The organism is Mesobacillus sp. MER 48 (assembly GCF_023714225.1).
GTDB classification, from domain to species: Bacteria; Bacillota; Bacilli; order Bacillales; family Cytobacillaceae; genus Mesobacillus; species Mesobacillus oceanisediminis_A.
The window spans coordinates 1-56,979 of the sequence record NZ_JAMAUR010000008.1 but is presented as its reverse complement, the minus strand read 5'-3'; the positions used below and the strand labels follow the sequence as shown (position 1 = coordinate 56,979).

Genomic DNA, 56,979 nt, shown 5'->3' with positions numbered 1-56,979 from the left:
AGAGGCATACTCCGCGTTTGCTAATAATGGAGAGCGGCATGAGACGCATGCGATTACGAAGATCGTCGATAAAGAAGGCAATACTATTGCCGAGTACAAGGGTAAGAAAAGCAAGGCAATCTCAAAAGAGACCGCTGAAAAAATGACAACGATGTTAATGGGTGTTGTCGAGGACGGAACAGGAAAAGGAGCAAAAATTCCAGGCAGGGAATTAGCCGGGAAAACAGGCTCTACCCAGGTTCCAATTGAAGGGGTCAAAGGTACGAAAGACCAGTGGTTCGTCGGATATACTCCACAGCTTGTCGGCGCTGTATGGGTTGGTTATGACAAGACAGATAAAGAACATTATTTAACGACCACAAGCAGTGAAGGAGCCGCGCTGATTTTCAAGGACTTCATGTCAGAGGCCTTAAAAAATACAAAAGCAGAATCCTTCAATGTTCCTCCACTTTCAAAATATATAGAGGAACACAAAAGGCAACAACGTGCCAAGTCTGTAAAGGAACTAGAATCAAGGGTCAAAAAGGAATCAGAAAAGCTCAAGAAGCAATGGGAAGCAGCAAAAAAGAAACTGAACAAGAAAAAAGAAGTACCGAAAGATAAGCCGGAAAAGAAAAAGGAAAAAGAAGAAGAAAAAACAACTGAGGCTGCTGCCCCAACCAATACTGGCAACAACGATACCAATGATTCTGGCGATACTAACGATACCGGCGGTGCAGGCGACACCGGAGGCGAAGGAGACACTGGCGGTGCAGGTGACACTGGGGGCGAAGGTGACACAGGAGGAGAAGGAGATACTGGTGGCACAGGTGACACTGCGGGCGAAGGTGACACAGGAGGCGAAGGAGATACTGGTGGCACAGGTGACACAGGAGGAGAAGGAGATACCGGTGGCACAGGTGACACCGGAGGAACCGGCGGATGAGATGATAATAACTAAATTTAAACAGCGCAGGATTACTGCGCTGTTTTTTTTTTGTGCCGTTTTCGCAGGCTTTGTTGCTATTAAACCACAACCGTGCAAATCCATTGTAGAAGCATCTTCGAAAAGAATGAGGAGCCCAGACAGAAAGTATTCGGGTCATAGCATGAGATTGTAACGTACTGTGATAAATGAAAAATTATCCTATCAGCATGTGCCGATTCATCTCCTGCCAGGCCGCCAACCAGATGCCGCCATAAAAAAGAGGCTGCCTGCGGTCTAGTTTTTGACCATTGGCAGCCCCTTTGAAACGTCATTATAGTAATCTTAATAGGAAACCGATCACGACGATTGCGCCGACGATCATCAGTATTGTTCTTACCACGAAAATTCACCTCAACTATTCTATGTTCAGTTACTATGATTATATTTGAAAAGATTCTGTAGTTTCGATTAGTTGCTTGCGCTTCACCCGAAGTACAGAAGCTTCGTTTGTTAACAGTTTTGTCAGCTGGTTCAATTTAGGTTCTACATCGTTACCTTCCATAATAATTTTTAAAGTTGTATTTGGTTCGACAGTCAGCAGGAAGGATACTAGTTTGGACAATGAGGTTGCCTCTACTGCCTTCTGACGGCTGTATAAGTAAGTGGCACCATCCAATCTATTAGCAGCCTGATAGATTTCAAGCATTTTCTTCATTGTAAATCTCTTTTGAACCATTACATTCGATGACATAATCTCTTTCATTTATAATTAACTCCTTTAAAAAACTTTTTTTAGTAGGTTAGTTGATTATTACCCCGTAATCGCGATTTGAAAACCTTCACGGTGTGAAATGGGCGATGTTGGCAGAAATGGTGACTGCGAATTCCTGGGATCGGAAAAGAAGGACGCCAATGAGCCGGATTGAAGCTTTAGAAATCCAGAAACTGGAGAAATGGGTCACCAATAAGCCGGATTGGAGCACTGTAAATCCAGAAAATGGAGAATCAGGTCACCAATAAGCCGGATTGGAGTCATGAAAATCCGGAAAATGGAGAATCAGGTCACCAATAAGCCTGATTGGAGCACTGGGAGACCAGAAACTGGAAAAAGAGGTCACCAATAAGCCTGATAGGAGCACTTGATACCCAGAAACTGGAGAAAAAGGTCACCAATGAGCTGTATTGGTGACCGAAAAATCCAGAAACAGGAAAGAGAGGACACCAATAAGCCGTATTGGTGACCAAAAACGCCAGAAACAAGTAAAAAAGGTCACCAATGAATCAGCTTGGCGCTCAAATACTCCTAAAACAGGCAAACTCCAATAAGTTGGCTTTAGCATAAAAGCCTGCAGAAAAAGCTTTCCATGGAAAAGGAGCCGAAACAGCAACAGCATACGACCTCCGCACGGTTCTTATCCGCCTCAAGCAGGAGAAGGAAACGGCCAGGAGAAAGTTTTTTTGCACTGGGAAAATGCGATACCATGAAGATACTAAATGAGTTGTGAGGAGAAATACGTATGAAAAACTTTGCTGATATTTTCAGGAATGGCAGCTTCACCAAATTGTTTTTGGCAAACTTTACTTCCCAAATGGGCAGTACAATCGGCTTGACGGCCTTTATGTTTTACCTGCTTGACCGGTTCGGCTCCCAGCCTGCTTATGCGACAATTACTGAATTGATGTATTCTTTGCCCATGCTGGCTGTGTTTTTCTTGATTGGGGTTTTCGCTGACAGGATGGACCGGCAAAAGATTGCCGTGTATTGTGATTGGATTAGCGCTGGTTTATCGCTTGCGTTGATTGCGGCCATTTTTGTTGGCTGGATGCCGTTGGTCTTTACGGTACTGTTTTTAAGGAGCGCCATTCAAAAGTTCTTTTTCCCCGCTGAGCATGGAATGGTGCAGGGAATTCTGAAGAAAGAGGATTTTACGACTGCTGCGGGATTGAACCAGCTCGTCATGAGTTTGTTCATGCTATTCGGCAATGGTCTTGGAGTTTTGGCTTACTGGTCGATTGGAATTTATGGCGCTATTTTGATAGATACATTATCGTTCATCATCAGTGCTCTTTTGATTCAGAAAACGGCGGTTTCACTTGAGGCTAGACTACCAAATGGTCCACACAAACTGAAGGAACTGAATATCAAGATGGTCTTCAGTGATTTTAAAGAGGGATTTTCCTACGTATTGAGCAACAGGTTGCTATTTACTTTGATCATCGGCTTCTTTATTTTCGGTATCGTCAATGGAGGTTTCTCGGTCATGCCGATCTTTATCCTGAAGTATAAGCTTGCGCCAGAATCCTATGAGCAATACTCGATTGTTATCGGTTTGGTGTTCGGATTCGGTGTATTGATTGGCAGCTTCATCGCTTCACTGCTTTCACAAAAAGTTAAGCTATATCACCTGATTTCAGCGGGACTATTGATTGCTGGCAGTTTCACGGCTCTTGCTTCACTTCCTAATAATATCTACATATTCCTCGGCATTCTCTTTATCTCTGCCTTGGCACTGCCGCTTATCAATGTTGGGATTGGCGGATGGCTGCCAAGCATCATCGATCCTAAAATGATGGGGAGGGTCCAGGGGCTGATCAGTCCGCTGACCATGCTCTCCCAGTCGCTGACGCTTGCTTTCATTGCCTATAGCTTCCCGGTTTTGCTGACAATTGAAATGCTCTATTGGATTGTTGGCGGCTGTCTTGCATTAGTAGGTTTATTTTATCTGATTGCCTTGCCAAAACTTGCCGAAGAACAGACTGCTGGAGTCGAAAAAGCCGCAGCAGAGTCAGGAGTATAGAAGAAAGTCCTTTGTGGGCTTTCTTTTTTTGAGCCAATAAAAACTTTTTTGAACGATTCTTTACTTCCGTCGTCTTATGAATAAATAATAAAAGATAGAGATGAATTTATAGGGTGGCGGGGAAAGCGAGGCATGCTTTTTATGGATGAAATAGAGTTAATTACTGAAGCGAAAAAAGGTGACCACCGTTCGTTCGCTGTGCTTTTCAGGAATCATTATCCCCTGCTGGTGAAATACCTGATGAAGATTACGATGAATCCTGATCTCTCAGAAGAACTGGCACAGGCAACAATGGCAAAATGTGTGGAGAAGATACACTTATTCAATGGGAAATCCAAGTTCTCCTCGTGGCTCATCAGCATCGCAACAAATATGTATATCGACCAGCACCGAAAGAAGAAGCGCGAAAGTGAGTGGAACGATGGAGAAGCAAGGTCTCGCAGGCTTCAATGGCATATGGAATCCAGGAATGAGGAATGGACAGATGCACTTGCCGCCTTATCCAGACTGTCAGATGAAATGAGGATCCCGCTCATTCTTAAGCACTATTATGGATATTCATATGATGAGATAGGTGAAATCCTGAATATCGCCGCTGGTACTGCAAAGTCTAGAGTCCACCACGGGCTTTTAGCCGTTAGAAGGGAGCTGAAAGTTGATGAAAAACCAAAAGGGAATCTTGTCAAACGATGATCAAATGGATAAGGAATTAATTGAAACCATCAGCGCGATTCATAATGGACTGGACAAATTGGATTCCATGGACACCTTTACTCCTGATGAAAAGTGGTTTGAACAAATGGTGCTGAATCAGCAGAAGGTTCAAAAAAAGAAATTCCTCAAGGAGCTGACATGGTTCATTTTGTGTGCCGGGCTGATCCTTACAATGGTCATCTTCACAATGCTGGAAGTGCCGATACTATTCTATATGCTCCAGGCCGTTACAGTGGCTATCGCCGCTTTTTCTGGATACAAAGGAATGCAGAAGCAGGTGGACAGCTGATGAACGAAGAACTGTCACCACTCATGCTGGCTGTCGTTATCGTAATCTTATTAATGCAGAGCATTTTTCTGTTTACCAATGCCCGGAAGCATGGCCATAATTATTGGCTATGGGGGATATTGGGATTGATCCAGGCTCCCATGCCGCTGCTTTTTTACCTGCTGTTTGTTAGAAAGATTTGGCGCAGGAAATCGGCAAATCATTAAAAATGATGAAAAATATCGAAAAGTTAGAATTGACACAATTGCCCTTAAGGTGATAACCTTACAAAGTAATGGAAAAAATAACTAAAAGGAGGGTTACTGATATGAACATTGTAAAAATCGCCAACTACGATCAACTGAATACTTGTAACCCATCCTTTTACGATAATTGACTTGTTAATCAATTTTATCTATTAAGCTGAAGGCATGGGTTGCGCATCCGCGTGACGTGTGCTTTTTCTGTCTTTATCAAGTGATTCAAGACATATCGCATGCTGCGGTATGTCTTTTTTCATGTCCAGCGAAGTTCCATTCCAAAAATATTTAAGGAGGAAACAAAATGGTCAACGCAAATGTAAAGAAATTAGTAAAAGAGGAACATCTGGAAAGCGGCTAGTCAGTTTTTACAACAGAGAGGAGAGTGACTGACCATGTTATCGGTATTATCAAAGTTAAGCTGGTTTTTCAAAGAAAACTGGAAAAGGTACAGTGTTGCAATTTCATTGCTGATTTTTGTCGGCATACTCGATGTACTTCCGCCAAAAATCGTTGGGATGGCCATTGATTCCATCCAACTGGGCTCCATAAATAAGCAATTGATCTTTAAGTATATTGGCGCGCTGGCGCTGATTACAGTTGTCTCATATTTCATCACTTATATTTGGATGTATCAGTTATTCGGCGGGGCTTTCCTGATTGAGAGGAAGCTGAGGACCCGCTTCATGAAACATATGCTTAAAATGACTCCGGCTTTTTTTGAAAAGAACCGGACAGGGGACTTGATGGCAAGAGCGACGAACGATCTAAAGGCCATTTCCATCACGGCCGGTTTCGGCGTCTTGACTCTGGTCGATTCAAGCATTTTTATGCTGACCATTGTGCTTACGATGGGCATTTTCATCAGCTGGGAACTGACACTTGTCTCCATTATCCCGCTGCCCATCATGGCCTATCTGATCAATCTATATGGTAAGAGGATTCATTCCAAATTCACGTCCGCCCAGGATGCATTCGGGGAGCTGAATGACCGGGTGCTTGAATCTGTATCAGGAGTAAGGGTCATCAGGGCCTATGTTCAGGAAAAAGCCGATGAGTCAAGATTCCATGAGTTGACGGAAGACGTCTATCGCAAAAATGTGGAAGTCGCAAAAATTGATTCTTTATTTGAACCGACGATTAAAATTCTTGTCGGGCTGAGTTACCTTATTGGCCTGGGCTATGGAGCCTTCCTCGTATTCCAGCAGAAGCTGACGCTGGGTGAACTGGTGAGTTTCAATGTTTATCTGGGAATGCTCATCTGGCCAATGTTCGCAATTGGAGAACTGATTAATGTCATGCAGCGCGGCAACGCTTCTCTTGACCGCCTGAACGAAACATTGTCCTACAAGGAAGATGTTGCTGATCCGATTAAGCCGGTAGAGGGCAATGAGCCTGAATCTATACAGATGTCTGAGTTGACATTCAAATATCCTTCTTCAAAAGTGAATAATCTTGATCAAATTAAGCTGCATTTGAATCGCGGCCAAACACTCGGTATTGTTGGCAAGACAGGAAGCGGCAAAACGACTTTGATCAAACAGCTGCTCAGGGAATATCCTGAAGGCAGCGGAAATCTGCTTGTGTCCGGTGTGCCAATCCAGGAACACAGCTTGAGGCAGACAAGGAGCTGGATGGGCTATGTCCCGCAGGAAAACATCCTTTTTTCCCGTTCGGTGAAAGAAAACATCCTGTTCGGAAACCCGCTGGCAACGGATAAGGAGTTGCAGGATATTATTGATTTGTCGGCTTTCCGCAAGGATTTGGAAATGCTTCCTGAAGGCTTGGAAACCCTTGTCGGTGAAAAGGGAGTTGCCCTTTCTGGGGGACAAAAACAGCGGATTTCGATTGCACGCGCTTTGATCAAGGATCCGGAAATTCTGATTCTTGATGACTCGCTTTCGGCAGTCGATGCCAAAACTGAGAAAAAGATCATAGATAATATCCGCAGAGAGCGGAATGCCAAAACAACCATCATCACGACACACCGATTATCTGCTGTGGAGCATGCAGACCATATCGTTGTCCTGGAAGATGGAAAAATCGTTGAGGAAGGTACTCATGAACAATTGATGGAGGCCAAAGGCTGGTACCACGCTCAATATCTCATGCAGCAGGCAGAAGCAGTCGAAGAGGAGGTGCACTCCCAATGAGTACAGGAAAAAGACTGTTCCAATATGCATTAAATTATAAAAGAATCATTTTAGTGGCGCTGGCCATGTTGACTGTCGCTGTCGTCGCTGATCTTGCTGGCCCGTTCATCGCCAAGCGGATGATCGACCACCATATCCTTGGGATTGAATCGGTCTGGCATACGACAGACGAACAAAGCGGGGCTGTAAAATATAAAGGCAACTTATATACAAAAGAAGATATGGAGCAGGAAACGGACTCTGCCCAAATTCTTCAGGTAGGCAGGAATTTTGTGTTTGTTGATGCAAAGATTGAATTTGACGGCAACCGCAGTTATGAGGATGGGGTCTTGACGATCAACAAAGGAACCAAGGCTGCCCAGTATGAAGCTGAACTGCTGTCAGGTGAGGAGTTGATGGGTTTTTACCGGCCTGAAATTCCGGGTATTATTAAGCTGCTGGCCTTCTATTTCGGTTTGCTGATCATTGCTGCAATCTTCCAGTATGGCCAGAGATTTTATCTGCAAAAGTCAGCCAACAGGATCATCCAGAAGCTGAGGGAGGATGTTTTCCGGCAGATTCAGCGGCTTCCAATCCGCTATTTTGACAATCTGCCAGCTGGAAAGGTCGTCGCCAGGATCACGAATGATACAGAAGCGATACGTGAACTTTATGTAACCGTTCTGTCCACGTTCTTTACAAGTTTCATCTATATTACCGGAATTTATATTGCCTTGTTCATTCTGAATGCCAGGCTTGCGGCAATCTGCTTGCTGTTATTGCCAGTTCTGTTCGTGTGGGCAAAGCTATACCGCAAATATGCATCGAAGTATAATCATGTCATTCGCTCACGGGTAAGCGACATCAACGGAGTGATCAATGAATCAATACAGGGTATGAGCATCATCCAGGCGTTCGGCCGGGAAAAAGAAACACAAAAGGATTTCGAGAAGCTCAACAACGAGCATTTCACCTATCAGAATAAACTGCTGAGCCTGAATTCATCGACTTCTCATAACCTTGTCGCAGTGTTGAGGAATATCGTTTTTGTTGCGTTCATCTGGTATTTCGGCGGCGAGGCCCTGCAGCCTTCATCTGCTATCTCACTGGGGATGCTTTATGCGTTCGTCGATTATATCAACCGGCTTTTCAATCCTGTCCAGGGGATCGTCAACCAGCTGGCTAATCTGGAGCAGGCATTGGTTGCCGGGGAGCGAGTTTTCAAACTGATGGATGAGGAAGGAATTGATGTCAGCGAGGAAGAGATTCCGCGCTATAAAGGAAATGTAACTTTCAATCATGTTTCCTTCGGTTATAAAGAAGGCGAATATGTCCTGAAAGATCTTAACTTTGAAGCTAAACAAGGAGAAACCGTAGCACTCGTCGGTCATACAGGATCCGGCAAAAGCTCGATCATGAATCTGCTGTTCAGATTTTACGATCCACAGGAAGGTAAGATCCTGATTGATGGCATGGATATTTCAGAAATGCCCCGGCAGACCTTGCGTAAGTATATGGGCATTGTCCTTCAGGATCCGTTCCTCTTCACTGGGACGATCGCTTCCAATGTCAGCCTTGATCACCCTTCGATCTCAAGGGATACTGTCGAGAAAGCACTGCAAAGCGTTGGAGCTGACCGCGTCCTGAAAAACCTTGAAAATGGTTATGATGAGCCGGTGATTGAGAAGGGAAGTACACTTTCCAGCGGGCAAAGGCAGTTGATCTCTTTTGCCAGGGCCCTGGCTTTTGACCCAGCCATCCTGATCCTTGATGAGGCAACCTCAAGCATTGATACTGAGACCGAGGCAATCATCCAGGATGCGATGGATGTCCTGAAGGAAGGAAGAACGACCTTCATCATTGCCCACAGGCTGTCGACCATCCGCAATGCCGACCAAATCCTTGTATTGGATCGCGGCCGTATTGTGGAAAAAGGCAACCATGATCAATTAATGGAATCTAAAGGGAAGTATTATCAAATGTACCAGCTGCAGCTTGGAAACAAATCGAAGGCAGGTTAAAAAGAGATCCACACTCATTCTTAATGAGTGTGGATCTTTTTATGTCCTTTGATGCCTTATCTCTGTGTGATAACTCACTATAATCCCTGTTTTTGTCACAGAAAGTTGCGAAACATCCCCGTTGACTCACGTTTTCCTGTGTTAGTTTAATAATAACTATATTAAATTTCAGGAGGTTGTTTAGATGGCGGAACTCACAGTAACTTTAAGCATCGCGAGCATCATGATCCTGGGCTATTATATCGGATATGCAATTTATAAAGCATAACCCTGGGCAAAAAAAGACATAATGAAAGCGGAAGCAGCACTCATGACTGCTTCCGCTTTTTGCATTTGAGGCAAATGCACTTTTCTGTTATTCCAGCTTTAAAAAAGGTATCCTGAAAGCGGAAATGTTTGAAATGTTTAGATAAGTAAATAATTAGATTGAGGAGGGATCGTTTTGTCAGATTATCGGATTGAAAGGGATACGATCGGTGAAATTAAGGTGCCATCAGATAAATACTGGGGTGCACAAACTCAGCGAAGCAAACAGAATTTCAAGATTGGAACGGAAAAAATGCCAATAGAAGTGATCTATGCTTTTGCTGAAGTAAAGAAAGCGGCAGCCAGAGTGAATGCTGCTTCTGGAAAGCTATCGGAAACAAAAGCAAAGGCGATTGAGACGGCATGTGATGAAGTTCTTGCCGGGCAATTCGATACGCATTTTCCATTGGTCGTGTGGCAGACAGGAAGCGGAACGCAGTCTAATATGAACGTCAACGAAGTAGTCGCCAGGAGAGCGAATGAACTGCTTGCAGAGCAGCAGGCGGAAGAAAAAGTCCATCCGAATGATGATGTGAATATGTCACAGAGTTCGAACGATACTTTCCCGACAGCGATGCATATTGCAGCTGTAAAAAAAGTGGCGGCTGAAGTATTGCCTGCGCTCGAGCTCCTAAAGGAGACGTTAAGGAAAAAAGAACAGGAATTCAATGAAATCATCAAAATCGGCAGAACCCATCTCCAGGATGCGACCCCGCTTACATTGGGGCAGGAAATAAGCGGATGGAAAGCGATGCTCGAAAAAGATAAACAAATGATCGAGGATGGCCTCAAATATGTGAGAGATCTGGCAATAGGCGGGACAGCTGTCGGAACAGGAATAAATGCAGCGAAAGACTTCGGTGACCAGGTAGCAAGCCAGCTTTCCAGCCAGACAGGAGAAACGTTCCGTTCGGCACCGAATAAATTCCAGGCACTGACATCGCATGATGAGATTGTCTTCCTTCACGGTGCATTAAAAGGACTGGCAGCTGACTTGATGAAAATTGCTAATGATGTTCGCTGGCTTGCCAGCGGCCCAAGAAGCGGGATTGGTGAGCTCTCCATACCTGCAAATGAACCAGGCAGCTCCATCATGCCCGGCAAAGTCAACCCGACGCAAAGTGAGGCACTGACAATGGTGGCAACCCAGGTTTTCGGAAATGATGCGACAATCGGATTCGCGGCAAGTCAGGGTAATTTTGAGTTGAATGTATTCAAGCCTGTCATCATCTATAACTTCCTGCAAAGCGCGAGACTGCTGGCAGATGGAATGAGATCCTTCAATGATAACTGTGCAGAAGGCATTGAAGCGAATCTGGATGTCATTGCTGGGCATGTTGACCGGTCACTTATGCTTGTCACGTCCTTGAATCCTCATATTGGTTATGAAAAAGCAGCTGAAATCGCCAAGCTTGCTTTCAAGGAAAACACTACTCTGAAGGAAGCAGCAATCAAGACAGGGTATTTGTCCCCAGAACAATATGATGAGTGGGTCAAGCCTGAAAAGATGATTTGATGGAGAGTATACTCATTGGTACTCTTCCAGGGGCCATGTGAAGATACGTAGTAAGTGAACTGGACAAAAGTAAAGGCCCCCTGATGAAGGGGGCCTAAGCCATTCTTATTTTATTGTTTAATGCAATTTAGCGTGCAGATCCGCCAAGTTGTTGCTCAGCCATTTGCACAAGGCGCTTAGTGATTTCTCCACCAACTGAACCGTTAGCACGAGAAGTCGTTTCGCCGCCAAGCTGTACGCCAAATTCTGTTGCGATTTCGTACTTCATTTGATCAAGAGCTTGTTGAACACCGGGAACTAATAATTGATTAGAGTTGTTGCTACTAGCCATTAATATTTCCTCCTTTGTGTTTTTCAGAGTTGTATTTGGGTTAGTATTGGAGTCGAACCAATCATGGCTTTTGCCATGCCGCCTGGGGTTAACCCATGATGAGGAATTGGCTGGGCTAGCCGGAATTGCACCGGCTCGCGTCATAGCTGCCTTCTAGGCTTAACCCAATGTCTTTATTCGTTTGCTGAGCTGCGTTTTTTCTTTGCTGCTGCTTTATTAATAACTAGTATGTTTTGTTTCGAAAAGTTTATTCGCTGATCAATAAAGGTAATTAATACCATTATTATCACATTACATAACCAATTTTAATCAACACAAACTATTGTTAGCGATACAGGAGAAAGGATGAAAAAGATGGGGATGTGCCCGATTTGCAATGGCTTCAGAAACGTTGCTCTGCCATGTCCTAACTGCAGCGGCAGCATGGAGGACAGCGGGAGGGAAGCAGACTTTTATGATGATTACAGCCCGTATATGCCAATTGATCAAATGAAACTGGAGGATGGTTATCCTGCTGACTTTACAGAGGAGGAATGCCCGCACTTGTTCAAATGTCCAAACTGCGGGACAAGCCAGGTATTTTTAATCAAAGAATGATAGATCTTCAAGAAAGCAAAAAAAGCAACCGCAATGGTTGCTTTTTCATGTATTAAGGACGGATCCTTACTTCTGTTTCTGCATCGAAGAAGTGGACCTTGTTCATATCGAATGCCAATTCAATCACCTGGCCTGGAGTTACATCTGTGCGGGAATCAACACGAGCAACGAAATCCTGGCCTTCTAATTGAGAATAGATCATAGTTTCTGCACCAGTCAATTCAGATACCTCAACAGTTGCTTTGATTGTAGCTCCCTGGGAAGCATCGATGAACACTGGCTCGTCATGCAGGTCTTCCGGTCTTACGCCGAGGATGAGGTCTTTGCCAACATAACCCTGTGCGCGAAGAACTTTCATCTTTCCTTCTGGAACGGCGATAGAAGAGTTGTTGATTGTGAACTTTCCTTCTTCAAGCTTTCCAGTGAAGAAGTTCATGGAAGGAGATCCGATGAACCCGCCTACGAAGACGTTTTCTGGATTTTCGTAAACTTCTTTTGGCGCTCCAACCTGCTGGATGACACCGTCCTTCATGACTACCAGGCGTGTTGCCATTGTCATCGCTTCAGTCTGGTCGTGTGTTACGTAAATAGTTGTTGTATTCAAGCGGCGGTGAAGCTTAGCGATTTCTGCACGCATTTGTACACGCAGCTTTGCATCAAGGTTCGATAAAGGTTCGTCCATCAAGAACACCTTAGCGTCACGGACGATAGCACGTCCTAAAGCAACACGCTGGCGCTGACCGCCTGAAAGTGCCTTTGGCTTGCGGTCTAAATATGGCTCAAGACCAAGAATCTTCGCAGCTTCTTTAACACGGCGGTCGATTTCGTCCTTAGCAAACTTACGAAGCTTCAATCCGAATGCCATGTTATCGTATACAGTCATATGCGGATATAGAGCGTAGTTCTGGAAAACCATCGCGATGTCACGGTCTTTAGGAGGTACATCGTTCACACGCTTTCCGTCGATGTAGAAATCACCCTTGGAAATTTCCTCTAGGCCAGCGATCATCCGAAGAGTTGTGGATTTACCGCAGCCAGATGGTCCGACGAATACGATGAATTCTTTGTCTTCGATGTGAAGGTTGAAATCTTCTACAGCTGTTACTTTGTTATCATAAATTTTATAAATGTGGTCTAATTTTAACTCGGCCATTTTTTAAGCCTCCCTGATTGTTTGTCTACATGAACAGTTTAGCGAAAAGGCCAGCCACTTATCATCAGCAGGATGCACAAAAAAATGAAAGCCCTTTTATGCAATTTGTTCAAATCGCGAAATCAGCCCATTTCTTTAAATAGGCCGGCAAGATAAACAACGATGGCTGCGTCAAAATCCTTCAGCTGCACGCCGGTTTTTTCGGTGAACTTGTCCAGTCTGTATTGCAGGGTATTACGGTGTACATACAATTTTTTAGCTGCAAGCGAGACATTCGAATTGGTTTCCAGGAACGTTTTAATAGTAGCCATTAACTCTTTGTCATCGCCAAATGCCTCAAGAATCGAATGGGAGAGAATATCCTGTAAGTGATCTGGCAGCTGAGTTGCCAGAAGCATCGGGAAGGCTTTTTCAAAGGTGAAGACATCACCGCGATTCGTAAGTTTCGATAATTCCAGGAATACCTGCTTTTCGTTTGTGAAGAAGTCTGGGAGCTTCGGGGAAATAGTCTGAAACTTGCCGATATAAAAAGATATTTTAATGAAAAAGTCACTTTCGAATGTTGCGGAAATGGATTGAAGCTCATCCGCATCTTCGATGATTTCCTTCTTTTCTTCAACGATCATTCCATAGGAATCCTTCATCCAGAGGATAGTATGGTCTGGAAAAAAGCCTTGCAACGCTTCATTGACTTCCTCTTGTTCAATGTGTTTTGCCTGCATCCGAAATTGAATGAAACGGACCTCATCATTTGCAGCCGGCGGTATTGCTCCTCCATGGAAAAGAAAATCATTCCAAGCAAGTGCTTTGCCAGAAAGGGAAGTGTGCTGATCAGTTTCAATATAGTGAAGCAAATTTTTCAGCAAGTCAAGCTGGTCTTCCGATATGACTTCCTTAGGAATGCTGATCCACAGCGGCTCTTGCCCTGTAGAATGGAACCAGTGGAAGTCGAGTGATGGATTGGCTGGAAAATGATTGTGCGTGACAGAATCAGGGAAATAAGCTAATATTTTATTAATCATATAAGTATCCTCAGATTTAGTTTGATAAAAGCTGACATATCTTTTATTATAACAGGTGTGGCTTTTAAATGTGAATTTACTCCAGGGGATAAACTGGTAGAAAAAAGGAAAAAATATTGGTATAATAGATACAATACGGGGTACCGTAGGAGAGAGGTGCAGGGAAATGGAATACACACCAGAAATGAAAAATCGCTTGAAGCGTTTGGAAGGTCAAGTCCGCGGCGTTATCCGGATGATGGAAGAAGAAAATCACTGCAAGGATGTTGTCACACAATTATCGGCAGTCCGTTCTGCAGTAGACCGTGCAATTGGTTTCATCGTGGCAAAGAACCTGGAATCATGCATCACGGAAGCAGCCAAGGAAGGCAAAGAAGCCGACGAAGCGATCAAAGATGCAGTCAATATGATTGTTAAAAGCAGATAAGACACCAGCATCCTTTTTAGGATGTGGTGTCTTTTTTTTGGCGATTTATTTCGATGGAGCCCATGCTTTTCCTATTCATTAGGCGGATCTTCAGGCGGGAGGTCAAGGTATTCCCCAATATTAGGAGTATCGTCCAATCGATGGACAGTCCCGCCTGCCATCCCCTCATTGATCATCCTGTCGACATCGACATATACTTTGTCCCGGCCTTCATATTGCAGGTCATCAGCGAACTTTTTCTGGTCCTTTTGTTTCATGGTTTCCTCCTTCAATGCTTTTATGCTTAGAATGTCGGAAAGGCACAAAAAACATACGGGTTATTTATCATATACATGGAAAAGCATCAACTCGTGAACCCGTTCCTTCAGCTGGTCGATATCCCCGTCAAGGGGCTGTTCGGAAGTCCATTGAATATCTCCGTTTTGGTGATAGATTCCCGTATACTTCTGCTTTTTGAAATAAAAGGAAAAATGCCAGCCGGGCATTTCTTTATTTTCGAATAATGATTTGAATTGGAAATGAGTGATCACTGCGATACCTCCTGTTAGATAATCTATACCACTATTATATAGCAATAGAGGAAGGGGAGGGACCTCAAACTTAAAAACCAGTTTTCCTGAGAAATAAATCCACAAGTGCAATGATTCTCTTTTCTTCGATTTGGGATTCATCAAAGCTCATTGGTTTTGAGTTTACTTCAAAAATGGCATATTCTCCTTCTTCAGTGAGCCCGGCATCGAGCGAGAATTCCCCGAAATAGCCCAATTCTTCTGTCAGCAGCTGTCCGATTTCCTTCACGGCCCAGGCGAAAAATGCATCATGCCTGGGATTCTTCACATTATTATAGGGAAGCACGATTCCGCCTTTCGGCACGTGGGTGGTCAAGTCTTGTTTCTCTGATTGGCGGATGCCGATGCCAGTTACTTCATATCCATATAGTCCATCATGCGCATGGACGCGGAAGTCATACCGCTTTCCGCCAATGGCTGCAGGCCTGATCTCCTTTTGGGCGATATAATCGTACTCTAACAGCTGCCTAGATTTTGCTAACCAAAATTCCTTTAAACCCGGAAATTCAAGACGATGGGAATGGCTTTCCAACTCAATTCGTCCGTTCCTATGCCGCAGCCGGAAAATCCCGATGCCTTTGGACGAAGAAGCTGGCTTCAGATAAATCCCCTGATGTTTTTCAAGAAATGCAGCTAGCTGGATCAACGTCTTTACGCAAATGCTTTCAGGCATTAGTTTGTTTAATTGATCATGTCTTGCAAAAATGGAGTATAGCTTGTTTTTGTTGATGAAGGCAGGATTGAAAAATGGGATACCGAGTGCGGAAAAGTAATCAATCGCATCCTTGAAAGCCTGCTGCTGTTCGGCTTTTCGGAATGGCACGCGATTGAAAATAAGATGCGGCAGCGGCGTCTTTACAGGTATCCATTTGTTGGCTTCAGGTGAAAAGGTGACCCCGGTAAGCCCATCCTTGACAACTGTTTCCGGAGGGAAAACAACTGCCATTCCATTGCGCTTCACCAGCTCATCCTGCAGTGATTTGAATAGTGATCCGTTGCCTGCAAGTGCCATTTCTTTGCTCATGGAGGTCATGATTCCAACCAGCGGGCCGAGATTTCCCTGTTTGTTTTTTAAGGTGAATAAGTGTGTTTGCTGTGGGACAGAGCTTGAAAGGGTGGGTTTGATTTGGATTTTATTAAAGCCAAAGCTGATGTTTTCATCGGCTTTGGCTTCATGGATCCATTCCTTCGATTCGGTGTGATAGCGAAGGTTCATTGGAAAAGTTCCTCAGGTGCTGTAATGGCTTTTTCCGCTAAAAATATGCCAAAGGAAAGGGAAAGCTTTCGGGTGAGCAGATCAAAATTTTTCAGCTTCGGATGCTTGAAAATCGAGCGGCCTGGCTTTGAGTTTGCCTCGAAAAGCCAGACTTTTCCTGACTTATCAATCCCCAGGTCAAAACCAATCTCCCCGATGATTCCTTCCATGTTTTTTTCTAAAATGGTGCTTAGGATCAGGGCAGCCTCAGTAAGTTTCTTTTCACAGGACTCCCGCTCTTCCTGGTCCTCGAATAACTCATCAAGTGATTTAACGATGCCGCCGTTGTTCACGTGAGTCGTCACACTGCCCTGGCCGGCAATCTTTGCGGCTATCGCAGCGAGCTGCCACTGTCCATATTCATCTTTATTGGTATGAACCCTGAAATCGATCAGTCGTTTGTCTGACCTTAGCAGGCTGATGCCCTGCTGGACAATCATCTGTGATAAGTTCCGCTTGTAAAAGACCTTCTTCATCAGTTTTTCAAGACTGTCAAATTTCGTTAACTTATTGACGCCTTCCTGGTCCCGGTATCGGCAATAATAGTAGCCATTATGCTTATCGAACAGGATTTGATGGATTCCCAGGCCGAGGCTTCCGTTGGCTGGTTTGACATAGACATTTCCGTAGTTTGAGAGCATACGTTCAATAACGGAAAAAGAAGAAAATTGATGGGTTTCAGGCAAGTATTCAACGGCCCGATCATCCTGCTGCAGCCGTTCGAAAACATCCAGCTTGCTGAAAAAGCCGGGATTGTACCAAGGAATCAGATAATCGGTCTGCATTCTCGCTTTTAAACTGCGAAGCTCTGATTTTCTTTCTGTCTTTCTGTTTGGCAGGCGATCGTATACGACATTCGGGAAAGGAACTTTAATTTTCTTCCAACCGCCCTCTACAAAGAAATAACCGTCAATCAACCCTTGTTCCCAATCGATATGCTCCTCGCCAAAAACAAACGGCAGGGCGCCTACTGATTTATTGACTGAGAGCAGCTTGGCGAAGAACATCGATCGCTCGCCGATCGGTCTTAAAGGGTAGGGTGTGAAACCGGAGGTCAGGATGCCGATCAGCGGACCGATAAATAATGTTTGCTGGTCAATGAAAACATGCAGGGGAATCGACAAATCCGGCATGGACAGCTCCTTCTGCACGTCATTGCTGAGGACAATCACATTCCTCCCTTTAGGATGGGGTGCGACAGTGACATCAAGCAGCTTGTTGCCGAAAGCGACTCTTCTGATATCCTTGCTATTGGGAAGGTCGGCAGGGATGAAGACGAGCTGCTTGGAGTGGGTGATGATTTCCACAGGATATTTCTTTCTCATAAATGCTGTCCCTCTCTTTCTGGCAGAATTTCTGAAAGTGTCATGGCATATTCAAGCGGAGCTTTATAGAGAATTTCCTTCAGGTCGGGATTGAGTGATGTGATGACTTTTCTGCCGGGCTTTGAATTCGTATCCAGCACCCATAATGCTTTATCTTTTGAGACGCCGATATCGATGCCGAGCTCGAATAACCTTGGGAAGGATGCTTCTAGGATGCCCGGCAGCATTGAGAGGATCTCTTCTAATTCAAGTGAAAGAAATTTTCTCGTGCGGAAATCCAGCGAACCTGCATAGTCTTCGAATGCCTGGATTTCACCGCCTGCAGCCAGATTCGACAGGATGCCATCCTTATGGCCGCGGCGTATTCCCTTTCCTCGCATAATCCATTTATCTCCCCGGTCCTTTTGCAGCAGCACCCTGATATCAAAAGGACAGTTATGTGAATCAGAAAGTTCGAGATAAGGCTGCATCATGTATTCGTTTTTGCTGCAAAGTCTGTCGAGCCAAGCCTCTGTCTCACTAGTCGATAAAAATACTTTCTCTGACAATCTGCCATCAGCTTCTGCCAGGATTGTAAATTTTCTTCCGGAATTTTTAATTTTATAGATTCCGGCGCCTCCAGAACCAAAAACAGGTTTTAATATAGCAGTGCTCCACTTTTTCAGCTGGACTATTACAGCTTTTCCGCTTGGCACAAGGATGGTCTCTGGGATATATGGAGCCAGTGCGGATCTGGATAGGACCTCATAAATGCTCCATTTATTTGGCAGGCCGTTTCCCAGGAAGGTAATATCTTCTCGGTTTTTCAGCCATTTCACAATCGCCATCGACTGTTTCGATTCATGGTCATTTGCATAAAAACAACGGTCATATATTACCTTTGGCAGCGGGAACTCGGCCTTTACCCACTTTTCTTTTTCGTGATCGAATTTTTCTCCTGCCACCATTTCGGTGATCGGATGGATTTTTGCCGGTGCGAACCTGTAGCAGGTAAAGATGTCAGGATTCGCCCGTTTCGCAATTTCGGTAAAATAAGTACGCTCGCTATTAAACGAGCGAGACATCATTCCAAATGAAATCATCTGCATATCTCCTTTTGGACTAGCGCTCACAAAGTCCATAACAATGGTCAATGATGGCTTTAGTCGAAGGTCTGATTTTAGAGCCGCGCTCCTCAAAATTCTTGGAGGGTTTGGAGTTGGCTTCGATCAGCCACAAACTTCCTTTAATGTCGATTCCAATATCGATTCCAAGCTCTGCATTGTGTCCCTCGGCATGCCGGCTGATCGTTTCGGCTGTTTCCAGTGCCAGCTCCTTCATCAGTGCCAGTTGATGACGGGCCTGATCCTTTCCAAAAATCAACGCCAGCGTGTGAGCAGGCTTCATGACTTCGCCACCGCGCGCAATATTGGAAACAAAATACTGTTCGGCTGAAACCCTGGCTACAATTGAAGTTACCTTCCAGAACTGCTGGGCATTTTTATGGCAGAGAACTCTGAAATCCATTGTACGGCCATTCAATTCGGACAGCTGTACCCCTTGCTGGATGATGCAAAGCCTTTTTTCGACCAGAGGCGCAATTGTGCGTGCCAACTCCCCAATTTTTTGAAAAGGTGATAAGTCCTTTGCCGGCAAAGAGGATAATGAGACCTTGACCAAGCCTTCTGATTGGACGAGCTGAATGATATTGCGCCCCTGGCTTCCATGGACGGGCTTGATGTACAACTCATCATACTTCTGCAGCATTTTTTCAAGCATGCTTTCACTGTAAAGATGTGTTTCCGGTATGAAGGACTGCAAATGCTCCTCTATCATTAAAAATTCATGGATTTCCCATTTGGAAAGAAAGCGATGATTAAATATCTTTATTCCCAGAGTATCCAATTTATTTAAAAAACCCTTAAATCCTTTGCTGAATTCAGTTCTTCGTGAAGAGACACGGTTATAGATGACATTGGGTAAGGGGAGGGATCCCTTTTTCCATTCCTCGGTATCCTGATCGTAAAAAAAGCCCTCGACTCCATCATCAGAAAAGCCTTTCAGTGAAAAAACATAGAAGCTTCCGCCTGTTTCCGAAATTCCCTGGTGGAGCTCTTCGCAAAAGGAATGGACCTTGCCGAAGTCCGGTCCGCTGTCTTCTTTTATCTCAGTCAGCAAAGCGATGACGGGCTGTGTTGATTGGCCTTCAAATTTAGCTGGCGTCATAGCTTCCCCTCATTTTCTTTTGGCTGCTTAAGGAAACAATACATAAAAATAGGCAAACACACATATTCCATGTTATGAGTAGTTGTGGTTATTGGTGATTTTGATGTCAAGGGAAGTTTTCTTAGTAACCTGAACTTTTGGCATTGAGCAACATAGTTTGTTATAGTGTAGTGGAGTGTTTAACGGAGAAGGAGTGATTTGAATGGCAGTCAATCTTTACGATTCAGCCTACGAATTAGAAAAAGCAATCAGAAACAGTACGGAATACGCAGAATTGAAACGACTTTATGATGCTGTGAACAACGACCCATCGGCAAAAGCGATGTTTGAGAACTTCCGCAATATCCAGATGCAGCTTCAGGAAAAGCAGATGACTGGACAGCAAATTACCCAGGAAGAAGTAGAACAGGCACAAAAGACTGTTGCACTTGTCCAGCAGCATGAACTGATTTCCAAGCTCATGGAAGCTGAGCAAAGAATGAGCATGGTCATCTCCGAGCTTAACCAGATCATCATGAAGCCTCTTGAAGAGTTATACGGAAACCCGAACCAGCAGCAATAAGATTGAAAGGACTCCCGGCAGACAATGGCCGGGAGTTTTTTTACAGTTTGCCCCCTTGTTCTATTCTTTCGGTTTCTATCATACAAGTTAAATAAGGACAAAAACACCGAAGAAATGGGGGCATAAAAATGATTTACCGTCTTCTTGCGCTTAACGTGGATGGCACGATTCTCCAATCAAATGAAAGGCTCCATAAATCCACAAGGGATGCGATCGAGTACGTCCAGCAAAAGGGAGTTTACGTGACTCTAGTAACTTCCAGAAGCTTTCCATCAGCCAAAAAAGTGGCGAAAGCGCTGAAAATAAATTCATTGCTGGTAACCCATCTCGGATCCTATATTTCGCATGACCTTCGCAGTGACCCAGTTTTTGAAAAAAGGATTCCAGAGGATGTCACTTTCCAGCTTGTCAGATTCCTCGAAAGCTTTCCATGCCAGATCCGACTGGTCCATGAAAAGTTTTCGCTGGCTAATAAGTATAAATTGAATCATAATCTGCTGGCCAAAACGGTATTCACTTCAGGTGATCCGATTTTCTATTCACAGCAATTCACTGATTCTATCAGCGAGACACTTGTCAATGACCCGGTATCACCGCCAAAGATCGAAGTCTACTTCGAGTATGAAGAAGACCTGGCAGATGCACAGCAGGCGATAAATGGGATGTTCTCAGAAGTCTCACTTTCCAGGTTGAATGACTATCGACTCGATCTCATGCCAGAAGGCGTGTCTAAGCTTAACGGCCTGATCCAGCTGGGCGAGCATCTAGGCATTCCATTGAAAGAAATGGTCGCAATTGGCGACGGCACAGACGATATTGATATGATTGAGGCATGCGGTTTGGGAGTCGCAATGGGGAATGCATCTCCAGAAGTGAAGAAGGCTGCGGACTGGGTGACCCGATCAAACAACCAGCATGGTGTCAGCTACATGGTAAAGGAACACTTCCGCAAACAGCAGCCAATCGAGTTCCTGCGGAAAATGAATATTATAAAAATGTGAAAATAGTAAGCATGCCTGATGATTGAAAATCAGGCATGCTTTTGTTGTTTTTTCATGAGTTTCAGGAATATATGAGTTTTCTTCGGAATATAAGTGCTGAATTAAGGAATATATTATTTTTTTAGGCTCTGTTAAAGCCCAATGTTGTTTTTACACTTGTTGATTGTAGTGGAAGGGGCGCAGACTCCTGCGGGCGCAGCTGGTCAGATGAGACCCCGCAGGAGCAAAGCGACGAGGAGGCTCAGCGCCAGCCCCGCGGAAAGCGAAGCGCCTGGAACGAAAATCAACAGTCTTGATTATCAGAGCCTTTTTTTAAGGAAAATAAATGATACTAAGTCGGGCCTAAGCCGAAAACTGGTAGCTTTTGCACTGTCTTGACCAGGGAATCATAATTCTATTACACTTATTGAAGCATGTTTAATTGAAAAGGTGAGGTTACATGAGAATTCATATAAAAGGTATAGATGATGAAAGGTTTCAGAGGCCGCTGGAGTTGATTGCGAATCTGTTTTTTGAGGAATCAGAAGTGGTTCTGGGAGAAACAGGTTCAGAATTTGATGCGACAATAGAATTTGAGGTTCAAACTGAAGGTACTATCCTTGTAAAAGCAGACCTGACAACTAAGAATGAAGACGTTTTTTCAGTGCATGCCGATAAAGAAGTGCCAGCAGGCCTAAGCGAAAAAGAAGAATTCAAACTGCTTAAAACCGTTGTTTCAAGAGCTTATTTAAAAGTGCTGCAGGACTGGACAGGTATCATCCAGAAGTGGGGGATCCTTACAGGTGTACGCCCAACAAAGCTTCTGCACAAGAAACTTCGTGAAGGAAAAGAGCAAGTAACAGCACATAAAGAACTGAAGGAGCAGTACCTGATTTCAGATGAGAAAATCCAGCTCATGCAGCAGATTGTGGACCGTCAGCTTGCTGTCCTTCCAGATTTGTACGATTTGAAAAATGGTGTCAGCATTTATATTGGCATCCCTTTCTGCCCGACGAAATGTGCATATTGTACGTTCCCGGCTTACGCGATCAATGGGCGTCAAGGTTCAGTTGATTCCTTCCTGGGCGGCCTCCACTATGAGGTTCGCAAAATTGGTGATTGGCTGAAGAAAAATGATATGAAAATCACGACTGTTTATTATGGAGGCGGCACGCCAACTTCAATAACAGCGGAAGAGATGGACATGCTCTATGAAGAGGTCCATCAATCATTTCCAGATGTCGAAAACATCAGGGAAGTAACAGTCGAAGCTGGCCGTCCTGATACGATCACGCCTGAAAAGCTTGAAGTGCTTAAGAAGTGGAATATTGACCGGATCAGCATCAATCCGCAGTCTTACATCCAGGAAACATTGAAGGCAATCGGCCGTCATCATACGGTGGAAGAAACGATTGAAAAATTCCATCTCGCCCGCGAAATGGGGATGAACAATATCAACATGGACCTGATCATCGGCCTTCCAGGTGAAGGGACGGAGGAATTCGCGCATACTCTTGATGAAACAAAGAAACTGATGCCGGAATCACTGACAGTCCATACGCTTTCTTTTAAAAGAGCATCGGAAATGACAAGGAACAAGCAGAAATATAAAGTCGCTGACCGCGCCGAGATCGAAAAGATGATGAATATGGCCGAAACATGGACGACAGAGCAGGACTATGTACCATATTATCTATACAGACAGAAGAACATTCTCGGAAACCTGGAGAATGTAGGCTATTCATTCCCAGGGCAGGAAAGCCTGTACAATATTATCATCATGGAAGAACAGCAGACGATTATCGGCCTTGGCTGCGGTGCATCAAGCAAATTCATCGATCCGGATACCGGCGTGATCACCCAGTTTTCAAATCCTAAAGATCCGAAGTCATATAACGACAGTTTTGAAGAGTATGCTGATAAAAAAATTGAAATTCTTGATTCATTGTTCAACAAAGCGAAGATTTAACGTGGAAAGCTCCCGAAGGGTTTATTTCGGGAGCTTTTTTGATGGGTTTGACATTTTTTTAGGAGGGATTGTGCGTAAAAGAAGGATGATTAAGCTATTCAACCATGGAATTCCGCGAAAACCCAAGTTGATTCCGAGAAAAAGGTAAAGGATTCCGCGAAATTCCCCAATAATCCCGCGAAAAAGATATGGGATTCCGCTAACTGGAAAATACAGAAGATTATCCAGCCTGAGACCAGAAAATTTCTTTAGAAAAGTCTAAATAGTGAGAAAAAAGGTTTTTAAATATAACATCTCACTATATAATAAAAATATACGGACTTATTGGAGGGGATGAAGGTGGCGATTGAGTTTTCAACAGACACTGTAAAGTTAGGCATTGACGGGCGGGTAGCTGTTCTTGAATTGAATAGGCCTGAAGCACTGAATGCCCTGGATGTGGAAATGATCAGGGGAATTACGATGAATCTTAAAGAAATTTGCAAATCGGATGAAATTGACATCGTGGTGATAAAAGGTGCAGGCCGTGCGTTTTCTGCTGGCGGCGATATCAAGACAATGCTTTCGAATGCAAATGAAAGCGATTTCTACCATGTGATGGATGATATTCACGACATGATTGTCACCCTTTACAGCATGCCAAAGTTAACAATCAGCGCTGTAACAGGAGCTGCAGCTGGCCTGGGCTTCAGCCTTGCGCTTGCGACGGACTACATTATCGCTGAGCCGTCTAGCAAGATTGCGATGAACTTTATTGGCATTGGATTGATTCCTGATGGCGGAGGCCACTTCTTCATGGAAGAGCGGCTGGGGGAAACAAAGGCGAAGCAGATGATTTGGGACGGCAAGACACTATCGGCCGGAGAGGCACTCAGTCTCGGACTCGTTGATGAAGTACCGGCAGATGAATTTAAAACAGCAGTCGACCAGAAAGTGCAGGAATGGCTGAACAAACCGGTCCTGGCAATGGTCAAAACCAAGAAAATCCTTGCCGAAAAAAATCGCCCTTCATTACTGAAAATTCTAGAACTTGAAAAATACGGACAATCCAAAATGCGTCAGACAGAGGATCATCAGGAAGGGATCAAAGCTTTTCTCGAAAAGAGAAAGCCAAATTTCAAAGGTAAATAAAGGCTGTTTTCGTAAAGATTGTTGTTAAAATCCTAAAGCCGATTTTAACGTAATATATACCGATTTCGGAGGACGGTATGAAGTTTACATGCTCTTTTCTCATAAAAAGCACCTTCTTTACGAAGGTAAACAGCTAATTCAGTCCAATTTTGTATTCAATAGCAACAAAGTTTGAGAAAAGAGCCTAAATAAAGAAGCGAAGAGGAATTTTCCTCTTCGCTTTTTTATGGATGAAACAATATCAACTTTCCTCTTGGTGAAGTGCAGCGGTGTGTTTTGTCGCTTAAGTTCTTTTCTTCAAGCATTCGGGCGCCGATTTCCTTTGCTTCGTCATCGTTCCCAGCCTGGAACGATTCATCAACAAGTTTTTCCCCGTTTGGTTCAAAGGCTGTCAATTTGTAAGTATCCATAACAAAATCCCCTTTGTTATAAAATTCAGATGATTACTATTATTTTTGCATAATTTTTTCAAATTTGCAAAACAAAAAAACATCAGAATATGAAACTATTTCCATTCAAAAATCGTAGTATTTTTATGGAGAAGGAGGAGAGCGAGTATGGTACTGCAGCTCGATTGTGTCACAAAGAGATTTGGAAGCTTTACAGCGGTGAACAATCTTTCACTAAATATTCCGGAAAAGGAAATGTTCGGATTCCTCGGTGCGAATGGTGCCGGTAAAACGACGACCTTCCGGATGATCCTTGGCCTGTTGGATGCATCAGAAGGCAGGATTTCATGGGACGGCAAGCCGATCAATTATGAAACCAGCAGCATTATTGGCTATCTGCCGGAGGAAAGGGGGCTTTATCCGAAGCTCAAGGTCCGCGATCAGATTGTCTATCTTGCCAGATTAAGAGGCATGCAGAAACAGGCTGCCCTGAAGGAACTTGATTACTGGCTGAACCGGTTCAAGGTTCCTGAATATGCAGATAAAAAGGTAGAGGAGCTTTCGAAGGGAAACCAGCAGAAAATCCAGTTCATTGCGGCGGTCATCCATAAACCGAAGCTGCTGATCCTTGATGAGCCATTCAGCGGCCTGGATCCTGTGAATGTTGAACAGTTGAAGGAAGCGGTAGTTGAATTGAAGAATACAGGGACGACCATTGTTTTTGCCAGCCATCGCATGGAACATGTGGAGGAAATGTGTGAGCATATTTGCATCATGCATAAAGGCAGCCCTGTTGTCCACGGGTCGCTAAAGGAGATCAAAAGATCCTTTGGTAAAAAGAACCTTGTCATTCATGCGGATTTTGATACAGCTTTCCTAAAGGAGTATCCTGGCGTGACAAAGTCAAAGTTGACAGCCGAGGGGATTCATCTGCAAATCACCGGTGAGCAAGCAGCGCAGGATATCCTAAAAGAGATAGTAGGGAAAGGATTCATCCGCAAGTTTGTCCTTGAAGAGCCAAGCTTGAACGATATTTTCATAGAGAAGGTAGGTGCTTCATATGAATAATTTCTTAATCATCCTCAAGCATACATATATGAGCAAGCTTAAAACAAAATCCTTTCTGGTTACGACCATACTGACCGTCGGAATTATGCTGGCACTGACCAACATGACCAATATTATTGACTTTTTCAATAAGGGCGGTGACGCCGACAAAATTGCGGTGATTGATGGAACCGGAAAACTGTATGACCCCCTGAAAGAGCAGATGAAGATTATTAATGATGAACTTGTCCTGGAGAAGTACGATGGGAATGAAAAAAACGCCAGGAAAGCAGTGGAGGAAGGGAAATATAAGGGGCTTCTTGAATTAAGATTGAATGACGACGAGCTTCCAGCTGCTTCATACAAAGCAATGAGCATTGCTGATTCTGCCATTCCTGCAGACCTGCAGGCAGCATTGCAGCAGCTGAAAACGGCTATTGCTTCCACTCAGATCAACATCGAGCCTGAACAATTGGAAAAATTATATGCACCGGTTGAATTCGAAAAAGCGGCTTTGGAAGAAGACGCCAAGACAGAAGAGGAATTGAATCAGGCACGAGGGCTTGTCTACGTCCTGCTCTTTATCATTTATTTTGCCGTCATCATGTACGCGAACATGATCGCCATGGAAGTCGCGACTGAAAAATCTTCACGAGTGATGGAAATCATGATATCCAGTGTTTCGCCGATAAAACAAATGTTTGCGAAGATCCTCGGAATTGGGCTGTTAAGCCTGACTCAGCTCGCTGCCCTTCTGTTAGTCGGATATTTTTCAATCAAACAGAATCTTGAGAACATGGAAGGCGGGTTCTTCGAGTTTTTTGGCTTTGGAAATGTAGCGGGCAGCACGATTGCTTACGCAGTGATTTTCTTCATATTAGGCTATTTCCTGTATGCGACAATGGCTGCGTTCCTGGGTTCCCTCGTAAGCAGGATCGAAGACGTTCAGCAAATGATCACGCCAATGACACTGCTTGTGGTCGCCGGATTCATGATGGCGATGTTTGGCTTAGGCCAGCCTGAGGCACCGTTCGTAAAATATACATCGTTCATTCCGTTCTTCTCGCCGATGCTGATGTTCCTGCGGGTAGGAATGCTCAATATCCCTTTCTGGGAAATTGCCCTTTCAATCGGCATCCTGGTAGCGACAATTGCTTTCCTTGCCGTATTTGGTGCAAGGGTATACCGGGGAGGAGTGCTTATGTACGGTAAATCGAATTCCTTTAAGGATATTAAAAAGGCGCTTCAGTTAACGAGAAACGAATAATCGGACAAAAGCTGCAATTCATTTTGGATTGCGGTTTTTTAATACAGGAATTCCGATATGCCTGGTTGAATATTTAATGATATTCATTAATGTTAATTATCCATTTAAATGAAGGAGAGTGTGCGAGTTGAAACAAATCATTGCAATGGGGGGCGGGGGATTCTCAATGGAACCGGAGAACCCGCTATTAGATTTATATATACTTGGCCAGTCAGAAAAACAGAAGCCCAAGGTTTGCTTTGTTCCTACTGCAAGCGGGGATGCGGATGGTTATATTGAGAGATTTTATACCGCTTTCCAATCACATGAATGCATCCCTTCGCATCTATCCTTATTCAGGCCGCCGTCTAGAGACCTGGAAGCCTTTGTGATGGGTCAGGACATTATATATGTCGGGGGAGGCAGCACAAAGAATCTCCTTGCGCTTTGGAAGGAATGGGAATTGGATAGCATCCTGCTCAAGGCCTGGGAGCAGGGCATCATCATGGCAGGAGTCAGTGCTGGATCGATTTGCTGGTTTGAAGAAGGTGTGACGGATTCCTATGGAGACGGCATGGAACCGCTGAAGAGCCTTGGCTTTTTAAAAGGAAGCAATTGCCCCCATTATGATGGAGAAGCGGAACGGCGTCCGGCTTATGAACAATTTGTCGCTTCAGGGAAGATTGCTGGCGGGTTCGCAGCCGATGATAGCGCGGCTTTGCATTTTATCGGTGAAGAACTGCTCAGGGTTGTGAGTTCAAGGACGGAGGCAAAAGCCTATCAAGTAAGTCTGGAAAATGGGAAATTCAAAGAAAGAGTGCTGGATACAATCTATCTTGGTTAAAGCTGAACTGCAGTTCTCGAAAGGACTGCAGTTTTTTTGCTGCAATCGGTATAAGAACGTGCATTCGTATTTTTGGAATGGTAAAATAAACTTAAATATGAGGGGAAAGGAATATTCCAATGAAACAGGTGAAGTTTTTACATACAGCCGACCTCCATCTGGACAGCCCGATGGTCGGCCTGAGGCATCTGCCCAAAGCCATTTTTCACCGGCTTCAGGAGAGCACTTTTAAAGCATTGAGCAATATTACGGATACAGCAATCAAACAGGAAGTGGATTTTGTTGTAATCGCCGGGGATCTGTATGATTCTGAAGACAGGAGCATTCGCGCCCAGGCTTTTTTCCGAAATGAAATGGCCAGGCTTGGCGAAAAAGGAATCAAGGTCTTTGCGATACACGGGAACCATGACCATCTTGGATCCCGCTCGATTACCATCGATTTTCCCGACAATGTGCATTTCTTTAATGATCAGGTGGAAACAGCCGTCTTCAGCAAAGATGATGGCACACTCGTCCATTTATACGGTTTCAGCTATCCGGAGAGACATGTAATGGAACGGTGGATTGAGAAATATAAGAAGTCTGATGGCGCTGACTTTCACATTGGGCTGCTTCATGGACATTTTGAAGGGGCCAGTGACCATGGAAAATACGCACCCTTCAGGTTAGGGGATCTTATCGGCAAAGGATATGATTACTGGGCCCTTGGCCATATTCATAAAAGAGCGGTTTTATCTGAACAGCCATATATTGTCTATCCAGGTAACCCTCAGGGACGAAATAGGAAGGAACTGGGAGACAAGGGGGCTGCGATTGTCCAATTGACAGACACAGGTTCCGAAGTTTCTTTCATTGAAAGCGCTGATGTGATCTGGGATGAACTGGTGATTGATGCCCAGGAGGCTGTGGGATTCAATATCCTTTATGACCAATGCCTCGCAGCCATTGATGGTAAAAGAACAGAAGGAAAAGGAGTTTTGCTTGATATCCACATAGAACGCCTTAAATCCAATCTTACAGATGTCATCGATAAAATAGCCAGTGGTGAATTGCTTGAACTGCTCCAGGAGAATGAAAAGGAAGAGGATTCTTTTGTCTGGGTCCACAGGCTCCGGTTTTCAGAAGAACTTGTGATTGATCGTGGGAACTTGATTAAACAAAGTGATTTTTATGAGGAATTATTCAGGACAATTGAACAGTATGGCGACTTAAATGAACCGTTGTCTCCATTATTCCAGCACAGTCAGGCACGAAGGCATCTGGATGTGTTGTCTGAAAACGAAAAAGAACAGCTGATCAAGGATGCTGAGCATCTCCTGCTCCGGCAGATGCTGGAAAAATAGTGAAAGGAGGCAATGTGATGAAGCTTATTGAATTGCATATATACGGGTACGGCAAGCTTGAGGATTATGTGATCAAGTCGATGGATCGATTTGAGGTTTTTTATGGCGAAAATGAAGCTGGAAAGTCCACGATCATGTCATTCATCCACAGTATCCTGTTCGGTTTCCCGGCCAGGCAGAGTTCAGAAATCCGCTATGAGCCGAAAAATAACCCTAAGTATGGTGGGAAGATTAAAGCCTTTTTTCCTGAAAGAGGAGTCGCGGTCATCGAAAGGGTGAAAGGAAAGGCCGCAGGGGATGTAACTGTATCGCTTGAAGATGGGACAATCGGTGGGGAAGAGCTGCTGAAGGATCTGTTGAAAAGAATGGATAAAGGCATCTTCCAGGCGATCTTTTCTTTTAATGTTCATGGACTGCAAAATATACATGCGCTGAAGGGGGAAGATCTCGGCAGATATTTATTTTCTGCGGGAACGATTGGTACGGATAAACTCTTCAATACTGAAAGCTATCTGCTAAAGGAAATGGAGCAGCGTTTCAAACCAGGCGGGAGACGGCCTCTGTTAAATGAAAAAATGAAGGAACTGAAGGAAGTCCAGGCTTCGCTAAAAAATGCTGAGCAGCAAAATGATCAGTATTCACAGTGGGTGAAAGATAAAGAAGAACTTGAAAACAATATAGCCAGGCTCGAGGGCGAAATTGGCCGGCTGGAGCAAATAGGAGTGAAGCTGCGTGAATACAAGCGAAACGAAAAGCTTGTCATTGAAGCTGCTGCATTAGAGAGAAAAATCCAGGAGCTGGATCAATCATTTTTTCCGGAAGACGGCCTTAACCGACTTGAGAAATTGGACGAGAAGCTTAAGCAAATCCATACAAGAATACTGACACTGAAAGAAAAACAGCAAAAGGGTCAGGCTGATTTGGAAAAAAACAGGCCGGACTTCGAACTGATTGGCATGGAAACGGAAATCAACGCCCGGGTCGAGAATCTTCCATTATATGATCAGCTAAATCAGGAAAAAAGACTGCTAGAATCAAAAGTTGAAGAAATATCCGAAGAAATCAGCTTGATTAATGACCAGCTCCATGCAGATTTCGACGAAGAAAGTATACAGGATATCAACACGAGCATTTTTATTAAGGATGAGGTTGAAAAACTGCAACAGGCGCAACAGAGATCAAGTGATAAGAAACTGCAGCTGGAAGAAGATTTTGACGAGGAAAAACGCGCACTCGCGGAACTGGAAGAACATGCTGATACCGTAAAAGGACAATTGCTTGATGAAGTTAGGCGCAATCAGCTGATGAAAGAACTGGACCTGCTTGAAAATAGAGAGAGAATCCGTTCTGAATGGCAGCATGTCACAGACCAGATTGAAGGAGTCAAAGCCCGGGAGGCAACAGAGCAAACCAGGAATAAAAAGCAACAAAAGAATGCACGTAAGCAATCGCTCCTTCTTGGGGGAATCTTCCTCATTGTTTTAATCTGGGGAATTGCTAATGGAACTTGGCTTTTGGCTGGTGTAGGGGTTGCCGGCTTGATTTTTCTGGCGGTTGGGCTGCTCAAGTCAGCAGATGATACAGAAGGAAACCATTCTGCGGATGCAGTGTTCCTGTCAAAGTTGATTGAGCGGGAAAGGTCGTTGAAAGAAATTTTGAACAGCCAGCCGGGAGGCAATCTATTTTCAATTAAGAGCCTGTTGGCGAAGGACGAAGAAGCACAGCTTCTCCACCGTGAGCTGCAAGTTAAGATTGGGCAGCAGCAGCAACGTTTTGAAAAGGTTGTTCAGCAATTTGAAGTGTGGGAAGCAGATAACGTCTCTTTGAGCCAGAAAAAGGGCGAATTATTGAGGCAATTCGAACTGGAAGAGATTGACGGTCCAATAAAGTTATTGGATGCTTTTCAGTTACTGGAAAAGCAAAAACAATACTTCCGTGATCGAAAGCGAACAAGAGAAAACCTGAAGAAAGTTACCCTATCATTGAAAGATATGGAAGACAGCCTGAAAGTGCTTGCTGAGCGTTTTCTGCAAAATGTCAATCTTCCTCCAGTGGAAGCAGCAGGGTTATTGAAGCGGGCTTTGCGTGAAGCATTGGAGCAGCAGACGGAATATCGTGAATTGGAAGCAAAACTGGCTGAGCTTGGAGAAGAGCTCGCTGCACTTGAAAAGGAAGAATTGATCTTAAGCGAAGAGAAGGCAGGATTATTGGCTCAGGCTGATACGGAGCGTGAGGATGAATTCAGACTGAAAGCGAAAAATGCTGAACTGCTGAAAGGCTGGTCAGCAAGGCATGAGGATATCGTTCATCAATTGTTCGCTTCGGGCATAAGCGAAGAGGACAGGGAGAAAATCCTGACAGGCATTTCGCTTGAGGAACAAATAGAGGGAAATTCAGTGAAGCTGGAAGCGTGCAAGCGGGATCTGACGCAGCAGTTTGATTCCATTGCTGATGTGAAGCATAAGATGAAGATAATCGAAGAGGGAGGCATATATAGCGAACTTCTCCATAAATATCGGCAGCTGCAGCATGAATTCGCTGAAGATGCAAAGGAATGGGGAAAGTTTGCAGTCGCCGGGGACCTGCTCTCGAAAACAATCGGGCGGTATAAAGAAGAACGGATGCCGAGGATGCTTGCCAAGGCAGAAAGTTTCCTATCGATTTTGACAGATGGCGTTTATGGGAAAATCATACCCCAGCCTTCTGGCAGCGGTTTTCTGATAGAAAGGGAGGATCATGCATTATTTGAAGCGAATGAGCTAAGCCAGGCGACGGCAGAACAAGTATATGTGTCGATCAGGCTGGCACTTGCCGCTGTGCATCATGACCGTTATCCATTTCCGATCATCATTGATGACAGCTTTGTCAATTTTGATCATAAGAGGACAGCCCGCGTGATCCAACTGCTTAGGGAAATGAGCAATCAAAACCAGATTTTGATATTTACATGCCATCGCCATCTTTTGGACTATTTTTCAGGTAATGAAATTGTGCATATGGGAGAAACAAGCAAAAATACAGTTTAAAATAGCAGGGTCAGAGAATCAGAACAATAGATTCTGTATGTTATACTGTTGCAGAGAGGAGAGGGCGGTTAACGATGAATAAAGGAATTTTGAATCACGAAACAGGGGAACAGGTTGAGCTGTTTTTACTGGTAAAACACTCGTCAAAAGGGATTGCCAGCAATGGTAAGCCATTTTTGACACTTATCCTCCAGGACCAGAGCGGAGACATCGAGGCGAAACTATGGGATGTTTCACCGGAAGATGAAACGATGTATGCTGCCGAAAGCATTGTAAAGGTACAGGGGGACATCCAGAACTATCGGGGGCGTAATCAGCTGAAGATCAGGCAAATTCGTCCGGCTTCCGAAGCTGACTCTGTAAAACTCTCGGATTTCCTTGAAACAGCTCCTGTCAGCCAGGACGAAATGAGCAGCAAGCTTACGCAATATATTTTCGAAATGAAAAATCCAAATATCCAGAGAATCACCAGACATTTATTGAAAAAGAACATGAACGCATTCATGGAGTATCCGGCAGCGACAAAGAATCATCATGAATTTGTATCAGGTCTTGCCTACCATGTGACCTCCATGCTGGACCTAGCAAAGTCAATCGCAACACTCTACCCGAGTCTTGATAAGGACCTTTTGTACGCTGGAGTCATCCTTCATGATCTCGGAAAAGTCATAGAGCTTTCCGGACCTATTTCAACGACATACACAGTAGAAGGCAATCTTCTCGGACATATATCGATCATGGTCAACGAAATTGGCAAGGCAGCGGATGAATTGGGGATCTCAGGTGAAGAAGTAATGATCCTTCAGCATATGGTCCTCAGTCATCACGGCAAAGCAGAATGGGGCAGTCCAAAACCTCCGATGATCAAAGAGGCGGAAATCCTGCATTATATCGATAATCTCGATGCGAAAATGAACATGCTCGACCGAGCGCTTTCAAGGGTGAAACCAGGTGAGTTTTCTGAAAGAGTGTTTGCACTTGATAACCGGTCATTTTATAAGCCTGTATTCCATAAGTAAGAATCTAAACCCCTGCCAAACTGTGCAGGGGTTTCTTCTTCATTGAAGGGGATAAAGGTTATAACCGTCTTTAACTATCAACGCTAATTTCTGCGGCAATGGCATATTCTTAATTAAAGCCACATATGTTTTCTGTAAGAGTTCAATTTGGACAACCTTTAAATGGAGGGTATGAAAAATGTCAATTCCAATCTGGGTAATAGCAGTCGCAGCAGGGATCGTATTCAGCGCGTTCATGGCGGTCAAAACAGGAAAAGAGGAAAGAGAACAAGAAATGGAAAGCATTGAACGAGAGGGCGAGCTCTATATGAAACGGCTCGAGCGGGAAAAAGAACGACGTGAAAATTCGGCAGAAGCATAAAAAAGCACTGGCTCCAGAATTTCGGAGCCAGTGCTTTTTTATGAGATCAGCCTGTCTAATTATGGCTGTGTTGGTGCTTCTGCTTCAGGGAACTCTGCAGCGCCTTTAAGGTCTTTATCCTTGATCTTAACATTTGCTTTGTCAAGCTCACGCTTCAGTACTTCCTGGATTTTATTAGAGTCAAGCTGTGCTAGCTTTAGGTCATACTCTAATTTGTCCTTCATTTTATCGTATGATTCTTTTTCTTTCTTCTCTGTGACCTTGATGATGTGGAAGCCGTGCTGTGATTTGACAGGTCCACTGATTTCATTCACGTCAAGAGCATAGGCAGCCTCTTCGAATTCAGGAACCATTTTGCCAGGTCCGAAGAACCCAAGGTCTCCGCCATTTGCAGCTGAACCAGGGTCTTGAGAATACTCCTTCGCCAGGTCTTCGAACTTCGCGCCTTCATCGAGCTTTTTCTTGACTTCCTTAGCAGTCGCTTCATCTTTTACAAGGATGTGGCTCGCCTTGATTTCAGGCTTGTACTCCTCATAACGTTTCTTGACCTCTGCTTCACTAACCTTTACATCTTTAAGGGCTGCTTTTTCCATAAGCAGCTGGTCTTTAAGCACTGCTTTTAACTCTTCCTCATCCTTAAGCTGGTTCTGCTGAAGTACTAGCTCAAAGTTATCTCCTAGCTCTTCTTTAAGCTCGGCCACTTTTTGTTCAACTTCTTTGTCAGTTACCTTATAGTTCTTTGAAAGAACTTTTTGGTAAAGCATTTCCTGGAGCGCTTGCTCCCCATATTTTTCCTTCATTGATTGATAAAGTTCTTCTTTAGTAATATTACCTGCTTTTGACTCAACGATTACTTCAGAAGAATCTGCATTATCATTACTGCATGCGCCTAATCCCATGACTCCGGCCGCAACCGTGAGGGAAATGATCATTTTTTTCATGGTGAACAACTCCTAAAAAGAAAATTCGAGTGGCCGTTTTTATCCACAAAGTCTACTATACCATATTTTTAATTTTCCACAAAAAATAAACACTGGATTTATTTTACTATTCTGGAGGGATGGGCGGATATCTATACCGTTTGTTCACATGTGCATAGGATGTAAGGAAGAGAAAAAGGAGGTATTTGTCATGGGCCACTATAATTCAGGATTTGCCTTGATAGTTGTCTTGTTCATTTTGCTGATTGTTGTTGGTGCAGCTTACCTTTAAACAACAAAATGCATGGAAAGCAGGATAACTGCCTATGCGGAAATGAACTTGCTTGAATAAGATATCATAACCACTTTGGAAGGAGGTGTTAATATGGGTGCAGGATACGGCGGCGGCTTTGCGTTAATTGTCGTGTTATTCATTCTGTTAATCATCGTGGGTGCAGCTTGGCTTTAATTTCTGAGTAGAGTATGGGGGTGCTCTCGTCCCCCATATTTCTGACACATGTTATTAAAGCAAGTTCTTAAAGCAGAAAGGAGGAACCTCAATGTCTGGAGGAGGCTTTGGATACGGCGGCGGCTTTGCATTGCTAGTTGTCTTGTTCATTCTGTTAATCATCATCGGTGCATCTTGGCTGTAAGATTTGATGAGGCGATGCTTTCTGCATGCCTGATTAATAAAAATAGTCTTTGTGGAGACCGAAAATAAAAAGCGGTGAGGATGTCCTCACCGCTTAATTTATGTTAATAGTATTTTATGATTTCAACTTCGAGAAATGTCTAGTTCCAGCGCCTAGCACCTCGAGACGCTTGGCTAGTGTCGCCTCCTAGAAACTCCGAAACTTCAACTCCGTCGGCAGAAGCAAAAAGCGCTTCTTTGTCGGACTCTCCAGTTTCTGCGTTTCTGAACAGTCGGCTATACTTTTCGGTTTCGGTCCTGCCAATGAAGTCAAAGAACGACTTCACTGTCATGCCCTCCAGCGCTTGTCGAAGCTGACCACGGCGCTTACGCTTTTCGTATGTAGTCACGTATACAAAATTTCAACGAAAGATGAAATAAGCAAAATTGTAACTAGGATATTGATCGTCCTGAAAATTTTAGCATGTTTGTCTTCCGGGATTTCCTTCTGGATGCAGAGGGAATCTGTTAGCTTATTTATATAGAAAAGAATGAAGGCTGCAAAAAGGACAAACACAAATAAAATGGAGATCATCGAAGAATCCCTCCTTATCAATCTTTTTATCTTAAATACAATAACAAATATTCAAGGAAAAAGATAGTTTTTTATAAAGCGGATGATTAGTAAGTTAGTGGAGGGTGAGAATGAATTTTATAAATTCATTGCAAAGATAATATAAAGTTTGAATTTTTTCGAAATGTGAGATAATGAGCATTTAAATGGAAGAACAAAAAGCGGAAGGATTCATTTTTACAACCGCTTTATAGGATGTTGTCGGCTGAAAGCGAAACCGTTTTTCAGCCAGAGGAAGTGAACAATGCTAGTGTATCTTGGAAGTAATCCCTTCCTCTATTTACGGAGCGAAACTGTGTTTGTCTATCTTAAGCATACTCCTTCTCGGCTGGATCGATCTTTTTAAGCGTTCCGTCCTCGTCTGTAAACTTTCTGTCAATATTCGAGAATGATTTCTCGAATATCTCCATGAAATCATCGCCATAAATATTCCTGACAATCGCCATGATTTCAATAATATCAGGGAATTTTCCATAGAGTTCCTTTAAGGGCATAGCACCTGAAAAAACTGCATTCTTATCAGGTTCGTAGCTTTCCATTAAAGCGAGCAATACGCCTTCGCCTTCTTCGGTTAACTGGATATACGTATTCCTTTTGTCGCTTTCCTTTTTGGAAAACTTTAGATAGCCACGTTCTTCAAGTTTCTTAGAAAAGTTGAAGGCAGTGGATACATGCATCACGCCAAATTTGGCTACATCAGAAATCGAAGCACCATTCAAGTGATAAGCAATCCATAAAATATGATGCTCATTGATATTCAGGTCGAATGGCTTTATCCATTGCTGCCAATCCTTTTCGACAGACTTCCAAAGGGCTTTACTTAACTGGGCAACTCTCTGGCTAAACATCATCGCTTCTTTCATAGTATAATTTTTATCTCCCATTCTCATATTCACCTACTTTATTATTTCTATTTTCATTATGCCAATAAAACAAAAATTAATAAAGATATAAATTTACTAAATTTTTAGAATTTGTTATTTTCCCACTGTAGTCTGGTGTAATTATGTAAAAATTGATAGGTCATAATAAAAATGCCATTTGCATAGTATATTTTTTCTTCAAAAAATAGGAAAATCCTTCCCGATGAAAAAATTTAGTTGGAGGGAAGGATTTCTCCTTTTATTTTTCTTCTGAATTGGCAGCCAATTCAGATTCAAGATCTGAAATGGATTCCTCCAGCTCTTTGATATCTTCCTGAAGGGCCATTTTATTTTCCTCTGTTTCAAGTTTCCATTCCCAAAGAGCGGTTTTTACATCGGTGACAAAAGTTTGGATGGAAGCCTTTCCTTCTTTGGAAGCAGTTGCCACCGTATTTTTTAATTCCACAACGGAATCCTTGATGTCTTTAAGAGACCCGATATACTCATCCTTATTCGCCTTAAGTGTCCTTCTTGTCTCATAACCAGACTTTGGCGCTGCGAGCAGCGTTGCAATTCCAGCTGCCACTCCTCCAACAACCATTCCCATTAAAACTGATTTTGCTTTCATGATTTGACCACCTCGTCATTTTTCTGTATATGTTCTGCAAAAGGATTCAAATTCCTCTATTCCTTCTATATTTAATTTCCTATTCTCGGGCAAATAAACGTTTTATGCTTCATAGGCTCAATTTAACAGGCATAAAGATAAATTAGGTTCATGTACAGAGGATGGAGAGGAGGGGAGCGGGGATTTTTGTTAGTATCGTATTTTTCATCAGTATTGCTTTCTTTTTGGGGGCAGTCCATAATCTCCTTGCATTGAAGAAACCAGGCATGTATCCTCCGAAGATGCTTCTGCGAAAAAGGGCTGGCACGTTCGCAGGCGGGGGAGCCATTTTTCTATTGCTCGGGATTATCTTTTATTCATTTCAGTAATGTAAAAAAGCCCCTGTCCTCAAGCTTAGGACAGGGGCTCTATGATTTAATTGATTTCTGCAAGTTTTGCTCGTTTAAAGATATTGGTTGCCACTGGATAAAGAATGACCATGAATACTGTGTTAAAGGCAGCTGCAGGCAGAACGACTCCCGCGAAAAGGGCGATGAATGGTCCAGGAAGGCCCACTAGGAAGTAAGCTGCTCCAAGGAAAACAATCCCGGAAGCAATGGTTCCGATTGCCGTCAGGCCAGCTGCGATATATACTGATGACTTGAATTTTTTCAACGCCAGCAGGAGTGCCAAAAAGACAAATGCCGTTACAGGCTTGTCGATGATATTTGGAATAAGTCCGCCAGGGAACGTTGTAGTCAATCCAGAAATCAAACCAGTTACAGCTCCGATCAAAAATACACTTTTCTTGTCAGGAAACATAAGGACCCCAAGGAACATCATGGTAAGCATCATATCTGGCTTCATTCCAAGGATAAATCCGGGTACAACAGTGTGCAGCACTGCACCCATCCCAACTAATAGTGATAAGGCTACAAGGTTTTTCGTATTCAATTCTCATCTCTCCTCTGCTATTCTAGCTAACTATAGCTCCTCCTGCAGTGCTCTCAATGCCTGCAGCGAAAAGCTTGCTACTATTATAACATATATTTTAGGTGAGTAAAGGGATAATATTCTGTTAATTTCTTAGCCTGAAATCATTCATGAATTTCGCCAGTTTTTCGACATGGCCGAGCGGGACGGCATTGTATATGGAAGCCCTGCAGCCGCCAACAGATCTATGGCCGGCCAAACCAATAAAGCCTGCTTCCTCTGCCTCATGCAGGAAGGAGTCGGTCAAGTCTTCGTTTTCCAGCGTAAAGGTGATATTCATTAAAGAGCGGCTCTCTTTTTCAGCATGGCCCTTATAGAATCCATTACTGCTGTCGATTGCTTCATAAAGCATTGCTGCCTTCTGCTTGTTTTGCAGTTCTAGCTGTTTTACCCCGCCAATGGATTCGGCCCATTCGAGGACTAGCATCAGAAAATAAACGGACAGAGTAGGCGGAGTGTTGTATAGCGATTTGGAGTCAGCCTGCACCTGATAATTGAGCATTGCAGGCAAATCCGGCCTTGAACGTTTGAGCAAATCCTTATGTATGATCACTACTGTGACACCGGATGGACCCAGATTTTTCTGCGCACTAGCGTATATGAGCCCATAGGAAGATATATTGACAGGACGGCTTAAAATGTCACTGGACATGTCCGCAACAAGCGGAACGTTAACTTTTTCAGGCAGGTTATGCCACTGGGTACCGAAGATCGTGTTATTCGTCGTGATGTGGAGGTATGAAGAGCCAGGTTTTAAATTGATTTCTGAGAAGCTGGGGATTGATTTATAGTTAGAAGATTTTGATGAAGCAATTGCCTCCGCACTCCCGATTTTTTGTGCCTCCTTTAATGCTTTTTCAGACCATGTGCCAGTCATGACATATCCTGCAGTCGATCCTTCTTCAAGAAGATTCATCGGTACCATGGTGAATTGAAGACTTGCACCACCCTGGAGGAGAAGCACTTCGTAATCATCCGGAATGTGGAGGAGGTTGCGCAGCAATGACTTTGTCCGGTCATTGAGTGCTTCGAATTGCTTGCTGCGGTGGCTAAGTTCCATGACTCCCATCCCGCTGCCCTGGTAATTCATCATTTCTTTTTCGGCCCTCGCCAGCACAGCCTCAGGCAAGGCGGCAGGTCCGGCATTAAAATTCAGCGCACGTTTCAAGATCATCCCTCCGGAAAAATAAAATTGCAGTGTTTCATTAATGCATTAAAGTTATTATCATGCTAACAGAAAAAGAAGGGAATTTCTAATGTTTTCAGAAAAGTTTAAACAAATTTCAAGAAGTTCGTTTTGCCTTACATATGACGAAAAGAGCAAAATAGCTGTATGGACAAGTTCTCCATTGCTTTTCAGAGAAGGTCAATTGGACAAAAACGATGGAAGAGCGGCAAAAAGTGTCCGATAGGAAAGCTCTATCGGACAAACACGAGGGGAAAACGGCAAAAAGTGTTCGATAGGAAAGCTTAATCGGACAAACACAAAGTGGGCAGTCAGAAAATTGTCCAATATAAAAGTTGTTTCTAACCAATAAAAAAACTCCCGCAAGTGCGGAAGTCTAGATTTTACTGTTGATCTCGGCAGCGATTTTCTGGTAGTCGTCTGCAGTATATTGATCCTGGTGTGTTTTCCAGACAGCCCCGAAACCGTCTCCATTGCCGTAGCGAGGAATCAGATGCATATGGAAGTGGAAAACAGATTGGCCGGCTGCTTCGCCATTGTTCTGAAGGACATTCAGCCCGATTGGCTCATAGGCAGCCTTGATCGCATTGGCGACTTTAGGAACAGCCTTAAAAACATTAGCTGCCACTTCATCCGTTAACTCATACACATTTTCTTTATGTACTTTTGGGATGACAAGTGTATGTCCTTTCGTTACCTGGCTGATATCGAGGAATGCCAAAACGTTTTCATCCTCATATACCTTTGCTGAGGGAATGTCGCCATTGATGATTTTACAAAAAATACAATCATTCATATGTTCCACCCTTTCCATTAATCATGTTTCTGGTATTTTATCATATTTTGCCAATAAACATAAAGAAAGAAAGGACAGGATCCGTATGGATTCCTGTCCCTGAAGGGGGAACTGATTACTGTTTATTGACGTTCTTTAGCAGGTTTACCTTTGATAAACACCTCATTTTCAATTCATTCGAATTAAAAGAATGATGGGTTATTTCTCAGTACCTGGTTCAATCGGACCATCCCCTGTCTGCTTTAGTCGGTTTCACAACTTATAAAGCGGGAAGTGATCTGCGACACACACCTCATTTCAAAATGTGGAGTGATGTTACTGAACGGCTGGGTTAACATTTACGTAGCGCAATGCAACCATCCCCTTGTTTGAACGTGGTAAATCAGTGTGCTTATAAATCGAATAATATGTCTTTTACAGACACCTCATTTCGAATTATTGCTCGTTCCCCTTCAAAAATTATGATGCCCCGACTGGCAGTTTATATGTAAAAAAGTTCACCACTTACTTGAAACTTTTCTTAAATGAGATGCATTTGTTAAAATAACGGTACACGACTATGAACTGGAAGGGCGTTGCACATGTCTTTATTGGAAATAAACCAGGTTACCGGCGGATACACGAGGAATCCTGTGCTGAAAAATGTAAGCTTCACAGTCAATAATAATGAAATTGTTGGATTGATTGGCCTAAACGGCGCTGGAAAAAGTACGACGATCAAGCATGTGATTGGATTGATGGAACTTCAAAAGGGTGATATCAAAATCAATGGGAAGACATTCATTGAAGGGAAGGAAGAGTACAGAAAGCAATTCACTTTTGTACCTGAAACGCCTATCCTGTATGATGAATTGACGCTCGAGGAACACCTTCGATTGACAGCGATGGCCTATGGCCTTAAGGAACAAGAGTATGAACAGCGCATTGAAGCTTTGTTAAAAGAGTTCAGGATGAGCAAGAGGCTGAAATGGTTCCCTGCCCATTTCTCAAAAGGAATGAAGCAAAAGGTGATGATCATGTGCGCATTCCTTGTACAGCCATCACTCTATATCGTTGATGAGCCATTTGTTGGCCTTGATCCTCTAGGAATTCAATCTTTGCTGGATTTAATGGACAAGATGAAGCGAAATGGTGCGGGCATTTTGATGTCGACACACATCCTGGCTACGGCTGAACGGTATTGCGATCGTTTTGTGATTCTCCATAATGGAGAGGTACGGGCACAGGGGACACTTGAGGAATTACGGGAACAGTTCAATATGCCCGGCGCTACACTTGATGACCTGTATATCCAGCTGACAAAGGAAGAAGACTATGTTTAATCCGCAAGACTTATGGAAGGAGCGCTTCGGGACTTTTGCGAAGGAAACCGGGAGCTATCTCCGTTATATCTTCAATGGTCATTTAATGATTGTCGTCCTGTTTTTATTGGGAACAGCGGCGTTCTACTATCAAGATTGGATAAAAACACTGCAGTCCGATTTCCCGGCTGCGTGGATCATTGCGTTTATTCTCGCAGCTGTACTTACATATAGCCCTGTCCAGACATTCCTGACCGAAGCGGATAAAATCTTTCTTTTGCCGCTCGAAACAAAGCTGGGTGATTATTTCAGGAAATCGGTCATTTTCAGCCTGAGCCTGCAGTCTTATCTTTTGCTTATGGTGCTTGCGGTTTTAATGCCTCTTCACGTAAAAGTGCATGGTGCAGACTTCAAGTCGTTTTTCATCCTGCTGATTGCTGTGATCCTGATAAAACTGGTCAATCTATTGATTCGCTGGCATGTCCAGCATTATATTGAATCAAGCGTGAAAATGATGGATAGCATCATTCGTTTTTTTATCAACACGGTGCTGATTTATTTCATCTTCTCAGGGGCTCAAATTCTATTTGCAATAGTTCCTGCGCTGATTTTCGTTTTCCTATATCTGTATTATAAAAAACAGACTGCGGACAAGGGACTGAAATGGGAGCAATTGATTGAGGATGAAGAGCGGAGGATGAATGCCTTTTACCGTGTTGCCAATATGTTTACGGATGTTCCAAAGCTCCGTGACAGGACCAGAAGGCGGAAATGGCTTGACTGGCTGGTCAATAGGATTCCTTACCGACAGGACCTTGCATTCAGCCACCTTTATATAAGGACATTCGCAAGAGCCGGGGATTATTTTGGCTTGCTCGTCCGTCTTACCGCAATTGGAGGAGCTGCGCTTTACTTCCTCACATACGGGCCAGGCCAAATTTTGTTCGCCTTGCTTTTCATGTATTTGACAGGGTTTCAGCTCTTGCCGTTATGGAACCATCATGAAAATAAACTTTGGGTCAGTCTTTATCCTTTATCGGAAAAGTCGAGGCGGAAATCCTTTACGAGCCTGCTGCTGGGCATATTGATTTTTCAGACGGCCGTGTTTGCAGGAATGGTCCTGATTAAAGGAGAGCTCGTATTTGGCGCCATCATTTTGGCTGCAGGCGTCGCTTTTGCATTGTTTTTTGTCTATTTTTACAGCATCAACAAACTTAAATCATGATCATAAATCCTTTTCATAATGGCTCCCAGGCTTTTATGAAGAGGATTTTTTTGCAACAAATGTGATTTAAATACGTAAGTATTAGTACGAAAAGGAGTGAAGAGACTTGAATGAGTATGAACTGAGGGCATATGATGAGGTAATTGCCTGGAAGCGGAAGCTGAATAAACGATCTGGAATATTGGCGCGTGCCTCAAAAAAAGCTCAGACAAAAGTGAACCAGCTAATCCCGGAAAAAGTCCATCAAATCCTCACGGAAAGTATTAAAAACATGGTCAAAGCAACACTTGCTGGCTCGAATTTAACGACGAAAAAGCAGCAGGGAACCGGTTTGACACTTGCCAGCAAGGACGAATTGCTGAACAAGAAACTATCAGGATATAAAAGGACGGCAGCTGTCGAAGGGGCAGGCACTGGTGCTGGCGGAATATTGCTTGGAATGGCAGACTTTCCGCTGCTGTTATCGATTAAAATGAAATTTTTGTTTGAAGCTGCCTCCATATATGGTTTTGACCCTTCGAAATATGAAGAAAGGCTGTTCATCCTCTATGTATTCCAGCTGGCATTTTCGAGCGATGCCCAAAGGAAGCAGACATTGGATGTGCTTGAAAATTGGGAAAGCCGAAAATCAGAGTTGCTGGAACTGGATTGGCAGCAATTTCAACAGGAATACAGAGATTATATTGATTTTGCCAAAATGCTGCAGATGATGCCGGGGATTGGAGCGGTGGTAGGTGCCTATGCTAATTACAATTTGCTTGACCAGCTTGGAGAAACAGCGATGAATGCCTACCGGATGAGGATCCTGCAGACACCGCCACAGATGTGAGAGGCTGGGTTAACGGGCAGCCCTGAAATTATTTCGTGAGCCCGACACCAAAGCGCCTATGAAGCCTGTAGGAAGGCAAAAGGGTGTTGGTCCGTTAACAGGACCCTTATCGGCCATTAAGCAGCTCTGGGTGAACACGAAATTATGTTTTTCTTCGATTTCTGTCCCAATAAAAAATCTGACTGCAGCCAAGTGATTTGTCTGCAGTCAGATATAGTAAGATTTTTTTACGCTAATGTTTCTTGATGGTTATGCTGTTCCTTCGTCTGGTAGTTCAATGCGGCTGAGCAAAGCGCTTTTGCGGCAATGAGCATTGCTTTTTCATCAATGTCGAACCTTGGATGGTGGTGGGGGTAAGATTCAGCACTTTCCGGTTTTGCTCCAGTGAAAAAGAACGTCCCTTTCACATGCTGGAGGTAGTAGGCAAAGTCTTCACCACCCATTTGCAGGTCGCTTTCTTCAATTTTGGTCACTTCCGGCACTTTTGAAGCGCAATCAATCAGGAACTCGGTTTCTGCTGCATGGTTCACTACAGCTGGATAGCCCTTATCATACAAATACTCATAGGTACAGTCGGATGCCAGACATGTTCCCTGAACAACTTTTTCGATTTCGGCTGCGATAAAATCGCGGGTGTTTTCATTGAATGTCCTCACTGTACCAACCAGTCTGGCTTTATCGGCGATGACATTGAAAGCATTATCTGCCACAAACGAGCCCACGGTTACAACGGCAGAATCGACGGGATCCACACGCCTGCTTACGATTTGCTGCAAGTTGGAAACCAGCTGTGCTCCAGCCACAATGGCATCCTTTGTTTTATGTGGCTGGGCACCGTGTCCGCCTTTGCCCTGGATTGATATCTCAAAGCGGTCTGCTGCTGCCATGATCGGACCGATGCGATATTGGACAGTACCTGTCGTCTCACTGGCCCACAGGTGGGTGCCAAAAATGACGTCAACACCTTCGAGGCAGCCGTCTTCAATCATCGAAATGGCGCCGCCTGGTGCATACTCCTCAGCGTGCTGGTGAATCATCACATAAGTTCCGTGAAGATTTTCCCTTGCTTCATGCAATACCTTTGCCAGGACCAGCAATGTCGCTGTATGGCCATCATGTCCACATGCATGCATAACGCCCGGAACGAGGGATTTGTATGGGACATCCTTTTCATCCTGGATTGGAAGGGCATCAAAATCAGCTCTAAGTGCAACTGTTTTGCCCGGTTTGGCTCCATATATTTTTGCGACTACCCCGTTGCCGCCAACATTGGTGCGCACTTCAACCCCAAGCTTCTCATAAAAGGCTGCGATATACCTCGCAGTGTTCTCTTCCTGGAAAGACAATTCTGGATGTTGGTGCATAAAGCGGCGGATTTCCACCATTTCCGGATAAAGATCTTCTATTTTCCTAAAAAGCTGATCCTGCAATTGGTTCATCTCCTTATGTATAATAGTTTGATAATTTTAATAATTATAACATGATTAGAGAATAATAACATTCAAGAATAACAGCAAAAGAAGCTCCCTGATAAAGGAGCTTCATATATAAATGGTGCCATTGAATGGCAGCCAGTGTTTTCAAGCTAAATCAGGAACATTGCCACAATCGTGGTTACGATTAGTCCGATGGTGACAGGCAGGAGGTTGCGCCTTGCCAGCTCGAATGGATCCACACCGCAAATAGCGGCTGCCGGAATAAGTGCCCAGGGTACGAGGGTGCCGCCGCCGACCCAAATTGCGGCAATCTGTCCGAGTGCAGTCAGGGTTGCTGCACCGGCGCCTATGGCAGTCGAGAAAATTGCTGCGACCGATCCAGCCAGGGATATGCCGGAAAATCCTGAGCCATCCAGACCGGTTATCGCTCCCACTGCTGTAAGTGTCACGGCTCCGACTTCGGCATTAAGGGGTACGACAGAAGCCAGCGCCACCCCCAGGTCATTGACGATTCCCTGGGACGTCTCCGGAAGGAACTCACCAATGATTTTCATGAAGCCGGAGTCGCCGAGATAGAAGAAGGCGGCAATCGGGATGACAGCCCCAAAAACCTTGAATCCAAACTGAAAGCCTTCAATGAGGTAGCTGGTCGTTTTTTCAAGACCTTTGTTCTTGTGAGCTGCAAGGGAAATTAGAAGCAGGATAAAAATCGAGGTTCCGCCAACAAGAGCAGTCGCATCGCCGCCCTGAAGGTCAAGGATGGACATTGCGGCAACATCCGCTGCGAACAAAACTGGTACCAGGAGAGCGAAGAACTTCTTCGCACCATCTGTCAGCAAGGTTGGATCACTAGTTTGTTTTAATTCAACATCAACGGAACCGCTGCTTACTAATTTGCCGCTTTTCATATCCCTTTTTAACAGATAAAATGCGGTCACCGTCGTAACAACCCCCATGACAATGACCAATGGGATACTTGCCTGAACCACCGAACTGACGGGTATGCCGGCAGCATCAGCTGTCAGTTTTGGAGCAGCCTGAATGACAAAGTCCCCGGAAAGGGCAATTCCGTGTCCAAAGAGATTCATAGCGACCGCTACGCCAAGGGCAGGAAGCCCGACTCTTACCGCGACTGGCAAAAGGACAGCGCCCATCAAGGCTACTGCTGGAGATGGCCAGAAAAACCAGGATATGCACATCATGACGATCCCAATCGTCCAGTATGCCAGCGCTGGTGTTTTAATCAACCTGGCGAAAGGCGAGATCATCGCATCGTTTATCCCCGTCACGGTAAGCGTCCTGCTCATCGCCACAATGATGGAAATTACAAGAATGGTAGGCAATAGCTCAGTGATGGCATATATGAAACTATTGAAAACACTGCTGACCGAGCCGCTCAAAGAGCCTGTCGCGACGATGGCCAATAAAAAGATTCCGAGGATCGATACAAGCGTTGTATCTCTTTTCATGACCATGAACCCGATGATCAGGAAGATGAATAATACATATATCCAATGAAGTGCTGTTAATTCTATAATCATAAAATATTGCTCCCTTCTGAATGACGTACTGTTATCTGCCTGCACTGAATAGGCAAATTTCCTAATTAAGTACTACAGAATATGATGGAAGCAGAAAGGTGTGAGAAGGATCCTGTAAAAAAATTATCAGTCCCGGGACGGAGGCGAAAAACTTCTCTGGAGGGGAGAAATAAGCTTTTCCTTTTCTTAAAATAGTTATATCAAGCAAGTTTACTAGTGAATTAAAGGGATTTTTTCGAATGAAAAAGAATAATAGAGTAGGAAAGCAAGAAAGAAGGGGAAAGTGTTGCGTACTCGATCGGTGAATCAAATAGCAATGGCTATTGGGCTGGCAGGCGTGGGAATCATTCTTTTGCTCGTCAATTTAGGTGTAATTTCCTTGGAAATAAAAGAGCTTTTTGTCGTTTCTTATCCTTTCGTGCTGTTGGTTTATGGGCTGGTGGCTCTTCTGAAAAAGCAGTTCGGCTGGGGATTGTTCATTGTTGTTTTTTCATCGCTTTTGGTCATGGACCGTCTTGATGTGATTGACTTCAAACTCCTGGACGTGTGGAAGCTCTGGCCGCTGTTCCTGATTTATTTTGGGGTAAGCATGTTAATCGGGAAACGGAAGTTTAAGCTCATCTACCAAACAGAACTGCCATCAGCTAAACAGCTTGAGGATTTTCAAGGAACCGAAGGGAATTCCACTAAGAAAATTCGGGGTGCCTCAATTGGCAAAGTAACATTCAAAGAGCAAAACTGGGCAGTTGAACCAATGGATCTTTATAATATGGTCGGTGAATACTTTATTGATTTCAGCAAAGGCTTCATTCCCGACAAAGAGACGCCGATCAGGGTAAGAGGCTGGGTGGGTGAAGTGAAAATGCTCATCCCGGAGGGAATCCCGGTAAAAGTAAATGCCGTGATCGGCGTAGGTGAAGTAAAGCTGTTCGATTATGCTCAGGAACAAATCAAACATGTGATTGCATATAAATCAGATGACTATGATGATGCCATCAGGAAACTGAACATCACCATTGAGTTGAAGATCGGTTCTGTCAGAATCGACCGTGTTTAGGGGGGAGTGAAATGACAAGTATCCGCTTATGGTTTATTCAGACTTTCTTGATGATGGCATTCATCACTTCCCTCATTCTCTTCATTGGCCTGCAGATTTTCTTATTCATGGTGCCTGACAGCGGCCTCACAACTTCGATGACCTTTTGGTTTTGGCTGTACAGCTTTGTCGTCCTGTCGGCAGCGGGATTCTATTTCAGCCTGCGTGGGAGCTATACAATTAAAGGGCGTCTCAGCGATATCTTATTATTTATTGCTACCTTGCGCAGGGGGAAATTCACAGAAAGGATCATCACCGATGAAAAAGATGAAATCGGCCTGATTTCGGAGGAGCTCAATCAGCTGTCAGAATATCTTCAGGAACAGGTTCATTCCCTGCAAAAGATGGCAGAGGAAAAAACTGAACTGTCCAAAACAGCCAAGTCAGCAGCAATCATGGAGGAAAGACAGAGGCTTGCCAGGGATCTGCATGATGTAGTCAGCCAGCAGCTGTTTGCCCTAAGCATGATGTCATCTGCTTCACTCCGTTGGTTCGATCAGGAACCTGGAAAGGCCAGGAAACAACTGGAGCAGATTTCCGAGATAGCAGGCAAGGCCCAGGGAGAAATGCGGGCGCTCCTTCTGCATCTGAGACCAGTCCAATTAAGCGGGGAGAGTCTTTGCGAAGGAATCGTTAAACTCATTCAGGAATTAAAGCAAAAAACAAACCTTGAATTTGAGGCAAGCATTGATGAAATCGAAAACATTTCCCAGGCTGCAGAAGAGCATATTTTCCGGATCGTCCAGGAAGCACTGTCCAACATCCTGCGACATGCAGATGCGGCAAAAGTGAAAATCTTGCTTGCAGAAGAGAATCAAACGATTCATCTATATATTGGCGATGATGGAAAAGGCTTCGATATTCATGAAGAAAAGATGGCATCTTACGGCTTGAAGACAATGCGGGAGCGTTGCGAACAAATTGGCGGTACCTATACTATCCGTTCAAAAGAAAATGAAGGTACATATATAGAGATCAGGATACCCGCTATGAGGAGAGAAGAATAATGGGGAAAATCAGAGTGGTCGTGGTTGATGATCATGAAATGGTCCGAAAAGGCATCCTTTCCTATTTGGAGACCGAACCGGCCATCGAAATTGTCGGGGAGGCGGACTGCGGTGTAAAGGCTGTATCACTGGTGAAAGACTCGAGGCCGGATGTCGTCCTTATGGATCTTTTAATGGAAAAAGGCACGGGGATTGACGCAACCAGGGAGATATTAAGCTTTTATCCGGAATGCAAAATCATTATCATAACAAGCTTTTACGATGATGATCAGGTTTTTCCGGCAATTGAGGCAGGGGCATTCAGTTATATGCTAAAAACCGCGACAGCAGCAGAAGTCATTGCGGCAATTGAAAAAGCTGCCAGAGGAGAAACGGTGATTGAACCAAAGGTAGCCAACAAAATGATGAGAAAACTGAGGCCGCAAGAACGCAAGCCTCATGATGAACTGACAGAACGTGAGCTGGATGTCCTGAAATGTATTGGCGAAGGCATGACAAACCAGCAGATCAGCGAAGAACTATTCATTGGTGTGAAAACAGTAAAAACACATGTATCCAATATACTCGGAAAATTAGGTTTATCAGACAGGACACAGGCTGCCGTTTATGCAAACCGGAACGGATTGATCAAGATGCCATAAGGAGGGGAGGGTGTCATGGGATGGCATCCTCTTTATTATTCAGCTGAGATAAAGGCACTGATAAGAGCAGGGAACAAAAAAAGCGCCATCCATCACACAAATGGAGGCGCCAAAAGGCGGAAATCATTCGCCTTCAATATAATACTTTGATACATACGATGCACTCTCGAAAATATTTGGCTTGGCGCCATCAATGCCAGCCTCTGTGCCGCGATTCTTATGTGCATGGGCATAGGCCTTGGATTTTTGCCAGTTTTCAAATGAGCTTTCTTTATCCCAGATGGTCATGATGATGTAGGTATTGGAACTCAATGGCCGCAGTACACGGATGGCGACAAATCCTGGTTCGTTCTCAATCATCCTTGGCCGGTTCAGGAAGCGGTCCTCAAAAAGCGGCCTGCCCTCATCGGTTACAGGGATATTATTAAAGACAGCAAAACCTTCATGTCCGAGTGGGCCGGCAGAATCGATCACCTCATATTTCCTCGGAGAACTGAATAATGTTTTCCCTTCCGTCTCATGGACAAGGATGGATGATTCGTTGTTGTTCATCAGGACCATGTTTTCGCCCTGGTGTTTTTCTTTTAATTTCAACAAAAAATCAGCTGTTCCTGATGTAATGAATAGATTCATCTTTTCACCTCATTTTTAAAATTAAGTTCTTCCTTCTATTATAATGATTTTCCCACTTTAATCTATTTTCCCTGTTTTAAAGAAGCTAAAAACAAAAAAACGTCTAATTTTCGACAATTTAAAGCGTTTCCTATGAAATGGGGGCGTAAAAACGATATAGTGTAGTTAGTTTGTTTTTTTATAAAAATGAAGAAGTCTGTTTTCTCATTGGAAATAGGTGTTTTTTATTTCAATCCTTTTATATTACAATGGAATACAGACATTATTGAAAGGTGGACCACACTTAATGAGCAAGATAATCAATGATACTTTCTTAAAAGCAGCCAGAGGGGAAAAAACGGACCATGTCCCTGTATGGTATATGAGACAAGCTGGCCGTTCCCAGCCTGAATATAGAGAGATCAAAGAAAAATATTCCCTCTTCGAGATCACTCATCAGCCTGAACTTTGCGCATATGTAACAAGGCTGCCGGTAGAACAATATGGTGTTGATGCCGCCATCCTTTATAAAGATATCATGACTCCGCTACCAGCTATGGGCGTAGAAGTCGAAATCAAATCAGGCATCGGGCCAGTAATATCGAATCCAATCACATCGCTGTCAGATGTGGAGAAATTGGGCACAATCAATCCAGAGTCTGACATTCCGTATGTTCTCGATACAATTAAGCTTCTTACACAAGAGCAGCTGTCTGTTCCGCTGATCGGGTTTTCCGGTGCACCGTTCACACTTGCAAGCTATATGATCGAAGGCGGACCTTCTAAAAACTATAACAAGACAAAGGCATTTATGTATGCACAACCGGAAGCATGGTACGCATTGATGGAAAAGCTAGCCGATATGGTGATTACTTATGTCAAATCCCAAATCAAAGCCGGAGCTAAAGCGATCCAGATCTTTGACTCATGGGTTGGCGCATTGAATGTCCAGGATTACCGCACATTTATTAAACCAGTCATGAACAGGATTTTCTCGGAACTGAAAAACGAGAATGTGCCATTGATCATGTTTGGAGTGGGTGCAAGCCACCTTGCCCTGGAATGGCATGACCTTCCACTTGATGTAGTTGGTCTTGACTGGCGTTTGCAGATAAGCGAAGCTCGTGAGCTTGGCATCCAGAAAACGGTCATGGGAAATCTTGATCCGGCGATTCTGCTTGCGCCATGGAACGTAATTGAAGAAAAGGCGAAAGCGATCCTTGATCAGGGAATGGCACAGCCTGGCTACATCTTTAACCTTGGACATGGTGTCTTCCCATCAGTTAACCCTGATACGCTGAAAAAATTGACTGCATTTATCCATGAGTATTCTGCCTCAAAGCTGGGCAAATAGTTTCTATTTTCAATCAGAGCATTGGATTTGGTAAATTAGAGCTATTTTTGGCAGAATAAAAGCTTAGAGACTGGAAAAAGAGGTGCAATCATGACGAAGAAAAAAATGGGTTTGCTTGTGATGGCATATGGCACACCTTACAAAGAAGAAGATATAGAACGATACTATACACATATCCGCCACGGACGTCCGCCGGCACCGGAAATGCTTGAAGACCTGCAAAATCGTTATGAAGCGATTGGCGGGATTTCTCCGCTTGCGAAAATCACTGTGGAGCAAGGCGAGAAACTGGAACAGTATTTGAACAGCATCCAGGATGAAGTTGAATTCAAAATGTACCTTGGATTGAAGCATATTGAGCCTTTTATCGAAGACGCTGTAAAGCAAATGCATGAAGACGGAATTGAAGAGGCGGTCAGCATCGTGCTAGCTCCGCATTTTTCAACCTTCAGTGTGAAGTCCTATAATGGCCGGGCAAAAGAAGAAGCAGCCAAGCTGGGCGGACCTGAGATTGTCTCCGTAGAAAGCTGGTATGATGAAAAGAAATTCATCAAATACTGGTCTGACCGTGTGGCAAAAACGTTTGCAGAAATGCCTGCTGATGAGAAGGAAAACTCAGTCTTGATCGTTTCTGCCCACAGCCTTCCGGAGAAAATCCTCCAGATGGGCGATCCATATCCTGCACAATTGAAGAAAACAGCAGACTTGATTGCCAAGCAGGCCGGTGTAAAGAATTACGCGGTAGGCTGGCAAAGCGCCGGCAATACCCCGGAACCCTGGCTTGGACCAGATGTCCAGGATTTGACAAGAGAGCTGTTTGAAGAGCATGGCTACAAAGCTTTTGTGTATGTACCAGCCGGATTTGTTTCCGAGCATCTTGAAGTGCTGTATGACAATGATTATGAATGCAAGGTCGTGACGGATGAAATCGGGGCCAGCTATTACAGACCGCCAATGCCGAATGCAGAACCGGAATTCATTGACGCTATGGCAGATGTCATTTTAAAGAAGCTGTCATCTTCAAGCCAAATCTAGTAAAAGAAGGCGATTTACCGTGACAGATACGAAAAGAGTGGTAATTATAGGGGGAGGCATCACTGGTTTGGCTGCTGCGTATTATTTGCAAAAGCATGCCAGGGAAAACGAGCTTCCTTTGGATGTAAAACTGGTGGAAGCCTCCCACCGTGTTGGCGGGAAAATGCAGACCTATGTAAAAGATGGCTTCGTCATTGAAAGAGGGCCGGATTCCTTTCTTGAACGAAAAGAAAGTGCAGGCCGTCTGGCGAGAGAAGTCGGCTTAGGTGATAAATTAGTCAATAACAGTACAGGCAAATCGTACGTGCTCGTTAAGGACAAGCTTCACCCTATTCCAGGCGGAGCCGTGATGGGAATCCCTACTCAGATCGGTCCATTTGTTACAACAGGTTTGTTTTCATGGCCGGGTAAATTCCGGGCTGCCGGCGACTTCTTCATGCCTCCTTCCAAAGTGGAAGGAGACCAGTCACTCGGGGAGTTTTTCCGTCGCAGGCTTGGTGACGAAGTGGTCGAGAATTTGATAGAACCTTTGCTCTCGGGTATTTACGCCGGGGATATTGATAACATGAGTTTATTGTCCACTTTCCCGCAATTTTATCAGACAGAGCAGAAATACGGGAGTCTGATACTTGGGACTAAGAAATCAACACCGGCCCCGAAAAAGAAGCCTGCTGATAGCGGACAGGTGAAGAAAAAAGGGATGTTCCTGACTGTGACGTCTGGTCTGCAGTCGTTTGTTGATGCGATCGAATCAAAGCTTGAGTCAGGTTCAGTCATCAAGGGAATCCGGGTCGATAAAGTGAGCAAAAAGGAGCATGGTTACCGTTTGAAGCTGAGCAGCGGTGAGACGCTGGATGCAGACAGCATTCTTGTAGCTGCACCGCATGAAGCAGCCCTGCATATGTTCGCTGATCATGAACACATCTTTGACCCATTCCGCGACATGCCTTCAACATCAGTGGCAACGGTGGCGATGGCGTTTCCGGAAAGTGTCATAAAAGAAGATATCGATGGCACAGGTTTCGTCGTCTCCAGGAACAGTGATTACACAATCACAGCCTGCACATGGACACATAAAAAGTGGCCCCATACGACACCAGAGGGAAAAGTTCTGCTCCGTCTTTATGTCGGCAGACCAGGTGACGAGGCAATTGTCGAGCTGTCGGATGATGAAATCATAAAAATTGCATTGGAAGATTTGAATAAAACAATGGATATTCAGGCGCAGCCAGACTTTGCGGTCGTTTCCCGCTGGAAGGAAGCAATGCCGCAGTATACGGTCGGACACAAGCAGAGAGTGGCAAATCTGAAGACTGACCTTGAAAAGGAACTTCCTGGCGTCTTTGTAGGAGGAAGCTCTTTTGAAGGAGTCGGTCTTCCCGACTGCATCGACCAGGGGGAAGCTGCGGTCGAAAAAATCCTTGGATATTTGCGGCTTAACCGATAAAAAACCCTTTTCTAAGGGTTTTTTATTTTACATACTTGCCACAGTGAAAAAGATGTGATAAATTAACTTGTGACGAAATGACCGTTTTTCTCATTCAGTCATTTTATGGAGGTGTAATCATGGCAATCGACCGGAGGCAGCAGATCATTGATGCGGCAAACAACTCTTTTTCTCTTTACGGCTATAAGGCAACGACAATTGATCAGGTCGCAAAGCTGGCGAATGTAGGGAAAGGGACAATCTATACTTTCTTCAAAAATAAAGAAGAGCTTTTCGATGAAATTATTAACGGCCTTATCAAAGAAATGGGAGAGGTCGCAAATGAAGCTGTGAATCCAGCAGATTCTTTTTACGAAAATGTCCACAGAGCTTTATATCGGCTGCTGGAGTTCCGTAAAAAGCATCAGCTGACGATAAAGCTTTCCCAGGAAGCACGGGACATTGGGACCCCTGCTGTTGTGGAGGTCATGGATAAGCTTGAATCTGCCATCCTGGGTTTCATTAAGGATAAAGTCATCCAGGCAATCGAAAAGGGCGAAATAAAGGAATGCGACCCGGAAATCACTTCTTTCATCATGATGAAGCTTTATATTGCATTGATTTTTGACTGGGAAAAGAAAAACAAGCCGCTGGAAAAAGCGCAAATTTCAGAGCTGTTTGAGTTCTATATTTTCAAAGGATTGTCTCATTAGGAGGGAGTCCTTATTTTCAGCACATAATTGACCAAATGAATAAAACGGTCATTTATTTTATCTAGGAGGATTAAGATGAGAAATAAACTGTTCACCCAAGAATTGCTTGCTATTTTTCGAAATAAGAAGCTGCTGATCCCGATTATTGCCGTCTTGTTCATTCCGGTTTTGTACAGTGGAATGTTCTTATGGGCATTCTGGGATCCATATGAACATCTTTCCGATCTTCCTGTAGCAGTTGCCAACAGTGATGCTGGGTCAACGATTGATGGAAAGAAGCTTGAACTCGGCAATGACCTGGTGGATAAGCTGAAAGAAAACCAGGATTTTGGTTTTGAATTTGTATCAGAAGAAGAAGGGGAAAAAGGACTTGAGCAGCAAAAATATTATATGCTTATCAAAATCCCAAAAGATTTCTCTGAAAATGCTACAACATTGATGGATGAACATCCTGAGAAACTCGAACTTGTTTATATGCCTAATGAAAGCTTCAACTTCCTATCTGCTCAGATTGGCGGAACAGCAGCAGAAAAAATCAAGGCTTCTGTGTCCGAAAAGGTTTCTGAAACCTATGCGGAAACTATGTTTGACAATATCGGCGAACTGGCCGATGGTCTTGGTCAAGCGAGTGACGGTGCTGCAGACTTGAACGATGGTGCGGTCAAGCTAAAGGATGGCAGCCAGAAGCTTTATGATAATCTATCTGTGCTCGCTAGCAAGTCGATTGAGTTCAACCAGGGAATGAACTCAGCTGATTCTGGTGCGAAAGAATTGGCAAATGGAGCAGGAAAGCTAGCCGGGGGACTTGGTCAATTGGAGGAAGGGGAAACGAAGCTTGAAAATGCTTCAGGTCAGCTTCTTACAGGCCAGAAAGACTTACAGGCAGGAGCTTCAGAAGTAAAAGCTGGTTTAGAGCAGGCAAACAGCAAGATACCAGCATTGATTGAAGGTACTAAACAAATTGAACAGGGTTCTGAGAGTCTCGGCCAAAACCTGACAGCCTGGAAAAGCGGGGCTGATAATGCAGCTGGCGGAGCGGCACAACTTCATGCCGGTATTCAAGAACTGCAAAAACAAATGGAGGCGATGGCGCCTTTATTGAGTGCATACCCTGATAAACAAAAAGAGCTTGCCGCAGCGCTTGCTAAACTCGAAGCTGGAAGTGCAGGTCTTGAGAATGGGACAGCGCAACTTTCAGATTCAGCAGGTAAACTGGCTGCAGGATCTGGGGAATTATCAGCTGGCTTGAATAAAGTCATTGCTGGCCAGGGTGAGCTCCAGCAGGGAATCTCCAAACTTGCAGCGGGCAGCGGGCAAGTAGAAGGTGGGGCTGCGAAACTGGCGGCAGGCCAGGAAGAATTTCATTCAGGTCTGCAGCAGTTCGGTGACAAGCTGAGTGAGGCGAAAGCTGGTTCTGTTGAGCTGGCAAATGGAAGTTCCAAGCTTGTCGGCGGAATGGACCAGCTGGCAGCGGGGGCGGGTGCCATGACGGACGGAGCAGACAAACTGGCATCTGGTGCGGGAGAATTGTCTGAAGGCAATTCCAAGGTAGCGGCTGGGACATCCGAGCTTGCTGAAAAGCTGAAGGATGGAGCAGAAGAAGCAAAGGTGAATCCAAATCAGGAAACCTACAATATGCTTGCTGCGCCAGTAAAGCTGGCAAATGAAAGCTTCAGCTCAGTTCCGAACTACGGAACAGGATTTGCACCATATTTCTTATCTCTTGGCTTATTTGTCGGTGCGTTGCTGCTTTCGATCGTATTCCCATTAAGGGAACCAGCCGGAGTTCCTTCAAGCGGTGCAAGCTGGTTCTTCAGCAAATTCAGCATCCTTGGCGGAATCGGCATATTACAGGCACTTGCAGCCGATGCAATCCTTCTTATGGGGCTGGGTCTTGATGTACAAAGCGTTCCTTTATTCGTGGTGTTCTCGATTATCACAAGTCTGACTTTTATTGCTTTAATCCAGTTCCTTGTGACGTTATTAGGAGATCCGGGGCGTTTTGTTGCAATCGTCATCCTGATTTTGCAGCTTACGACAAGCGCAGGAACTTTCCCATTGGAATTAATTCCAGGATTCCTTCAGAAGTTTAACGCATATTTGCCAATGACTTATTCAGTCCAAGGTTTCAAAGCTGTCATCTCAAGCGGGGATTTCAGTTTCATGTGGCAAAATGCAGGGATTTTAGCTGGGTTTATTTTATTCCTGGCAGCAGGAACAGCAATCTATTTCCATTGGATGTTCAAAAGAAAATTCACCATGCTAGTTGAGGAATAAAAAAGGAGAGGCTGACTCAAAAGGTTGAATAAATTCGACCTGAGAGTCGCCTCTTTTACTTTATATCCAGTTTATAGGATTGGATTTGATGGATTTATAAGACAAAGAGGGATATTCATTCCCTTAATTACCC

General features: G+C 44.1%; 58 protein-coding genes (1 of these 58 only partly in view). 37 read left to right on the top strand and 21 right to left on the bottom strand.

Annotation, left to right across the window (positions count from 1 at the left end):
* Window positions 1-925, top strand: the 3' portion of a protein-coding gene (locus M3593_RS20305; RefSeq protein WP_251544647.1) for a transglycosylase domain-containing protein. The gene continues 1,385 nt to the left of window position 1, outside the view; 925 of the gene's 2,310 nt are visible here — the last part of the coding sequence; the start codon falls outside the window, past its left edge; its stop codon occupies window positions 923-925.
* Between the two features lie 421 nt (window positions 926-1,346).
* Here the strand turns inward: M3593_RS20305 and M3593_RS20300 are convergent, their stop codons facing one another.
* Complete coding sequence (locus tag M3593_RS20300) at window positions 1,347-1,670, bottom strand: HPr family phosphocarrier protein (protein ID WP_144474410.1); 324 nt, start codon at window positions 1,668-1,670, stop codon at window positions 1,347-1,349.
* 95 nt (window positions 1,671-1,765) lie between these two features.
* On the opposite strand from M3593_RS20300, the gene M3593_RS20295 reads away from it, so the two are divergent.
* The 8 genes from M3593_RS20295 (at window position 1,766) to fumC (ending at window position 10,922) form a co-directional block, all read left to right on the top strand.
* Window positions 1,766-1,927 (top strand): hypothetical protein, encoded by a 162-nt coding sequence (locus M3593_RS20295; protein WP_186326622.1) that lies wholly within the window; start codon window positions 1,766-1,768, stop codon window positions 1,925-1,927.
* A 497-nt stretch (window positions 1,928-2,424) separates the two neighbouring features.
* Window positions 2,425-3,705, top strand: a complete 1,281-nt coding sequence (locus M3593_RS20290; protein WP_251544623.1) for an MFS transporter — start codon at window positions 2,425-2,427, stop codon at window positions 3,703-3,705.
* A gap of 132 nt (window positions 3,706-3,837) precedes the next feature.
* On the top strand, window positions 3,838-4,398 hold the full coding sequence (gene sigY / locus M3593_RS20285; protein WP_353056113.1) for an RNA polymerase sigma factor SigY: 561 nt from the start codon (window positions 3,838-3,840) through the stop codon (window positions 4,396-4,398).
* Window positions 4,364-4,708, top strand: coding sequence for a YxlC family protein (locus tag M3593_RS20280; RefSeq protein ID WP_144474413.1), 345 nt, complete (start codon window positions 4,364-4,366; stop codon window positions 4,706-4,708). The genes sigY and M3593_RS20280 overlap by 35 nt, the downstream gene beginning before the upstream one ends.
* Complete coding sequence (locus M3593_RS20275) at window positions 4,708-4,914, top strand: sigma-Y antisigma factor component (protein ID WP_251544621.1); 207 nt, start codon at window positions 4,708-4,710, stop codon at window positions 4,912-4,914. The genes M3593_RS20280 and M3593_RS20275 overlap by 1 nt, the downstream gene beginning before the upstream one ends.
* Before the next feature lie 428 nt (window positions 4,915-5,342).
* Window positions 5,343-7,100 (top strand): ABC transporter ATP-binding protein, encoded by a 1,758-nt coding sequence (locus M3593_RS20270; protein ID WP_251544620.1) that lies wholly within the window; start codon window positions 5,343-5,345, stop codon window positions 7,098-7,100.
* The gene (locus M3593_RS20265) at window positions 7,097-9,100 is read left to right on the top strand and encodes an ABC transporter ATP-binding protein (RefSeq protein WP_251544619.1); all 2,004 of its coding nucleotides are present in this window, start codon (window positions 7,097-7,099) and stop codon (window positions 9,098-9,100) included. The genes M3593_RS20270 and M3593_RS20265 overlap by 4 nt, the downstream gene beginning before the upstream one ends.
* A gap of 442 nt (window positions 9,101-9,542) precedes the next feature.
* Window positions 9,543-10,922 carry a class II fumarate hydratase gene (gene fumC / locus M3593_RS20260; protein ID WP_144474416.1) on the top strand — a complete coding sequence of 460 codons (1,380 nt, stop codon included), beginning with the start codon at window positions 9,543-9,545 and terminating at the stop codon, window positions 10,920-10,922.
* 127 nt (window positions 10,923-11,049) lie between these two features.
* Here the strand turns inward: fumC and M3593_RS20255 are convergent, their stop codons facing one another.
* Entirely contained in the window at window positions 11,050-11,253 is a 204-nt protein-coding gene (locus M3593_RS20255; protein WP_023615428.1) for an alpha/beta-type small acid-soluble spore protein, read from the bottom strand.
* Between the two features lie 354 nt (window positions 11,254-11,607).
* Here M3593_RS20255 and M3593_RS20250 point away from each other — a divergent pair, with 354 nt between their 5' ends.
* A complete protein-coding gene (locus M3593_RS20250) occupies window positions 11,608-11,850 on the top strand; it encodes a hypothetical protein (RefSeq protein ID WP_144474969.1) in 243 nt (80 codons plus the stop codon).
* A gap of 52 nt (window positions 11,851-11,902) precedes the next feature.
* Here M3593_RS20250 and M3593_RS20245 read toward each other — a convergent pair whose 3' ends face one another.
* Both M3593_RS20245 and M3593_RS20240 read right to left on the bottom strand, forming a co-directional pair.
* Window positions 11,903-13,003 carry an ABC transporter ATP-binding protein gene (locus M3593_RS20245; protein WP_144474417.1) on the bottom strand — a complete coding sequence of 367 codons (1,101 nt, stop codon included), beginning with the start codon at window positions 13,001-13,003 and terminating at the stop codon, window positions 11,903-11,905.
* Between the two features lie 122 nt (window positions 13,004-13,125).
* Window positions 13,126-14,025: a PucR family transcriptional regulator gene (locus tag M3593_RS20240; RefSeq protein WP_251544618.1), complete on the bottom strand. Its 900-nt coding sequence runs from the start codon at window positions 14,023-14,025 to the stop codon at window positions 13,126-13,128.
* A gap of 166 nt (window positions 14,026-14,191) precedes the next feature.
* On the opposite strand from M3593_RS20240, the gene M3593_RS20235 reads away from it, so the two are divergent.
* Window positions 14,192-14,452 carry a metal-sensitive transcriptional regulator gene (locus tag M3593_RS20235; protein ID WP_079507876.1) on the top strand — a complete coding sequence of 87 codons (261 nt, stop codon included), beginning with the start codon at window positions 14,192-14,194 and terminating at the stop codon, window positions 14,450-14,452.
* Between the two features lie 71 nt (window positions 14,453-14,523).
* On the opposite strand, the gene M3593_RS20230 is transcribed toward M3593_RS20235, so the two are convergent.
* The 6 genes from M3593_RS20230 to M3593_RS20205 form a co-directional block, all read right to left on the bottom strand.
* Window positions 14,524-14,709, bottom strand: coding sequence for a hypothetical protein (locus M3593_RS20230; RefSeq protein ID WP_251544617.1), 186 nt, complete (start codon window positions 14,707-14,709; stop codon window positions 14,524-14,526).
* Window positions 14,710-14,769: 60 nt separating this feature from the next.
* Window positions 14,770-14,982, bottom strand: coding sequence for a YheE family protein (locus M3593_RS20225; protein ID WP_144474420.1), 213 nt, complete (start codon window positions 14,980-14,982; stop codon window positions 14,770-14,772).
* 70 nt (window positions 14,983-15,052) lie between these two features.
* Entirely contained in the window at window positions 15,053-16,237 is a 1,185-nt protein-coding gene (locus tag M3593_RS20220) for a YheC/YheD family endospore coat-associated protein (protein ID WP_251544616.1), read from the bottom strand.
* Window positions 16,234-17,601, bottom strand: a complete 1,368-nt coding sequence (locus tag M3593_RS20215; protein WP_251544615.1) for a YheC/YheD family endospore coat-associated protein — start codon at window positions 17,599-17,601, stop codon at window positions 16,234-16,236. Before M3593_RS20215 ends, M3593_RS20220 begins: the two co-directional genes overlap by 4 nt.
* Entirely contained in the window at window positions 17,598-18,683 is a 1,086-nt protein-coding gene (locus M3593_RS20210; RefSeq protein ID WP_251544614.1) for a YheC/YheD family endospore coat-associated protein, read from the bottom strand. The genes M3593_RS20215 and M3593_RS20210 overlap by 4 nt, the downstream gene beginning before the upstream one ends.
* Before the next feature lie 19 nt (window positions 18,684-18,702).
* Entirely contained in the window at window positions 18,703-19,806 is a 1,104-nt protein-coding gene (locus tag M3593_RS20205; protein ID WP_144474424.1) for a YheC/YheD family endospore coat-associated protein, read from the bottom strand.
* A gap of 202 nt (window positions 19,807-20,008) precedes the next feature.
* Here M3593_RS20205 and M3593_RS20200 point away from each other — a divergent pair, with 202 nt between their 5' ends.
* The 4 genes from M3593_RS20200 to M3593_RS20185 all read left to right on the top strand — a co-directional run bounded on the left by M3593_RS20200 (window position 20,009) and on the right by M3593_RS20185 (window position 24,448).
* Window positions 20,009-20,368 (top strand): YlbF/YmcA family competence regulator, encoded by a 360-nt coding sequence (locus tag M3593_RS20200; protein ID WP_144474425.1) that lies wholly within the window; start codon window positions 20,009-20,011, stop codon window positions 20,366-20,368.
* A 128-nt stretch (window positions 20,369-20,496) separates the two neighbouring features.
* Window positions 20,497-21,369 carry a Cof-type HAD-IIB family hydrolase gene (locus M3593_RS20195; RefSeq protein WP_251544613.1) on the top strand — a complete coding sequence of 291 codons (873 nt, stop codon included), beginning with the start codon at window positions 20,497-20,499 and terminating at the stop codon, window positions 21,367-21,369.
* A gap of 439 nt (window positions 21,370-21,808) precedes the next feature.
* Entirely contained in the window at window positions 21,809-23,317 is a 1,509-nt protein-coding gene (locus M3593_RS20190) for a coproporphyrinogen III oxidase (protein WP_144474427.1), read from the top strand.
* 333 nt (window positions 23,318-23,650) lie between these two features.
* Entirely contained in the window at window positions 23,651-24,448 is a 798-nt protein-coding gene (locus tag M3593_RS20185) for an enoyl-CoA hydratase (RefSeq protein WP_483308935.1), read from the top strand.
* A 224-nt stretch (window positions 24,449-24,672) separates the two neighbouring features.
* Here the strand turns inward: M3593_RS20185 and M3593_RS20180 are convergent, their stop codons facing one another.
* Window positions 24,673-24,858: a YhzD family protein gene (locus tag M3593_RS20180; RefSeq protein WP_144474429.1), complete on the bottom strand. Its 186-nt coding sequence runs from the start codon at window positions 24,856-24,858 to the stop codon at window positions 24,673-24,675.
* Window positions 24,859-25,005: 147 nt separating this feature from the next.
* Here M3593_RS20180 and M3593_RS20175 point away from each other — a divergent pair, with 147 nt between their 5' ends.
* The 7 genes from M3593_RS20175 (at window position 25,006) to M3593_RS20145 (ending at window position 33,723) form a co-directional block, all read left to right on the top strand.
* Window positions 25,006-25,905: an ABC transporter ATP-binding protein gene (locus M3593_RS20175; RefSeq protein WP_251544611.1), complete on the top strand. Its 900-nt coding sequence runs from the start codon at window positions 25,006-25,008 to the stop codon at window positions 25,903-25,905.
* A complete protein-coding gene (locus tag M3593_RS20170) occupies window positions 25,898-27,151 on the top strand; it encodes an ABC transporter permease (protein ID WP_144474431.1) in 1,254 nt (417 codons plus the stop codon). Before M3593_RS20175 ends, M3593_RS20170 begins: the two co-directional genes overlap by 8 nt.
* 127 nt (window positions 27,152-27,278) lie before the next feature.
* Window positions 27,279-27,974, top strand: coding sequence for a Type 1 glutamine amidotransferase-like domain-containing protein (locus tag M3593_RS20165; RefSeq protein ID WP_144474432.1), 696 nt, complete (start codon window positions 27,279-27,281; stop codon window positions 27,972-27,974).
* A 119-nt stretch (window positions 27,975-28,093) separates the two neighbouring features.
* Complete coding sequence (locus tag M3593_RS20160; RefSeq protein ID WP_251544610.1) at window positions 28,094-29,317, top strand: metallophosphoesterase family protein; 1,224 nt, start codon at window positions 28,094-28,096, stop codon at window positions 29,315-29,317.
* 17 nt (window positions 29,318-29,334) lie between these two features.
* Window positions 29,335-32,343, top strand: coding sequence for an ATP-binding protein (locus M3593_RS20155; RefSeq protein ID WP_251544609.1), 3,009 nt, complete (start codon window positions 29,335-29,337; stop codon window positions 32,341-32,343).
* A 74-nt stretch (window positions 32,344-32,417) separates the two neighbouring features.
* Window positions 32,418-33,362 (top strand): 3'-5' exoribonuclease YhaM, encoded by a 945-nt coding sequence (gene yhaM, locus M3593_RS20150; RefSeq protein ID WP_144474435.1) that lies wholly within the window; start codon window positions 32,418-32,420, stop codon window positions 33,360-33,362.
* A gap of 178 nt (window positions 33,363-33,540) precedes the next feature.
* On the top strand, window positions 33,541-33,723 hold the full coding sequence (locus M3593_RS20145; RefSeq protein ID WP_144474436.1) for a sporulation YhaL family protein: 183 nt from the start codon (window positions 33,541-33,543) through the stop codon (window positions 33,721-33,723).
* 59 nt (window positions 33,724-33,782) lie between these two features.
* Here M3593_RS20145 and M3593_RS20140 read toward each other — a convergent pair whose 3' ends face one another.
* Window positions 33,783-34,664, bottom strand: a complete 882-nt coding sequence (locus tag M3593_RS20140; protein WP_144474437.1) for a peptidylprolyl isomerase — start codon at window positions 34,662-34,664, stop codon at window positions 33,783-33,785.
* 190 nt (window positions 34,665-34,854) lie between these two features.
* Between M3593_RS20140 and M3593_RS20135 the strand changes: the two genes are divergently transcribed.
* From M3593_RS20135 to M3593_RS20125, 3 genes are all read left to right on the top strand, one after another.
* On the top strand, window positions 34,855-34,935 hold the full coding sequence (locus M3593_RS20135) for a YjcZ family sporulation protein (RefSeq protein ID WP_023615406.1): 81 nt from the start codon (window positions 34,855-34,857) through the stop codon (window positions 34,933-34,935).
* A gap of 93 nt (window positions 34,936-35,028) precedes the next feature.
* A complete protein-coding gene (locus M3593_RS20130) occupies window positions 35,029-35,112 on the top strand; it encodes a YjcZ family sporulation protein (protein WP_064503397.1) in 84 nt (27 codons plus the stop codon).
* A 91-nt stretch (window positions 35,113-35,203) separates the two neighbouring features.
* Window positions 35,204-35,296 (top strand): YjcZ family sporulation protein, encoded by a 93-nt coding sequence (locus M3593_RS20125; protein ID WP_144474438.1) that lies wholly within the window; start codon window positions 35,204-35,206, stop codon window positions 35,294-35,296.
* 384 nt (window positions 35,297-35,680) lie between these two features.
* Here the strand turns inward: M3593_RS20125 and M3593_RS20120 are convergent, their stop codons facing one another.
* From M3593_RS20120 to M3593_RS20110, 3 genes are all read right to left on the bottom strand, one after another.
* Window positions 35,681-35,869, bottom strand: a complete 189-nt coding sequence (locus M3593_RS20120; RefSeq protein ID WP_214705013.1) for a hypothetical protein — start codon at window positions 35,867-35,869, stop codon at window positions 35,681-35,683.
* 347 nt (window positions 35,870-36,216) lie between these two features.
* On the bottom strand, window positions 36,217-36,792 hold the full coding sequence (locus tag M3593_RS20115) for an HTH-type transcriptional regulator Hpr (protein WP_144474439.1): 576 nt from the start codon (window positions 36,790-36,792) through the stop codon (window positions 36,217-36,219).
* Between the two features lie 238 nt (window positions 36,793-37,030).
* Entirely contained in the window at window positions 37,031-37,399 is a 369-nt protein-coding gene (locus M3593_RS20110; RefSeq protein ID WP_144474440.1) for a YtxH domain-containing protein, read from the bottom strand.
* A gap of 161 nt (window positions 37,400-37,560) precedes the next feature.
* Between M3593_RS20110 and yhzF the strand changes: the two genes are divergently transcribed.
* Entirely contained in the window at window positions 37,561-37,767 is a 207-nt protein-coding gene (gene yhzF, locus M3593_RS24400) for a membrane protein YhzF (protein WP_481825303.1), read from the top strand.
* Window positions 37,768-37,813: 46 nt separating this feature from the next.
* Here yhzF and M3593_RS20105 read toward each other — a convergent pair whose 3' ends face one another.
* The 3 genes from M3593_RS20105 to M3593_RS20095 all read right to left on the bottom strand — a co-directional run bounded on the left by M3593_RS20105 (window position 37,814) and on the right by M3593_RS20095 (window position 40,353).
* The gene (locus tag M3593_RS20105; RefSeq protein ID WP_251544608.1) at window positions 37,814-38,332 is read right to left on the bottom strand and encodes a tryptophan transporter; all 519 of its coding nucleotides are present in this window, start codon (window positions 38,330-38,332) and stop codon (window positions 37,814-37,816) included.
* A 124-nt stretch (window positions 38,333-38,456) separates the two neighbouring features.
* On the bottom strand, window positions 38,457-39,539 hold the full coding sequence (gene serC / locus M3593_RS20100) for a 3-phosphoserine/phosphohydroxythreonine transaminase (RefSeq protein WP_251544607.1): 1,083 nt from the start codon (window positions 39,537-39,539) through the stop codon (window positions 38,457-38,459).
* Window positions 39,540-39,933: 394 nt separating this feature from the next.
* On the bottom strand, window positions 39,934-40,353 hold the full coding sequence (locus tag M3593_RS20095) for an HIT family protein (protein ID WP_144474444.1): 420 nt from the start codon (window positions 40,351-40,353) through the stop codon (window positions 39,934-39,936).
* A 581-nt stretch (window positions 40,354-40,934) separates the two neighbouring features.
* Between M3593_RS20095 and M3593_RS20090 the strand changes: the two genes are divergently transcribed.
* From M3593_RS20090 to M3593_RS20080, 3 genes are all read left to right on the top strand, one after another.
* Complete coding sequence (locus M3593_RS20090; RefSeq protein WP_251544606.1) at window positions 40,935-41,675, top strand: ABC transporter ATP-binding protein; 741 nt, start codon at window positions 40,935-40,937, stop codon at window positions 41,673-41,675.
* Window positions 41,668-42,879, top strand: a complete 1,212-nt coding sequence (locus tag M3593_RS20085) for an ABC transporter permease (protein ID WP_251544605.1) — start codon at window positions 41,668-41,670, stop codon at window positions 42,877-42,879. The genes M3593_RS20090 and M3593_RS20085 overlap by 8 nt, the downstream gene beginning before the upstream one ends.
* Before the next feature lie 106 nt (window positions 42,880-42,985).
* A complete protein-coding gene (locus M3593_RS20080) occupies window positions 42,986-43,708 on the top strand; it encodes an EcsC family protein (protein WP_251544604.1) in 723 nt (240 codons plus the stop codon).
* A gap of 227 nt (window positions 43,709-43,935) precedes the next feature.
* Here the strand turns inward: M3593_RS20080 and M3593_RS20075 are convergent, their stop codons facing one another.
* Window positions 43,936-45,147, bottom strand: coding sequence for a M20 family metallopeptidase (locus M3593_RS20075; RefSeq protein WP_186326625.1), 1,212 nt, complete (start codon window positions 45,145-45,147; stop codon window positions 43,936-43,938).
* 146 nt (window positions 45,148-45,293) lie between these two features.
* A complete protein-coding gene (locus M3593_RS20070) occupies window positions 45,294-46,685 on the bottom strand; it encodes a hypothetical protein (protein WP_144474449.1) in 1,392 nt (463 codons plus the stop codon).
* 286 nt (window positions 46,686-46,971) lie between these two features.
* Here M3593_RS20070 and liaF point away from each other — a divergent pair, with 286 nt between their 5' ends.
* From liaF to M3593_RS20055, 3 genes are read left to right on the top strand one after another with little or no spacing between them, the layout of a single operon-like run.
* A complete protein-coding gene (gene liaF, locus M3593_RS20065; protein WP_144474450.1) occupies window positions 46,972-47,742 on the top strand; it encodes a cell wall-active antibiotics response protein LiaF in 771 nt (256 codons plus the stop codon).
* 11 nt (window positions 47,743-47,753) lie between these two features.
* Entirely contained in the window at window positions 47,754-48,788 is a 1,035-nt protein-coding gene (locus M3593_RS20060; protein WP_251544603.1) for a sensor histidine kinase, read from the top strand.
* Entirely contained in the window at window positions 48,788-49,429 is a 642-nt protein-coding gene (locus M3593_RS20055) for a response regulator transcription factor (RefSeq protein ID WP_251544602.1), read from the top strand. Before M3593_RS20060 ends, M3593_RS20055 begins: the two co-directional genes overlap by 1 nt.
* A 123-nt stretch (window positions 49,430-49,552) precedes the next feature.
* Here the strand turns inward: M3593_RS20055 and M3593_RS20050 are convergent, their stop codons facing one another.
* Window positions 49,553-50,062 (bottom strand): antibiotic biosynthesis monooxygenase family protein, encoded by a 510-nt coding sequence (locus M3593_RS20050; RefSeq protein WP_144474452.1) that lies wholly within the window; start codon window positions 50,060-50,062, stop codon window positions 49,553-49,555.
* Window positions 50,063-50,348: 286 nt separating this feature from the next.
* Between M3593_RS20050 and hemE the strand changes: the two genes are divergently transcribed.
* The 5 genes from hemE (at window position 50,349) to M3593_RS20025 (ending at window position 56,846) form a co-directional block, all read left to right on the top strand.
* Window positions 50,349-51,395 (top strand): uroporphyrinogen decarboxylase, encoded by a 1,047-nt coding sequence (hemE, locus tag M3593_RS20045; protein ID WP_144474453.1) that lies wholly within the window; start codon window positions 50,349-50,351, stop codon window positions 51,393-51,395.
* 90 nt (window positions 51,396-51,485) lie between these two features.
* Window positions 51,486-52,430 carry a ferrochelatase gene (gene hemH / locus M3593_RS20040; RefSeq protein WP_144474454.1) on the top strand — a complete coding sequence of 315 codons (945 nt, stop codon included), beginning with the start codon at window positions 51,486-51,488 and terminating at the stop codon, window positions 52,428-52,430.
* A gap of 19 nt (window positions 52,431-52,449) precedes the next feature.
* Entirely contained in the window at window positions 52,450-53,877 is a 1,428-nt protein-coding gene (hemY, locus tag M3593_RS20035; RefSeq protein ID WP_251544601.1) for a protoporphyrinogen oxidase, read from the top strand.
* Between the two features lie 119 nt (window positions 53,878-53,996).
* Window positions 53,997-54,569, top strand: coding sequence for a TetR/AcrR family transcriptional regulator (locus M3593_RS20030; RefSeq protein ID WP_251544600.1), 573 nt, complete (start codon window positions 53,997-53,999; stop codon window positions 54,567-54,569).
* A 75-nt stretch (window positions 54,570-54,644) separates the two neighbouring features.
* Window positions 54,645-56,846 carry a YhgE/Pip domain-containing protein gene (locus M3593_RS20025; protein WP_251544599.1) on the top strand — a complete coding sequence of 734 codons (2,202 nt, stop codon included), beginning with the start codon at window positions 54,645-54,647 and terminating at the stop codon, window positions 56,844-56,846.
* The last annotated feature ends 133 nt before the right edge of the window (window positions 56,847-56,979 follow it).

What these genes read in the sequence shown, in the direction of transcription:
- M3593_RS20240 (WP_251544618.1), bottom strand. Translation starts at nt 14,025, where the DNA reads ATGATTAATAAAATATTAGCTTATTTCCCTGATTCTGTCACGCACAAT.
- M3593_RS20155 (WP_251544609.1), top strand. Translation starts at nt 29,335, where the DNA reads ATGAAGCTTATTGAATTGCATATATACGGGTACGGCAAGCTTGAGGAT.
- hemE (WP_144474453.1), top strand. Translation starts at nt 50,349, where the DNA reads ATGAGCAAGATAATCAATGATACTTTCTTAAAAGCAGCCAGAGGGGAA.
- M3593_RS20030 (WP_251544600.1), top strand. Translation starts at nt 53,997, where the DNA reads ATGGCAATCGACCGGAGGCAGCAGATCATTGATGCGGCAAACAACTCT.
- M3593_RS20215 (WP_251544615.1), bottom strand. Translation starts at nt 17,601, where the DNA reads ATGAGAAAGAAATATCCTGTGGAAATCATCACCCACTCCAAGCAGCTC.
- M3593_RS20125 (WP_144474438.1), top strand. Translation starts at nt 35,204, where the DNA reads ATGTCTGGAGGAGGCTTTGGATACGGCGGCGGCTTTGCATTGCTAGTT.
- M3593_RS20145 (WP_144474436.1), top strand. Translation starts at nt 33,541, where the DNA reads ATGTCAATTCCAATCTGGGTAATAGCAGTCGCAGCAGGGATCGTATTC.
- M3593_RS20230 (WP_251544617.1), bottom strand. Translation starts at nt 14,709, where the DNA reads ATGAAACAAAAGGACCAGAAAAAGTTCGCTGATGACCTGCAATATGAA.
- M3593_RS20060 (WP_251544603.1), top strand. Translation starts at nt 47,754, where the DNA reads ATGACAAGTATCCGCTTATGGTTTATTCAGACTTTCTTGATGATGGCA.
- M3593_RS20245 (WP_144474417.1), bottom strand. Translation starts at nt 13,003, where the DNA reads ATGGCCGAGTTAAAATTAGACCACATTTATAAAATTTATGATAACAAA.
- M3593_RS20235 (WP_079507876.1), top strand. Translation starts at nt 14,192, where the DNA reads ATGGAATACACACCAGAAATGAAAAATCGCTTGAAGCGTTTGGAAGGT.
- M3593_RS20140 (WP_144474437.1), bottom strand. Translation starts at nt 34,664, where the DNA reads ATGAAAAAAATGATCATTTCCCTCACGGTTGCGGCCGGAGTCATGGGA.
- M3593_RS20220 (WP_251544616.1), bottom strand. Translation starts at nt 16,237, where the DNA reads ATGAACCTTCGCTATCACACCGAATCGAAGGAATGGATCCATGAAGCC.
- M3593_RS20025 (WP_251544599.1), top strand. Translation starts at nt 54,645, where the DNA reads ATGAGAAATAAACTGTTCACCCAAGAATTGCTTGCTATTTTTCGAAAT.
- M3593_RS20265 (WP_251544619.1), top strand. Translation starts at nt 7,097, where the DNA reads ATGAGTACAGGAAAAAGACTGTTCCAATATGCATTAAATTATAAAAGA.
- M3593_RS20075 (WP_186326625.1), bottom strand. Translation starts at nt 45,147, where the DNA reads ATGAACCAATTGCAGGATCAGCTTTTTAGGAAAATAGAAGATCTTTAT.
- M3593_RS20290 (WP_251544623.1), top strand. Translation starts at nt 2,425, where the DNA reads ATGAAAAACTTTGCTGATATTTTCAGGAATGGCAGCTTCACCAAATTG.
- M3593_RS20270 (WP_251544620.1), top strand. Translation starts at nt 5,343, where the DNA reads ATGTTATCGGTATTATCAAAGTTAAGCTGGTTTTTCAAAGAAAACTGG.
- M3593_RS20090 (WP_251544606.1), top strand. Translation starts at nt 40,935, where the DNA reads ATGTCTTTATTGGAAATAAACCAGGTTACCGGCGGATACACGAGGAAT.
- M3593_RS20210 (WP_251544614.1), bottom strand. Translation starts at nt 18,683, where the DNA reads ATGATTTCATTTGGAATGATGTCTCGCTCGTTTAATAGCGAGCGTACT.
- M3593_RS20120 (WP_214705013.1), bottom strand. Translation starts at nt 35,869, where the DNA reads ATGATCTCCATTTTATTTGTGTTTGTCCTTTTTGCAGCCTTCATTCTT.
- M3593_RS20130 (WP_064503397.1), top strand. Translation starts at nt 35,029, where the DNA reads ATGGGTGCAGGATACGGCGGCGGCTTTGCGTTAATTGTCGTGTTATTC.
- M3593_RS20195 (WP_251544613.1), top strand. Translation starts at nt 20,497, where the DNA reads ATGATTTACCGTCTTCTTGCGCTTAACGTGGATGGCACGATTCTCCAA.
- hemH (WP_144474454.1), top strand. Translation starts at nt 51,486, where the DNA reads ATGACGAAGAAAAAAATGGGTTTGCTTGTGATGGCATATGGCACACCT.
- M3593_RS20050 (WP_144474452.1), bottom strand. Translation starts at nt 50,062, where the DNA reads ATGAATCTATTCATTACATCAGGAACAGCTGATTTTTTGTTGAAATTA.
- M3593_RS20190 (WP_144474427.1), top strand. Translation starts at nt 21,809, where the DNA reads ATGAGAATTCATATAAAAGGTATAGATGATGAAAGGTTTCAGAGGCCG.
- M3593_RS20250 (WP_144474969.1), top strand. Translation starts at nt 11,608, where the DNA reads ATGGGGATGTGCCCGATTTGCAATGGCTTCAGAAACGTTGCTCTGCCA.
- M3593_RS20055 (WP_251544602.1), top strand. Translation starts at nt 48,788, where the DNA reads ATGGGGAAAATCAGAGTGGTCGTGGTTGATGATCATGAAATGGTCCGA.
- yhzF (WP_481825303.1), top strand. Translation starts at nt 37,561, where the DNA reads ATGGAGAGGAGGGGAGCGGGGATTTTTGTTAGTATCGTATTTTTCATC.
- M3593_RS20280 (WP_144474413.1), top strand. Translation starts at nt 4,364, where the DNA reads ATGAAAAACCAAAAGGGAATCTTGTCAAACGATGATCAAATGGATAAG.
- M3593_RS20255 (WP_023615428.1), bottom strand. Translation starts at nt 11,253, where the DNA reads ATGGCTAGTAGCAACAACTCTAATCAATTATTAGTTCCCGGTGTTCAA.
- M3593_RS20115 (WP_144474439.1), bottom strand. Translation starts at nt 36,792, where the DNA reads ATGGGAGATAAAAATTATACTATGAAAGAAGCGATGATGTTTAGCCAG.
- M3593_RS20170 (WP_144474431.1), top strand. Translation starts at nt 25,898, where the DNA reads ATGAATAATTTCTTAATCATCCTCAAGCATACATATATGAGCAAGCTT.
- M3593_RS20110 (WP_144474440.1), bottom strand. Translation starts at nt 37,399, where the DNA reads ATGAAAGCAAAATCAGTTTTAATGGGAATGGTTGTTGGAGGAGTGGCA.
- M3593_RS20200 (WP_144474425.1), top strand. Translation starts at nt 20,009, where the DNA reads ATGGCAGTCAATCTTTACGATTCAGCCTACGAATTAGAAAAAGCAATC.
- M3593_RS20085 (WP_251544605.1), top strand. Translation starts at nt 41,668, where the DNA reads ATGTTTAATCCGCAAGACTTATGGAAGGAGCGCTTCGGGACTTTTGCG.
- M3593_RS20300 (WP_144474410.1), bottom strand. Translation starts at nt 1,670, where the DNA reads ATGAAAGAGATTATGTCATCGAATGTAATGGTTCAAAAGAGATTTACA.
- M3593_RS20185 (WP_483308935.1), top strand. Translation starts at nt 23,651, where the DNA reads ATGAAGGTGGCGATTGAGTTTTCAACAGACACTGTAAAGTTAGGCATT.
- M3593_RS20180 (WP_144474429.1), bottom strand. Translation starts at nt 24,858, where the DNA reads ATGGATACTTACAAATTGACAGCCTTTGAACCAAACGGGGAAAAACTT.
- M3593_RS20275 (WP_251544621.1), top strand. Translation starts at nt 4,708, where the DNA reads ATGAACGAAGAACTGTCACCACTCATGCTGGCTGTCGTTATCGTAATC.
- M3593_RS20295 (WP_186326622.1), top strand. Translation starts at nt 1,766, where the DNA reads ATGTTGGCAGAAATGGTGACTGCGAATTCCTGGGATCGGAAAAGAAGG.
- M3593_RS20135 (WP_023615406.1), top strand. Translation starts at nt 34,855, where the DNA reads ATGGGCCACTATAATTCAGGATTTGCCTTGATAGTTGTCTTGTTCATT.
- M3593_RS20205 (WP_144474424.1), bottom strand. Translation starts at nt 19,806, where the DNA reads ATGACGCCAGCTAAATTTGAAGGCCAATCAACACAGCCCGTCATCGCT.
- M3593_RS20095 (WP_144474444.1), bottom strand. Translation starts at nt 40,353, where the DNA reads ATGAATGATTGTATTTTTTGTAAAATCATCAATGGCGACATTCCCTCA.
- sigY (WP_353056113.1), top strand. Translation starts at nt 3,838, where the DNA reads ATGCTTTTTATGGATGAAATAGAGTTAATTACTGAAGCGAAAAAAGGT.
- M3593_RS20175 (WP_251544611.1), top strand. Translation starts at nt 25,006, where the DNA reads ATGGTACTGCAGCTCGATTGTGTCACAAAGAGATTTGGAAGCTTTACA.
- M3593_RS20160 (WP_251544610.1), top strand. Translation starts at nt 28,094, where the DNA reads ATGAAACAGGTGAAGTTTTTACATACAGCCGACCTCCATCTGGACAGC.
- yhaM (WP_144474435.1), top strand. Translation starts at nt 32,418, where the DNA reads ATGAATAAAGGAATTTTGAATCACGAAACAGGGGAACAGGTTGAGCTG.
- M3593_RS20070 (WP_144474449.1), bottom strand. Translation starts at nt 46,685, where the DNA reads ATGATTATAGAATTAACAGCACTTCATTGGATATATGTATTATTCATC.